This is a genomic window from Streptosporangium sp. NPDC006007 (assembly GCF_040614315.1).
Taxonomy (GTDB): domain Bacteria; phylum Actinomycetota; class Actinomycetes; order Streptosporangiales; family Streptosporangiaceae; genus Streptosporangium.
This window is the reverse complement of the sequence record NZ_JBEXUG010000029.1, coordinates 1-57,671: the sequence shown is the minus strand read 5'-3', so window position 1 is coordinate 57,671 and position 57,671 is coordinate 1. Positions and strand designations below refer to the sequence as shown.

The following is a 57,671-nucleotide window of genomic DNA, read 5'->3' as shown; positions in this document are numbered from 1 at the left end:
TCCCGCGTCTGCGCAGATAAGACCGGTTGCGGCGGGAGTCGTACGCCTTGTCGGCCCGCACCCGGTCCGGCCGCCTGCGGGGCCTGCCCGGACCAAGGCGAGGTACCCGGATGGCTTCCAGGACCGGCTCGAATTGCGGCGAGTCACCCCGCCGACCGGCTGTGATCACGACGCTCAGCGGCTTCTGCCCCTGCTCGACGGCAAGATGGATCTTGGTGGTCAGCCCGCCTCGGGAGCGTCCGAGACCGTGGTCGGCCGGCTCGACGGCAATGCCGCCGGGCGGCTCCTTTTGCAGATCCCCTTTTTCGACGCCCCGGCGGCGTGCTGGTGGGCCCGGCAGACGGTGGAGTCGACATTCACATCCCAGGTGATCAGGCCCTTCGCGTCCGCCCGAGCTTGGAGCCGAGTGACGATTTCGGCCCAGGTGCCATCGCGCTGCCGGCGCCGGAACAGGTCGTAGACCCGATCCCAGGGGCCGTGACGTTCCGGCACATCACGCCAGGGAGCACCGGTACGGGTCCGCCACCGGATGCCGTCTATCAGCCGCCGCCGCGTCCACACCGGCGGACGGCCTGGCTTGATGCCCTGCGGCAACAACGGCTCAAGCCGGGCCCACTGTCCATTCGTCAGATCACCACGCCCCACAGGGTGTGATCATCCACGACCAAGATCTACTTTCGCAACAGGCCCTAGCGCGATGACCACATACCTTCACCGGGCCGGGCGGTCTCCGTTCCCCCCCGCGGGTGAGCACCGCGCACTACGACCTCCGCAGGTCCGGCATGGCCTCGGTGCAGATCCGCTCGAACATGGCGGGATCGACGCCTCCGGGCCCCGGATACAGGAAGACGAACTCGGTGACGCCGATCTCGCGGTACCGTCCGACGAAGTCGTGGAACGCCTCGACCGAGGCGAGCGGCCGGTCGGCGGTGAATCCGGCGAGGAACGAGCGCCGGATGGTCGACGGGTCGCGTCCCTCCTCGGCCGCGTACTCGTCCAGCAGCGCGGCCCGCCGGGCGGTGGTCCGTACCCCCTCCTGCTCGGACAGCGTGACACCGCGGCGCATCTGGGAGAAGAGGGTTCCGTACGAACTCCAGGTGTCGGCGTGGCGAGCCGCGACACGGAGCGTTCCAGGGACGTGCGCGGCGATCGTCAGGGGCGGTGCCGACTGGATCGGAGCGGGCGCCCGGACCGTGCCGCTGACCCGGTAGTGCGTGCCCGAGTACTCGAACGCGTCGGTGCTCAGCATGCCCCGCACGATCTCCACGTACTCGCCGAACCTCGCGATCCGTTCCTCCGGATCCCAGAGCGGCACCCCGCACGCCGCGTGGTCGGCCGGATTGCCGCCGGCGCCCAGGCCCAGCACCAGGCGGCCGGCGGACATGTGGTCCAGGGTCACCGCCTGCTTCGCCACCATCGCCGGACTGCGGAAGGGCATGCTGCTGACAAGGGGGCCCAGGGTGGGCCGGGTGGTGGCCGCGGCCATGCCGGCCAGCAGCAGCCAGGCGTCGAATCGCGGCCGGACCGGGCGGCCGTCGACGATGGAGCTCCAGACGTGGTCGCCGGCCCACAGGCTGTCGAGCCCCAGCCGCTCGAACCACGCCCATCGGGCGGTCAGCTCCGGCCAGGGTTCCGCCTCGTAGGTCATCACACCGAAGGTCGGCGGGTGCTTGGTCACATTTCCTCCACGTGGAACACACCGGACTTGGCCACGCCGCGTATCGCGTCCGGCCGGGCCGGCAGCGTGATGTCCGCCAGCGGGTCGCCGGCCACGATCAGCAGGTCCGCGCGCTTCCCGACGGTGAGGGTGCCGGTCTGCCCGGCGACACCGGTCAGCTCGGCCGCCGTCTTGGTGGCCGACACCAGCGCGGCCATCGGCGTCATTCCGTACCGCACCATCAGCTCCAGCTCCTCGGCCCCGAAACCGTGGGGCACCACACCGGTGTCGGTGCCGAAGGCGATCCGGACCCCGGCCTGGACCGCCCGCCGGAAGCTGTCGGTGTGGGCCTCGACGACCGTCTCGACCTTGGCCAGCATGTGTGACGGCACCGACCCGGGCTGCCGTTCCGCGCGCCGGCGGATCCACACCGGCGCCAGCAGGGTCGGCACCAGGTAGGTTCCCCGGCGGACCATCTCCGCGATGGTGTCGTCATCGAGGAACATGCCGTGCTCGATCGAGTCCACCCCGGCCTCGACCGCGAGCCGGATGCCGCCGGCGGAGATGGCGTGCGCGGCCACGGGCTTGCCCGCGGTGTGCGCCACCTGGACGGCCGCGGCCACCTCCTCGGGGGAGAAGCCCACCGTTCCCGGGCCGCCGTGGTCGCTCATGACCCCGCCCGACGTGTAGATCTTGATCTGGTCGGCGCCGGCTCTCAGCAGCTCCCGGGCCGCTCTCCGGACCTGGTCGGCGCCGTCGACGACGGTGAGGGGATGCTCGGGATCCGGCACCTGGGTGCAGACGCCGGACAGGGTGGTCTGGTCGCCGTGGCCGGCGGTCTGGGAGAGCGCCGCGACGGCGATTTTGAGATGCGGGCCGGGGAAGAGCCCGCGGTCCAGCGCCATCTTGCCGCCCAGCGGCATCCCGGACAGGTCCCTTACCGTGGTGAACCCGGCACGCAGCATCTTTCCGGCGTTGAGGTACCCCTCGGCCACCCCGAGGCTGTACGGCGTGGCGAGCCGCTCGGCGAGCGTACGCCCGGCGAGCGTCACCAGGTGGACGTGGCAGTCGATGAGCCCGGGCAGCACGGTGTACCCGCTCGCGTCGGTCACGGTCGCGCCCGCCGGCGGCGAGACGTTCCGCCCGACCTCGACGATGATCCCGTCATCGTCGACGACGATGGTCATGTCGTCCACCGGGTCGGCCCCGGTACCGTCGATCAGTTGGCCACAGCGGATCACTCTGGTCATCGGTCGGCCTCCGGTTCGCCGGTACGGACGGTGAGTTGGATCGGGTTTCGGACCAGGTACGCGATCGGGCAGCGCTGCTCGCCCTCGGCGATGAAGTCGGCGATCTCGGCCTGGCTCAGCTCGGCGGCGTCGATCCGCACGTAGGCGGTCAGTTCGTGCGGGTAGATCGGGCGGTCGCCGGCCACCTCGAAGAACCCGGCGTCGTTGTTGCGGGCGACCACCCGCACGGTGACCTGGTCGAGCGGCAGGCCGCGCATGGCGGCCAGGCACAGGTAGGTGTGCGTCAGACAGGTGCTGATCACGCCGCAGAGCAGTTCGGGTGAGCTGGGGCCGAGGTTCCAGCCGCCGATGTCGGCGCCGCCGTCACCGATGTACCGCCAGTCGCGGATGCGCAGCTTCCGGACCCCGGTGAGGTCGTCCGCGGTGCACTCCGCGCTGATGGTCTCGTCCCAGTCCTCGGAGGCCGGGCGGCGGCGCGCGGCGTCCCGCATCGCGGCACCCTTGTGGCGCAGATGAGTGGAGAGCTGGGCTGACAGTTGGGCTGACACGGTCATGGGGATGTCCCTTCTGGTTTCCCTGAGACGTGGATCGGTCGGATGACGCCGCTCAGCGGTCGGCGTCCGTGTCGCGGGGGGTGTCGGCGTCCGCGGTCGCCGGTGCGGCCGGTCGCGACCCGGTACCGGTACCGGTACCGGTGGATCGCGTGAGCTGCGCCGCCGCCGCGGTCGCCACGTCGGCCTCGGTAACCGCGATGGCCCTGACGTCGGTGTCGGTCGTCGTGGTCGAGGCGTCCGTGCCGGTCACCGGAGCGTGGCGGGAGGCGGCGCCGGCCGCCGCGGCGACGGCCCGATACACCCGGCCGCGGTTCGGCGCCCGCACCGGGGCGACGGCCTCGACGAGCCGGTCCTGGACCGGCTGCGGCCAGCGACGCTCGTACTCCAGCCGTGCGGGGCCCAGATCGATGCCGGTCGAGACGGCGCCGCGCCGCCGGGCGGCGGTGGACACCTCGTCCACCACGCCGTTGTGGACCACGACGCCGTAGTCGCGTTCGGCCACCGCCGGCGACAGCAGACCGGCCACGATGTCGGCCAGCACCTCGGCCGGCGGCCGGGTGTACGGGTTGCCGAGGCCGCCGCCGCCCGCCGTCTCGACGTCGAGGACCTCCCCGGCGTCGAGACGGAGCACGTTGATCCGGCCGAGGTCCTGTTTGGCCTCGGTACCGGGGTTGCGGATCGCGCGGGCCGGCGCGCCGGCCCGCCCGCCGTCGAGGCCCCACGGCTGGAACCGCATGCGTTCCATGCCACGGACCGCGAACACGGTGGCGTCTGACAGCGCCCGCAGGGTCAGGCGGATGCCCGCCCCGCCGCGCCGTCGGCCGGCGCCGCCGGAGTCCGGGCGGTAGCGGTACTGCTCGACGAGGAGCGGCGCCTCGTGCTCCAGCACCTCGTTCGGGACGTTGCGGAGCCATCCGCCGGTGTAGCTGGTGCCGTCGATGCCGTCGATGGCGGGCCGGCCGCCGGAGCCGCCGGTCAGCGGCTGGGCCACGGACACCCGGGTCTGGCCGGTGGCCGGATCGGCCGACGACACGAGAACGATCGCCACGGCGCCGGAGCTCGCGGCCGGGATCTGGCCGGGCAGCGCCTGGGCGAGGCAGCCCAGCACGCAGTCCATGATCCGGAAGAAGACGGTGGCCCGGACCCCGCACGCCGCGGCGGGGCCGGGGTTGACCACGCTGCCCTCGGGCAGATCCAGCTCGATCGGCCGGACGAGGCCCGAGTTGTACGGTATTCCGCGGTCGATCGTGCAGAAATAGTTGACCAGGGCGAGGACGACCATGTAGTGCCCCGCCTGTCCCCAGGTGGGCAGGTTGATCGCCTCGTCCGTGCGCGGGCCGGTGCCGGCGAAGTCCAGCGTCACCTGACGGTCCCGGACGCGCATGGTGCAGCTGATCCGGGTCGGCGGCACGTCGTCTGAGGTGCCCTCGACATAGTCCACGAAGCGGTACTCGCCGTCCGGCAGCCGTTCCACGATGTCCCCGGCCCGCCGCTCCGCCTGGTCGAGCAGGTCCTCGGTCGCCGCGCGGACCGCCGGCAGGCCATACCGGCCGGCGACCTCGTCGAGCCGGCGCTGCGCCGTGTGGAAAGCGGACAGCAGGGCCTTCAGGTCACCCCAGTTCTGCTCGGGGATGCGGCAGTTGGCCAGGATCGTGTCCAGCAGCGGCTGGTTGAGCACACCCGCGTCGTACAGCTTGGCCGGCGGCACCCGCAGCCCCTCGGCGTAGACGTCGGCGTTGGTCCAGGAGATGCTGCCCGGCACCGAGCCGCCCACGTCGGAGGAGTGCACGAAGCCGAACGCGAAGGCGACCAGTTCGTCGCCGACGTAGAGCGGTCGCCACATCCAGAGGTCGGGCAGGTGGGTCACCAGGCCGCGGGTGCCGTCCGGGTCGTTGCTCAGGCCGACGTCGCCCGGCCGGTACGGCCCGAGCGCGGCGATCGCGGGGCCGGCCGGAATCCCGATCATGAGGTTGCCGGAGATCTCGGTCGGCGCGGCGAACACCTCCCCCTCGGGCGTCACCAGGCAGGTGCCGAAGTCGGCCGTCTGCTTGACGAAGACACTGAAGCTGGTGCGGGTGATGTTCTCCGCCATCTCCTCGACGACCGCCTGGAAGCGGTTGCGCAGGATCTCAAGGGTCACCGGGTCGCTGCGCAGCGTCTTACCGGACATCGATACCTCCGACGGTCGCGATGATGCTGTGGGTGGGATCGACCACGGCCGTGACCCCGGCCGGCAGATAGATCGTGGTGTCCGGCGCCTCGACGATCGCCGGCCCGGCGAGCCGGTCGCCGGGGCGCAGGCTGTCACGCTGGTACACGTCGGCGGTGGCCGGTTGGCCGCGTTCGACGATCTGGCGCCGGCCGGGCGGCTCCGGGGTTCCCCGGCGGGTGCGGGGGACGAACTCGGGCTTCGGGATCTGCCCGACGATGGAGAGCCGGAGGTTGCGGATCTCGACGGGGGTCTCGTCGTCCCGGATCCCGTAGGCGTCGGCGTACGCGGTGACGAACCGTTCCCGCAGCGCGGCCACGGTCGGCGGGGTGTCCGGGGCCAGCGGGACGGCGATGGTGAAGGACTGCCCCACGAACTGCACGTCCGCGCTCGGTTCCAGGACGGTGGCGTCGAGTTGCTCGCCCTGCTCGGCCAGCCAGGCGGTCGCCTGGGCGGCCATCGCGTCGTACAGCTTGGCCAGCTCGTCGTCGCTGATCGAGTCCTGGGCCACGCCCAGGGTGCGGACGAAGTCCTGGCGCAGGTTGGTGATGAGCGAACCGAGGCCGCACAGGGTGCCCGGCGACCACGGGATCATCACCCGGCCGATGCCGGTCTCCTGGGCCAGCAGCGCCGCGTGGGTGGGCCCGGCGCCGCCGTACGCGACGATCGCGAAGTCGGTCGGGTCGGCGCCCCGCCGGGCCAGCAGGGGCATGAGCTGCGCGTACATCTTGACCGTGGTCACGTCGATGATCGCGCCGGCCACGCGGAGGGCGTCCAGTCCGAGTGAGGCGCCGAGCCGGGTGAGCGCGGCCAGCGCGGCCTCCCGGTCCAGCCGTAGCCCACCCCCGGCGAAGCTGTCCGCGTCCAGCAGGCCGACCGCCAGGTAGGCGTCGGTGACCGTGGGTTCGGTGCCGCCCCGCCCGTAGCACGCCGGTCCCGGGTCGGAGCCGGCGCTGCGCGGCCCGATCTTCAGCACGCCGGAGGGGTCGATCCAGGCCACCGATCCGCCGCCGGCGCCGATCGAGGAGATCTCCACCGACGGGATGATGACGGGGAACTCCTCCAGCCGGCTGTCGGAGGAGTACGGCACCGCGCCGTCGACGATCGCCACGTCGACGCTGGTGCCGCCCATGTCGAGGGTGATGAACCGTTCGACCCCCGACTGGCGGGCGGCGGCGACGGCGCCGGTGACCCCGGAGGCCGGGCCCGACAGCAGGGTCTCGACCGGGGCGCCGGACGCCGAGGCCGCCGTCATGATGCCGCCGTTGGACTTGGTGATCCGCAGTGTCGCCGGGATGCCGACGGCGGCGGTCTTCGCGCTGAGCCGCTCGAAGTAGCCGGCCATCCGCGCGCCCACATACGAGTTGAGGACCGTGACCGTGGCCCGCTCGTACTCCCGCTGCTCGGGCCAGACCTCGTGGGACGCCGACACGTACAGGCCGGGAAACCGGCCGCGGATCCAGTGGACGGCGGCCTGCTCGTGTCCCGGGTGGGCGTACGAGTGCAGGAAGCAGATCGCGAGGGCCTGGACGCCGCCGGCCACCAGGTCCGCCACCGCCGAGGTCACCTCGTCGAGGTCCAGCGGGCGCACGATCACTCCGTCCGCGCGCACCCGCTCCCCGATCTCGCGGACGTCGGCGGGCGCCACGAGGCTGTCCGGCCGGACGGCGCAGAAGTCGATGGGGTCGGCCAGCCGCAGCCGCCCGATCGCCAGCAGGTCGCGGAACCCGCCGGTGACCAGCAGCCCGGTACGGGCGCCGCCGCGCTGCAGGACCGTGTTCAGCGCGAAGGTCTGGCCGTGCGCGAAGTACGTGATGTGCCGCGGATCCACGCCGTGACGTGTCACGAGGGTACGGATGCCGGCCATGATGCCCTCGGCGGGATCCGCCGGGATCGACGGGGTCTTCAGAGCGGTGAGTTCACCGGTGGCCTCGTCCATCAGCACCAGGTCGGTGAAGGTTCCGCCGATGTCGATGCCCAGTCGATGTCCGGTCATGACGATACCTCGCGGTGCATGGTGAGTCCTTTCAGCGTCGGGTGCCGTTACCGAGCGCACGCAGCAGGCCGCCGAAGCCGGCGACCGCGACCAGTAGCGCGACCGCGACCACGGAGAATCCGATGAGGATCGCCGACAGCGCGGCCAGGGTCGGGTCCTGCGACTGCTCCAGGTACAGGAACATTTCGATGGGTAGGGTGGATTGCCCGGGGCGGATCAGGAAGATCGAGGTGTCGACCTCGTCGAACGAGGTGACGAAGGCGAACACGCCGGCCGTGGTGAGCCCGATGCGCAACTGCGGCAGGGTCACCCTGCGGAAGGTCGCCAGCGGGCCGAAGCCGAGGTCTCGGCCCGCCTCCTCAAGGGCGGGGTCGAGGCCGGAGAGCGCCGCGCCGACGATGGAGACCACGAACGGCAGCAGGATGAGCCCGTGGGCGAGCGCCACACCGGCGATGGATCCGTAGAACCGCGGGGTGAGCGTCACGATGAGCACGAACAGCGCGAAGCCGATGACGATCCGGGGCACCGACAGCGGGGCGATGAACAGGGCACGGAGCGCGGTACGCCCCGGGAACCGGTACCGGTCGATGGCGTACGCGGCGGCGGTGCCGACGGACAGCGCGAGCGCCGTCGCCACCCCGGCTACGAGCAGGGAGTTGACCAGGCCGGTACGGAACGGCTCATGCCGGAAGACCTCGCCGTACCATCGGAGGGTCAGGCCGTCGGGCGGGAAGATCCGGCCACCGGCGGTGCTGAACGAGCCGACGAGCACGACCACGAGCGGTGCCAGCACGAACCCGAGCACCGCGGTCAACCACACCCCGGCCAGCCACCGCCCCGCTCTCACCGCGTTCCTCCCCGGTCTCGTCGCGCCCCGCCTCGCTCCCATCGCGTCCTTTCCCAATGTCATCGTGTCCCCTCCCGCCGGCTGGCCTCGACCCGCCGGTTGAGGACGTTGAAGGTGGCCAGCACGGTCAGCGAGACGGCCAGCAGCACCAGGGCCTGAACGGCCGCGAGCGGCCAGTTGAGCTCGGCGATGTTGGCGTAGATGAGTTCGGAGAGCACCTGCACCCGGCCACCGCCGAGCAGGGCGGGGGTCGCGAAGGCGCTGATGGAGAGCGCGAACACGATCTGCGCGGCGGCCACCACACCGGGCAGGGTCAGCGGCAGCACGACACGCAGGAAGCGTCGGACGGGGCCGGCGCCCAGGTCGGCGGCGGCCTCAAGGACACGGTCGGGCAGGCCGGCCATGACCGTCATGAGCGGGAACACCGCGAACGGCAGCTCGACGTGGACGAGCGCGATGACCACGCCCGCCTCGTGGTAGAGCAGGTCCACCGGCGACACCGCGGCGATCGGCCCGTTGTCGGCCAGCAGCAGGATCCATCCGTAGGAGCGCACGACCACGGAGACGAGCACCGGCGAGAACAGCACCAGCACCGCCGCCGCGAACCGCACCCCGCGCCGCATGCGCGACAGCAGCCACGCGGTGGGGTACGCGACGAGCAGGGTGAGGACGACGACTTCCAGCGCGATTCGCAGGGTGGTGCCCAGAACCCCCCAGTAGTAGCCGTCCGTCAGGTATCCGGCCCAGGTCGACATGTCCACCGGGGCCACCAGCGCCGCCGTGGACTCGTGCCGCAGGCTGTAGGACACCACGAGCAGCATCGCCGTGACGAACACCAGCAGCAGATACGCCACGGCGGGTGTGATCAGGGCGTACGGTGTTCCGGTCCGGCTCCGCCGGGCACGCCGCCCGGGCGCGGTGGCTCGGGGCGGGGTGGCCCCGGGGGCGTCGAGATCAGTGGCCATCGGAGGACTCCCGCTCGGCGGGGAGCAGCACCGCGGCGTCCGCCGGCCAGCTCGCGGTCACCGGGGTACCGGTCTGGATCGGGTGGAGCGTCGGGCGGGTGTCCACGGTCACGCCGACCCCGCCGGCCAGCTCGACCAGATATCGCGTGGTGTTGCCGAGGTAGAGCAGGTCGGTGACCGTGCCGAGGGCCTGGTTCGGCGCCGCCGGTCTCGCCGGCTCGCCGGTGTGGAGTTCGATGGACTCCGGCCGCACCATGACCGCCGCCTGGTCGCCGGGCCCGGCCGGGACGTCGCCCCGGCCGGTCTCGACCGTGAAGCCCCCGGCGTCGAGGACCACCCGGTCGCCGGTGCCCGGCCGGACCCGCCCGTCGATGAAGTTCGCCTCACCGATGAACGAGGCGACGAACCTGGTGGCCGGTCGCAGGTATATCTCCGGGCCGGTACCGACCTGTTCGATGCGGCCGCCGTTCATGACCGCGAGGCGGTCGGACATCTCCAGGGCCTCGGTCTGGTTGTGCGTCACGCACACGAAGGTGGTGCCCAGCTCGCGCTGCAGGTTCTTCAACTCCCGTCGCATGTGCACCTGCAGCTTGAGGTCCAGCGCGGAGAGCGGCTCGTCGAGCAGCAGCACCGGAGGGCGTTTCACCAGGGCGCGGGCGATCGCGATCCGCTGTGCCTGGCCGCCCGACAGCTGGGCGGGGCGGCGGTCTCGCAGGTGCGCGAGACCGACCAGGTCGAGCATCGCGTTCGCCCGCTTCCTGGTCTCCGCCTGGCTCAGCCGTTCGGCGCGCAGCCCGAACTCGACGTTCTCCGCGACCGTCAGGTGCGGGAACAGCGCGCCCTGCTGGAAGACCAGGTTGGTGGCCCTCCGGTGCGCCGGCACGTGGGTGATGTCCTGGCCGCCCAGCCGGATGGTGCCGGAGCTGGGTTGCTCCAGCCCGGCGAGCATCCGCAGCGTGGTGGTCTTCCCGCAGCCGCTCGGGCCCAGCAGCGAGAAGAACTCTCCACTGCGGATGTCGAGGTCGACGTGGTCGACGACGATGACGTCGGCGAACCGCTTGCACAGTCGCCGGCACGAGACGGTCAGTCGTTCCTCGACGGTCACGTTCAGCCGTTCCTCGACGGTCATGGATTCTCTCTCCGGTCCGCTGATGCCTTACAGGTGGGCCTTGACCTCGCGGTTCCAGGCATCGGTGTACGTGGTGGTGGCGTTGGCCAGGGTGCCCCAGTCGAGCTGGATCGCCGACTCGACGGTCGACAGCTGATACGTCGGGATCGATTCGTACTTCGGATCCAGGGTGGCCCCCTGGACGAGCGGGATCGTGCCGGTCCCGGCGGCGTATCGGGTCACCGCGGAGGGGTCGAACATCGCGTTCATCGCCGCGCGGGCCGCGGTCAGCTGCGCCGGGCTGCTGCCCTTGACGATCTGGAAGCCTTCGGGGAAGGCCAGGACGCCCTCCTTGGGGGCGGCGAAGCCGATCGGGTCACCGGCGTCGATCCACGGCCGCGCCGTACCCTGGAAGCCGAGGGTCAGCACGATGTCGCCGGAGGCGAGCATCTTGCGCTGCTCGTCCAGGGACTTGTACAGCGCGCGGAAGTGCTTCTTCCGCGCGGCCTCCGCGAACAGCCGCAGCCCCGGTCCCATGTCGGCCTCGGACCCGCCGGACAGTTTCGCCAGCAGCGCCAGGCCGTTGAGCGCGAACGACGGCGCGTCCCAGACGGCGACCTTGCCCCGGTATCTCGGGTCGAGCAGGTCGTGCCAGGACGTGGGCGGTTTGGGCAGCGCCTTGGTGTTGTAGAGGATTCCCATCGCGTCCATCACCATGTAGGCGCCCAGCCCGTTCGCGGTCCGGTAGGCCGGGAGCACCTTTCCGACGTTGGGCACCGTGGTCTCGTCGACCCGCTCCCACAGATCGGCCTTGGCGCCCTTCGCGAACGCGTCGGGGTTGAAGAACCCCAGGTTCAGCAGGGGGCGGCTGCGGTCGATCTGCGCGGAGGCGACCAGCTTCGGATAGGTCTCCGCGTTGGTGCCCACGATGAACTCGACCGTCAGGTCCTTGTGGGTCTTCAACAGCTCGGCGATCACGTCCCTGGGCACGCGGTCTTGGCCCGCCGCCCACACGAACATGGTCAGCTTGGTGGCGTCCTTGGATCCCGCCTCGGAACCCGACGCGCCGCAGCCGGTCGTGACCAGGCCGACGGCGCCCGCTCCGACCAGGCCGGCGAGTCGCAGCAGGCCCCTGCGGGACAGATCAGCACTCTGAATGGCGAACTCCGGCACAGTGCCCTCCCTCGTACCTCGCTCTACTCCGAGCTCGGTATGCGAGGTAGCGTACGAGGATACAAGCTGGTATACAAGAGCTGTCGAGAATTTCTCCCACGACGAAGGACGGGCCGTGACCACTACCCCGCCGATGGTTGACCCGCACACCGACGCGCCGGACCCCCGCACCTCACCCTTCAGCGGCACCGCGGCCCAGTTGCTGGTCGAATGCCTGAACCGGGCCGGAGTCGACACGATCTTCGGGGTGCCCGGGGACACGGGGGTCGGCCTGTACGACGCCCTGTACCACCGCACCGGGGCCGTACGGCACGTCCTCGGCCGCGACGAGCGGCACGCCGCCGCGATGGCCGACGCGTATGCGCGGGTGACCAACCGGGTCGGCGTGGTCGAGGTGTCCAGCGGCGGCGGCACCACCTATGTCGTCGGCGGCCTGGGCGAGTCGTTCGCCGCCTCGGTGCCGATCCTGCTGATCACCTCCGACATCCACGTCTCCAGCCGCGGCACCGGGGCGCTGACCGAGATCGACCAGACCAAGCTGTTCTCCGCGGTCACCAAGTGGTGTCGGACCGTGGAGGACCCGGCCGACATCCCGGGCGCGGTGGCCGAGGCGCTGCGGCAGGCGGTGTCCGGCCGGCCGGCGCCGGTCGCGCTGATCTTCCCTGAGAACGTGCTCGACGAGCCGGTGCGGGTGGCGCCGGAGGCGTTCCCGGCCGAGACCTCAGGCGACCTGCCGGCCGACCGGCCGGCGGCCGAGCAGGAGTCGGTGACGGCCGCGGCGCGGGCGCTGGCGCGGGCCCGCCGACCGGCCGTCCTCGCCGGCTCAGGCGTGCACGTCTCCCAGGCCTGGCAGGCGCTGGCCGAGCTGGCCGAGGCCGGCGGCATCCCGGTCGGGACCAGCATCCACGGCAAGGGGGCATTGTCGGACGCGCACCCCTGGCTGCTCGGCGTCGTCGGCGCCAACGGCGCCCGCGAGTACGCCAACGCCTATCTCCGCGAGGCGGACACGGTCCTGCTGGTGGGCACCCGGGCCAACGCCACCGACACCAACAGCTGGACCGGGCCGGCTCGGACCGGCCCGACGGTCATCGCCGTCGATGTCTGCGCCGAGCGCACCGGCCGCAACTTCCCCGACGCCATCCGGCTGACCGGAGACGCGCGCACCGTCCTGGAACAGCTCACCGCCGCGCTGCCCGAGGTCGACGCCCAAGGCCGCGAGGAGCGGCGAGCGTGGGTCGCCGCCGAGCGCGCCGCCTGGCGACCGGCCCCGCCGGACGCGGCCACCCGCGCCCTCAGCGTCCCCCGGCTGTCGCCCCGCCAGGTGGTGCAGGTCGCCAAGGAGGTCATGGGCGACTGCCTGGTCATCGCCGACCCGGGCACCCCCACCCCCAACGTGGCCTCGTACTGGGACGTCGACGGGCCCGGCCGGTCGGTGATCGTCCCGCGCGGGCACGGCCCGATGGGATACGCCATCCCCGCGGCGGTCGGGGCGGCGTTCGCCCGGCCGGGCGAGCCGATCCTGTCCATCACCGCGGACGGAAGCTTCGCGATGTCCTGCGGCGAACTGGAGACCGTCGCCCGGTTCGGCCTGCCGATCATCTTCATTCAGCTCACCAACTACAGCCTCGGCTGGATCAAGATGCTGCAACATCTGTACGAGGGTGAGCGATACTTCGGTGTGGATCCCGGCCCGACCGATGCCGTTCTCGTCGCTCAGGCCAGCGGGCTCCCGGCGGCCCGGGTCACCTCGCTCGACGAATTGGCGGACGCTCTACAGCGGGCGAAAACCGACCGGACACCTCTCTACCTGGACGTACCGGTCTCTGACCTGATGACGGAGACACCCCCGGTCGCCCCCTGGCAGGCGGCTCTGGACGGCGATGCGCAGCGGCCGGTGTACTGACGCGATAACCTCATCTGCCCACATCGCGGGCAGGCGACGAACGATGGAGATGGTCCGGGTGAGTGCGGACACGGGGAGACCAGGCATTCTTACGCGCACCTCCGACGAGGTCTACACCCGGCTTCGGGAGGAAATCCTGTACGGCCGGCTGCGGCCGAACGAATCGCTCGTCGAGACGGAGCTGGCCGAGTGGCTGGACGTCAGCCGTACCCCCGTCCGCGAGTCGCTGCTGCGACTCGCGGCGGATGGGCTGATCGTGTCGCGCCGCCGCCGGTGGGTGGTCTACGAGCACACCGTCGACGAGGTGCGCGAGATATACGAGGTGCGGGCGGCGCAGGAGGGCTACGCCGCCCGTCTCGCCTGCCAGCGCGCCACCGAGGCCGAGCTCACCGAGATCGCCGACATCCACCGGCACGCGCCCTTGATCGCGACCCACTCCGCGGAGGAGCGGGTGAGATACAACTCGACCTTCCACGGCCGGATCGTCGAGGCGGCCGGCAATTCCCGCCTCACCGACCTGATCGAACGCAACAGGCTCTTCTACTTCAACAACCGGGTGGCGGCCCTCTACGACGCCGCCGACCTGGCGACGTCCGACCAGCAGCACGAGGAACTCGTCGTCGCGCTGGGGGAGCGTGACGAGCTCCGGGCGCAGGAGATCACCATCACCCACGTCCAGCACGCCTTCCACATGATCCTGTCCAAGCTCTACTAGCCCTGTTTTCCGCGCGTGCGGCACCGTCCCGAGGTGGACGCCATGCGAGATCCAGCGCTGCGGGCGGTCGCCCGAGGTCGATCGGGGTCACGCGCGGGATGCGGGACCAGCGCTCCACGGCTCCCGGCGTCCCGGCACCCTGGGCTTGGCGTCTCGGGGCCCAGGCACCCTGGGTCCGGCACCCTGGGTCCGGCGTTGTGGGCCAGGCACCGTGGGTCCGGCGTTGTGGGTCCGGTGGCCAGGCGGTCGTCAGGCGGGTGGGTCGCCCCGGCCGATGCGGCGGGCGGCCAGGCGGTCGGGGGCCGGCCAGTGCACGCCGTACGCCCAGCGTGCCCGCTCGAACCAGCGGATCAGCCGGGCGCTCGGGTCGAGCTGGCCCTTGAGCACCCCGTGCCGGGCGCACGTCGGCTCCACGTGGTGCCAGTTGTGCCAGCCCTCGCCGAGCGTCAGCATCGCCACCCACCGCACGTTCGACGAGCGGTCCCTGGTCCGGAACGGGCGCTCACCGAAGGTGTGCGCGATGGAGTTCACCGACCACGTGACATGGTGCACCACGGCGTAGCGGACCAGGCCACCCCAGAAGAGGGCGGTCCACGCGCCCGCCCACGACATCGACCACAGCCCGCCCACCGCGGTGGGCAGCGCGAACGACAGCGCCGCGACGGCCGGGTAGGCGGCGTCGAACCGCCGTACGTCCGGATCGGCCAGCAGGTCCGGCACCCAGTGCCGGCGGCTGGAGCGGTGACGCGCGGTGTAGAACCAGCCGATGTGGGCGTGCGCCATGCCGCGCAGCAACGCCAGGCAGCCGTCGCCGTAACGCCACGGAGAGTGCGGGTCGCCGGCGCGGTCGGCGTACTTGTGGTGGCGGCGGTGCTCGGCCGCCCAGAGCGAGACCGGGCCCTCGACCGCCATACCGCCGGCCAGCATGAGCGCGATGCGCAGCGGCCTGTGGCACCTGAAGGCCCGGTGGGTGAAGAGCCGGTGGTAGCCGATGGCGATCCCGAAGATGCTGACCAGGTACATCACCACCGCGATGACCACGTCGCGCGGACCGATGCCCCACCCCCAGAGGGCGGGCACGGCGAGCGCCGGCAACAGCACCGGGAGCACCACGAGGATGACCAGGTACACGGTGCGGCGGCCGGTGGTGACCGTCACCGTCTCCGCTGTGCCCGAGCCCGGCTGCGGAACGGGTGGCGAGGTCACGCTACCTCCCTGTGATCGGTCGCGTACTCGGCGAAGACGATTCGGCTCCTCATTCAACGGCCGCGTCCCCAGGGCACGGCTATGGCTTCCGAGTGACGGAGTCATCACTTAGAGGAAGCAAAACAATCCATACGGTAGCCATCGAGGAATGATGTATCGCGCACCTAGATTGTGGCTACACAACGTGACGATCTATATTCGTTCCGGTTTCAGACGGAAAGGCCCACGGCATGGGTGCTGTCGATCAGGTGACCACGCGCGGCCGTCTGGAGAGATACGGCGAGGCCCTGGCCCGCGACCCGATGTCCGCGTCGGGTCTCGTCCGTGAGTGGATGCGCACCGGCTGGCGTGCCCTGTTCGCCGAGCTCCGCGAGCGACAGCCGATCTTCGTCACGCCCGCCTTCACGGTCGTGACCCGATTCGCCGACGTCGTCGAGGTGCTCTCCCACGAGGAGGTCTTCACGGTCCGAGCCTTCGGCCCGCGCCTGGACGCCGCGCTGGGCGGGCCGTTCATGCTCGCCAGGGACGCCACCCCGATGAACTGGCGGGACAAGGGGTTGATGCAGGTCATGCTCGCCCCCGGCGACGCGGCCGACGTGCGCGAGCTGGCCGGCCGCATCGCCGACGAGGCACTCGACGCCGCCTGGCCGCACGGCCGTATCGAGGCGGTCCACGGGCTGTTCCGCCACGTCGCCCTGGGCGTGTGCGCGAAATACTTCGGCTTCCCCGGGCCCGACCCGCAGACCCTTTCCCGGTGGACCCGGGCGGTGGTCGTCGACGGCTTCGCCAACTTCTCGGGCGACCCGGAGATCCAGGCCGCGTCGGTCCGCGCCGGCGCGGAGATGATCGCCCACCTGCGCGACCGGCTCGCCGAACGCAGAGCCGCGGTACGGGCCGGCCAGGACGCGCCCGACGACGTCTTCGCCCGTCTCGCCGGCACCACCCTGCCCGCCGGGACGGCCGTCGACGACGAGCGCATCGTGATCAACATGGCCGGGCTGCCCCTCGGGTTCGTGGAGAGCGGCCCCGGAGCCATGGCCGAGGCGGTCGAGCAGCTCCTGCTCCGCCCGCGGGCGCTGGCACAGGCCGCCCTGGCCGCGGCCGACCCCGATCCCGCGCGCTTCGACCGTTACGTCTGGGAGGCGCTGCGGTTCAACCCGTTTTTCAAGCTGCTTCCCCGGCTCTGTGAGCGCGACCACGTCCTGGCCGCAGGCACCCCGCGCCGCACGGTGATCCCCGCGGGCACGGTCGTGCTCGCCGCGCCGGCCTCGGCCATGTTCGACGCGGACGTGGTGGCGGAGCCGGACGAGTTCCGCCCGGACCGGCCCGGCCACCACCGGCTGTTCTTCGGTCACGGTCACCACGCCTGTCTCGGCGTGCATCCCGCCAGGGTCGTCGTCTGCGAAACCGTACGCCGCCTGCTGCTCCGCCCCGGCGTGCGCCTGCTTCCTCCGCCGGAAGGGGAGCTCGTCCGCTCGAACGGGATCTTCCCCGACCGGTTCGTCCTCGGCCTCGGCGCCGAAGGGCGGGAGGCGTGACGACGGCGGGCGGACCGAAGGCGCGGAGCATCGCCACGGACGGGGCCGCCAACCGGCTCAAGTTTCTGGCCCTGACCGGCGGACGGCCGTTCTGGGACCTGGTGCAGGCCATCCAGCCGTTGCGGCGCCGCCTCAACGCCTCGCTGATCGATCAGGCGGTCCGCGAGATGCCCTCACGGCCCGAACCGCTGAGCACCATGGCCGACTACACCTCGTGGGACTCGCTGACCGACCGCACCTACAGCGGCCGGCATGTGCCGCCGGTCGCCGGTGCCGAGGGCCGGCCCACCCCCGAGCGTGCCGCCGACCTGTTCACCCGCGGCGACACCATGATCCCCTGCCCCCGCTCCACCGTGCTGTTCGCCTACTTCGCCCAGTGGTTCACCGACGGCTTCCTCCGCGGCGACACCAACATCCCGCGTGACCCCCGTAAGAACAGCTCCAACCACCACATCGACCTGAACCAGCTCTACGGCCTCCACAGGGCGGCAACGGCCGCCCTGCGCACGTTCGACGGCGGGCGGCTCAAGAGCCGGCTCATCAACGGCGGAGAGTTCCCGCCCCACCTCTGCGAGAACGGCAAGATCAAACCGGAGTTCGCCCCGCTGAGTGTGATTCGCTTCGCCGAGCTCACCGACGCGCGGCGCGACACCCTGTTCGCGATCGGCAGCGACCGGGGCAACACCCAGATCGGCTTCACCATGCTCACCGTGCTGTTCCTGCGCGAGCACAACAGGGTGGCCCGCCTGCTGGCCGGGCACCATCCACGCTGGGACGACGAGCGCCTGTTCCAGACGGCGCGGAACATCCTCATCGTGCTGCTCATCAAGCTGGTGGTCGAGGAGTACGTCAACCACATCACGCCCTATCACTTCCGCTTCACCCTGGACTCGCGACTGTCGGCGATGCTGGCCCGCGCCCCCTGGCACCGCGAGAACTGGGCCTCGGTGGAGTTCAACCTGGTCTACCGCTGGCACAGCCTGATCCCCTCCCACCTGTCGGTGGGCGACCGCGACCTGCCGATGGCACAGACCCTGATCGGCGGCGCCCTGATCCCCGAGCCCGGCCTCGGCCGGCTCTTCGAGGACGCCTCCCGCCAGCGCGCCGGCCGCATCGGCCTGTTCAACACCGACCCCCTCCTGCGGGAGGTGGACGTGGCCAGCGTCACCGACTCGCGCGTCCTCGACCTGGCCCCCTACAACAGCTACCGCGAGCACTGCGGTTTCCCCCGGGTGCGTGGCTTCGAGCAGGTCTCCGGCGACCAGAGGGTCAGCGGCGCGCTGCGCGAGCTCTACCGCGGTGTCGACGACCTCGACCTGTACGTCGGCCTGTTCGCCGAGGAGCCGGGAGCCCCCGACGCCATGCTGCCGCCGCTGCTGACGAAGATCATCGCCATCGACGCCTTCTCCCAGGCGCTGACCAACCCGCTGCTGGCCCCGCGGGTGTTCAACGCCGAGACCTTCTCCCCGCACGGGCTGCGGATCATCGCGGCCACCCGGACGCTCTCGGACGTGCTGCACCGCAACATCCCGGAGGACCCGCACCCCCGCTTCGTCAGCATGAGCCGGCGGGCGGAGCCGTGAGCGGGGAGACCGACCCCGTCGCCGGGCTGCTACGCGCCGCGGCCCGCGAGCTGGTCGACATCGGGATCACGATCCATGAAGCGGCCGCCCACACCACGGCCGCACTCACCGACGTCGCCACGCTCGGCGCCCTGCCGCGCGCCCCCGCGGCGGGCTGCCTCGCCCAGCGCGCACTGTTGCGCGCGGTCACGAACGGTCAGGGGTTCGGATACGCGCTCGCCGGCGGACGGCTGGGCACCCTGATGGCCAAGCTCGGCACCATGCTGGGCGCGGAGAGCCTGGCCGTACGGGTCCTGACCACCTCGCTCCGGCTGCGCATCGCCGCCGTCGCCCTCGACCACCCCGAACTGACCGGCGACCCCATGCTGGGCCGGCTCATCGAGGCGACCGCCGCCGACCGCGACCTGGCGGCCATCCGCGCGCTGCGCGCCCTGCTCAAGGACCGCGGTGCGGTGCGCACGCTCAGCGGACTCGCTCCGGTCTTCGGCGAGGTTCTCGCCCTGCGGGCCCTGCTGGACGAGAACCCGCTCAACGACGACGCCGCCTGGTTGATCGCGACCGGAGGAGGTTACGCCACCGCCGACCCGATCACCGGCGTGAGCAACAGGGCCGTCGCGGTCCTCGACACGGGGGAGGGGGCCGCGCGCCGCACCGACCTGGCCGCCGCCGAGTCCGCGCGACTGAGCACGGAGGGGTCGCTGCTCGGCTTCCTGCGCAACATCAGCGCGGTCGGCACCACGGGGCGGATGCTCATCCAGAGCGTCAAGGGCCCAGACGGGGTGGTGCGCCACGTCGTCCAGGTGCCCGGCATGCGGGCGGGGCGGCCCGACAACGACTCGCCCCAGGACCTGCTCGGCGCCTTCAGCAGCGCCGTCCTGGACAGCAACCCCTACAGTCGCGCCCTGGCCAAGGCCGTCGGCGACTACGGCCTGCCCCAGGGGGCGGAGCTCGCCCTCATCGGGCACAGCGCGGGCGGCGCCGCCATCATGAACCTGGCGCAGGACGCGGGGTTCTGCGACCGTTACACCGTCACCCACGCCGTCGCCGTCGGTTCGCCCGTCGACTTCAAGAGACCCGCCGACCCGCGCACCTGGGTCGCGGTCGTCACCAACCAGCACGACATCATCCCCACCCTCGACGGGCAGGGCGCGGGCGGCTGCTTCGACCTGCATCCCGACTGGTACGTGGTGGACTACTTCGACTCCACCCACCTGTTCCCGCTCTGCCACAGCATCGAGCACTACATCGCCAACATCGCCGACGACCTGCCCGAGGCCCGTGACCAGATCGACGGGCGGCTCACGCCCTACCGGGGCCCGGTGGTGCGTGCGCAGGCCTACCAGCTGTTCGACCGCGTCCCCTACCCCGAGGGTTTCCCATTTCTCACCGTGTCCACCTACCCGGTGGACACCCCGCGGGGAACGGTCGAGCTGCCGATCAAGTGCCAGGACGGCAGCGCCCTCACGGCGTACTTCGCCGTGGACCCGGCCGCGACGGCCGCCCTGCTCGAAGGGACCGGCCTCGGCCCCGCCGTGCGGGTCGCGGGTCGCGCTCTCGTCGCCGTGCACACCTCCTGGAACCGGCGGACCAGTCTGGGCGACTACCGGGAGTTCCACCTCGGGATCGTCGTGCCCGATCCGTGGCGGCCCGGGTCGCCGCGTGTCTGGCCCGACCTGCTGCGGGGCGCCGAGCGGCGGCGCTCGGGCAGCTTCCTGACCGGCTCCGTGGTCGACACCGACGCCGTCTCCGCCGTGGCGCCGCAGCTGTGGGGCGGCGAGCCGTACCTGGCGCCCCTGGAGTTCGAGCTCACCGCCAGGGCCGCGCGCATCGTGGTCGGCGACCTCGACGACCGGCTGCTCACGCTGTGCGGGCCTCTCGGCCCCGGGTTGCCCGCGAGCGACCGCGACCTGGTCGGCTACGCACGCCACGCGGACAGCACGCTGCGCTCATGCGTGCGGACCCGCGGCCTGGGACGGGTGCATCCGGCGCCACGGGTGCGGTTGACCATCGGGCGGACGGCTCATCCGCTGGCCCGTCAGCTCCGCGAGCTGGGTCTCGACGGCGCCCGCCCGCTGCTCTGCCTGTCGGCCACCGCCCGCCAGACACTCCGGGACGCATGCGTCCCAGTCCTGACCACGTGACCCCCATCCATCCACCCCCCAACCGCCTACCCGCCCACCCGCTCGACCATCCGATCCGCCTGACCGCGACCGCCCGGCTGTCTGGTCCGCTTATCCGCCTGATCCGCCCGGCTGCCTGATCCGCTGATTCACCTAACCCACCTGACCTGTCTGCCTACCTGATCCACCTGACCTGCCTGGCCCGCTGACCGGAGGACCGGATGCCCGCCGTACCCGAAGGGATCGTCGGCCACGCCGCGGTCCTGCAGTCCGATGCCCGCGCGCTCGCCGAGTGTGCCGAACGTCTGCGTGCGATCGAGGCCGGGCTGGAGGCCGGCGGCGTCGCGCCACCGTGGCTGCGCGAGGCGGTGAACGCCCACCTCGCCGCCTGTGCCGCGGCCGTCGCCGATCTGGCCGAGGCCGCGGCCCGGCTGCGCCGCTACGCCGAGCGGGCGCGCTCCTGATACGCCCGCTCCTGAGGTGTCCACCTACGCCGAGCGGGCGTGCTTCTGACACACCCGTTCCTGAGGTGCTCGCCCACGCAGAGCGGGCGTGCCCCTCACACGCCCGCTCCTGACACGCGCCGCCGGTCGGTCCGCCGCCGGTCAGCCCGCCTCGTGTACGGCTCGGGCCGCGCTGAGCCCGGACTCCAGCGCGCCCTCGATCCACGCGTGCCACAGCGAGCAGTGTTCGCCGGCGAAGTGCACGCGGCCCTCCGGCGTGATGATCGCGTCGTGCAGGCTGGTCTGCTGGTGCGGCTCGAACAGGGCGAAGGCGCCGGCCGCGTAGGGGTCGTCGTACCAGGCGTGCGTGACGCCGAACTCGAAGTGATCGTGAATCTCAGGGTGGATCTTGGCGACGTCCTCAAGCGCCTGCTCGACCCGTTTCTGCGACGACATCGCGCCCCATCGCAGGGCGTCCTGCCCCCAGGTGTAGCTGGCCAGCAGGATTGAGCGCTCCTCGTCGGGAGCGGGGTGCGAGGGGTAGCAGATGCGCCGGATCGGCAGGTCGGTGACCGTGGTGCCGCCGACGATGCCGTCGGTCCGCTCCCAGAACGGCCGCCGCACCTGGAATAGGATCTTGGTGGAGGCGTTGTAGTTCAGCTCGCGGATGGCGCGCTGCTTGCGGCGCGAGAAGGCGGGCCTGGTCTCGATGTCGCGCAGCACCGAGAACGGAACCGTGCAGATGGCGTAGTCGCCGGTGAGCGTCGTCTTGCCCGAGCCCGTTCTGACGTGCAAGGTGACCGAGTGGTCGTCCTGCTCGATGGCGGTGACCTCGTGGCCGAACCGGACGTGCCTCCTGAGCTCGTGGTAGAAGGCGGTCGGCAACCGGTCGGTGCCGCCCTCGATCTCCTGCATGTCCTCGAACGCCCGCCCGATGATCTCGCGGAACTGCTCGATGACCGCCGCGTTGAGGTTGGCCTCCCGGAAGCTCATGACGCCGTACAGCTCGATGGCCCCCTCGGAGAAGCCGCGCTCGCGCAGGAAGCTGCGGATGGAGTAGCGGTCGTACTCGGTGCAGATGCGGTCGAGCGCGTTCTCGCCCTCCTGCGCGTACAGGTCGTGGATCTCCTGCGTGGCGCTGCGCCACAGATCCTCGTAGGTGCGGCCGCGCTCGTGCTCGGCCAGCCCGAAGTCGATGATCTCAGGGTTGCCGTTCAGCTCCTTGATCGTGGTCCTGACGCCCTGGATGTACGCCAGGGTGTTGGGGTTGCCCATGACGAACGGGCGCAGGGTCAGCCCGAACCGTTCGCAGTAGGCCAGCGTGAGGTCGTGCACGCGCGGGATCCGCATCGCGCCCGCCTCGGCGTACAGGCCGGGCGCGAAACCGCGCAGGGTGAGCACGCGTCCGCCGACCCGCTGCTGGGCCTCCAGGACGACGGGCTCGTGGCCCTGGCGCATCAGCTCGTAGGCGGCGACCAGGCCGGCCATGCCGCCCCCGATGATCAGCACTCGCTTGCGGGGCCGGCCGCCGGCGGTCAGTCCGTGCTCGGCCGTCGCGACCAGGTCGGCCGGCACTCTGAGGTCGTGACTCGGCCTGGGCGCTCCCGCGTCCACCAGCTCCGCGGGCATGGCCGAACCGAGTGCTGTCGACATCGACTGGCTCTCTTTCAGGGGGTCACACTCCCTTGTCGTTACCTAAAGTGACTTTATGATTGCCATAGGTAACATGATTTGCCAAGGGGTGAGCCGAACTTGTCTGTCTTGTGTTACGCCCGAAACTCCGCGTGAGGACGCTCAACCGGAGTCTCCTCCGAGGTCGCGGAGCCGGAGTGGTCGATGTCCGAGCGCTTCCGCCCGCTTTAGTCGATCATGATGTGGGTGCCGGACCGGCCTGTGCCGCCGGGGCCGGTGGTGGCGACGCCCCCTGTTCCACGCGGCGTTCGCCGGGACCGCGCCGCCGTGGAGGTCAGGAGAGGCAGCCGACGTGTGCGAGGGCCTGCTTCAGCAAGACGCCCTGCCCACCGGACATCTCCTGCTGCACCATCGGGGACGCGGCCTCCCGCGGTGTGAACCAGACAAGATCGAGGGCGTCCTGCCGGGGACGGCAGTCACCCGCGACCGGGACGACATAGGCGAGGGACACCGCGTGCTGCCGGGGGTCGTGGTACGGCGTGACGCCCTCCGCCGGAAAGTACTCGGCGATGGTGAACGGCTGGGGGGAGGCCGGGACACGGGGCAGGGCCACCGGGCCGAGATCCTTCTCCAGGTGGCGCATGAGCGCGTCCCGGACGCGCTCCCGGTGAAGCACGCGGCCGGAGACGAGGGCACGGCTGACCGCTCCGTCCGATCCGATGCGCAGCAGCAGGCCGACGTGGGTGACCACTCCGGTGTCGTCGACCCGGACCGGTACGGCGTCGACGTAGAGGATCGGCATCCGGGCACGGGCCGACTCCATCTCTTCGGGAGTGAGCCAGCCGGGCGTGGTTTCGGTCATTTCGGTCATTGATCGATCGTACTTCGCGGTCGGGCCGACCGGGCGTTGCCGGCCGTGCCGACACGACCGCGGGTTGCCGCGATCAGCGCGCCTGCCCGGGGCGCACCGGGTGAGCGGCGCCCGCGTGGCTGAAGTACTCCGCCACGATCCGGGTGTGCAGTGGGAAGGCCAGTTCCCGAGGCCCGTCGATCAGCAGCCACTCCGTCGTCTCGGCGGTGGCCACGACCGGCGGGAGGGCGGCCGAGCCGATCCGCGGCCCCAGGGCGAAGATCAGTACGGTGCCGTCGGGGGCGCTGAGCACGTCGAGGAGCCGCACGTCGCCGGCGTCGACGACGACACCCGTCTCCTCGTGAAGTTCCCGGACGGCCGCCCGCTGCCAGGACTCGCCCACGTCGATGAAGCCGCCGGGCAGCGCGAGCCCGCCGCGGTGCGGTTCCACGTCACGGCGGACCACCAGCAGGCCGTCGTCCACCGGCAGCACCATCACCGCGACCGGCAGTGGGTTGAGGTAGCAGGTGTTCCCACAGCCGGAGCAGGTCCGAGGCCACGCCTGGCCGGGGGCGAAGGGCTTACCGCAGAAGGAGCAGTGCGAGTTCCTGGTCGTCACAACCGTGAGACTAGACCCGGCCGGGGCGGGACGCGGCACGGTGTCATGGCCGCCGCGGGGAGCCGGAGTGCCGCCGCAGGCGGTCCGTGATCGCGGTCCGCGCCTCCTCAAGCGGTGCCAGCAGGAACGCCAGATGATCCTTCTGCCCGTGCCGGTGGTGGACCTGGCCGGGCCAGAATCGGCGGCTCCGTTCGACGATGTGCTCGGTGGCCCCGTCGACGAGGGTGAGCATGTACCGCGCGGTCTCGGCGTCGAACCGGTCGTAGCCCTCCCCCACGGTGACGTACACCGGTGACGTGTGCGCCATGATGGGGCGGCGCCACACGTCGTGGTGGCGGCTGACCTGGTCACCGGGCCCGTACGTACGGGCCGCCAGCCAGGTGTCCTCCGTGACCTCCACCTCGGCGGTCAGGCGCAGGCGCCGCGCCGGCGCGGCGGCCCGGTGCGTGGCGACGACGGCGCCGTTGGCCACGACCTCCAGCCGGTCCACGTCGAAGATGGACTCCACGTCCGCCTCGACGAGGACCCGGTCGCCGGGGGAGACGGCGAGCTGGGCCCCGGCCGGGCGGCCGTTCACGGTGAAGGTCACCAGCGGCCCGCTGGTGACGAACGTGTCGCCGTCACGGATCCCGTCACACCACGCCCAGTAGTCGAGGTCCCGCCCGGCGATGCGCACGTAGGTGCGGATGAGGCCGATGGGCACCTCGCTGCTCATCTTGTCGGTGCCGCCGACCAGGGGGATGCGGTAGCCGCAGTTGAGGTAGCGGTAGTACTCCTGGATGTTGTACGGGTCGTAGGCGATCATCTCCACCGCGTCCAGGCGGCCGGTCGCCAGCAGGGCGGCGGCCTCCCCGTTGGGCACCGGGAAGTGGGCGAGAACCACCGTGCCGCCCTGGGCGTGGCACTCGTCGGCCCATCGGGACAGTGTCGTCTCCAGGCCGCCGCCGAGGTCGGACTCCTCAGCGCCGCCCGTGCTCCACGGCATGATCGGGTGGCGCAACCCCAGCAGGTTGATGTGCCCGAGCATGTTCGTGCGGTTCTCCTGCCCGGCGAACACGACCGTGCCGCCGTCCGCGGAGGTGTGCGGCCGCCCGGTGAAGTCCTCGATGTTGGTGTAGAGATGGCCCCACTGGCTGAGCAGCAGGTTGACGACGTGCACGTCCTCGCCGCGCGCCTCCATCTCCGCCCCCAGGGTGGAGACGAAGTGCACGTGCGTGTCCCCGCTGAAGTAGCCGCGCGCGGGCATGTCCGCGATACGGCGGAGGCGCAGGACGAGCTCGCGCTGCCCGGGTTCGACCGTGACGACCTCGCGCACGGGGCGGTACTCGAAGCCGCGGGCGACCTCGGCGACGATCTCGCCGAGCGGCAGCCAGCCCTCGCAGGAACCGTCGACGTAGGCGTAGGTCTTGGCGCCGAGCCGGACGTCGCCGCCTATGTCGAGGTTCCAGGTGTTGCCGTCGGAGTTGATGTGCGCGTGGTGGCCGTACGGGGCGACGGGTATGCCGTCGAGGGTGTGGAAGTGCGCGCGGCACGGTATGGGCTCGCCGGTCTCGTCGTCCACGACGGTCGTCCGCACCCAGGCGCGGCCGGTCTCGGTGAGCTCCAGTGTCACGCCCGCGCCCACGTCGAGCCGGCCCGCCGTGAGCAGGTCGCCCCACACGCAGCGGCCGAGGACCCGCTCGCCGTCGCGCACGGTCAGTGTCGCCGAGGGCACGGCCGTGACGCGGACGTAGGCCATGTCGTCGCGGGCGCGGGCGTCGCCGCCCCAGCCGACGGTGTCGTGCGCCGTGTCGCCGGAGTCGTCGACGACCCGGTACGCGTACGTGGCCAGGCCGCGGTCGAGGTCCACCGCGAGGTTCTCGTCGACCGGTGTGCCCTCGACCCTGAGCAGGACGTTCTGGGCGACCGTGCGGCCGAACGGGTCCTCGTCCAGGTCGCTGGTGGTGAGCGCGCCGACCAGCACCCCGGTGGCCAGGGGCCGGATCTCCAGGCTCGCGATCACGCGGCCGGGGTGGGGGTTGCGCCAGGGCCACAGGTAGAACCGGTACGGCAGGACGTACGGCGAGCGGGCCTGCGGATCGTCGATGTCGACGTACCGCGCGCCGGCCGCGTCGTAGCGGCCGTGGGTCCGGTGCATCAGCTCGTGCCGGCTGTCGGGCAGTGCCAGGAAGGGCGTCTGGCCCCAGTCGAGCGGGATCGCGCGATCGGGCCAGTCCCGGGGGGGCGGCCCGATCTCGAAGCGCTGGCGTACCGCGGTGCGCGCGCTCGTGCCGTCCGCGTAGTGGATGACGTACTCGGCGTAGGTCTGGCCGATGGGCCCGCCGTCGAACAGGTCCGAGTCGAGGAGCGCGTGGGCGAAGATCAGCCAGTGGGCCCGCCGGTCGATCCGGACCCGCACCGGGGAGGAGCCGGGAGCCGCGTCGACGAAGGCGGGCCTGTCCGGGTGGCCGGCGTCGCCGAAGTGGAACGGGATGCCGTGTAGCGCGCGCTCGCCGAGCTGGACGGAGCCGGGGTCGTCCAGGACGGCCCGCCCGGCGTTGCTCACGCCGGACAGGTCCACCGGCAGGTAACCCGCCGGGGCGTCGTGCTGGTGCGGTCGCATGGTGCTCCCAGGGTCAGGGACCGGGAGAGGCCGCCGGGACGGGGGTGCCGTCCCGGTCCTCCTCCCCGATCTCGGTCAGGCGGTCGTACGCCCGCGGCCGGCGGCGGCGCAGCCGCAGCGCGAGCAGCGGGCCACCGAGCAGTCCCGCCGCGGCGAGCCCGAGCAGCACGGCGTTCATGGTCGTGTCCATGCCGCTCAGCAGGGAGAAGTTCGTCAGCACCAGCATCAGCACCGTGAGCAGGCCGATCAGGCCGAGCCCCGGTGCGACGGTGCTGCTCCAGAGCCCGACCTGCGAGGCGTTGGCGCGCAGGTACCGGATGACCGCGGCGCAGCAGAGCGCCCACAGGCCGATGATGCCGACGAAGCCGAGGGCGCTGCCGCCGCCGAGCAGCCCGAGGTACGGGTCCACGCCGGTGACGGCGCAGCCGGCGACGACGATCAGGGCGATGGCGGACTGGACGAGGCCCGCGACCCACGGCGACTTGCGCACCGGGTGGGTACGGCCGAGCACGCCGGGGAGCAGCTCGGATCGCCCCATCGCGTAGAAGTAGCGGTTGGTGGCGTTGTGCAGGGCCAGCAGCGCCGCGAAGGCGCTGCCCAGCAGCAGGATCTGCATGATGTCGGTGAACGGGCCGGGCGTGTACGAGCCGAAGAGGGAGGACACGAGGTTGACCGGATCGGCGTTCGCCGCGTCGCCGATCTGTGACGGGCCGTAGGCGGTCACCACGATCCAGGTGATGAAGGCGTAGAACAGGGCGATGAAGGCGACGGCGACGTAGGTCGCGCGCCGCACGGTGGAGGCCCCGCCCCTGGCCTCCTCGCTGAAGATCGCCGTGGACTCGAAGCCCATGAAGGCGCCGAAGACGAGGGCGAACATCGCGCCGTTCTCCGGGCGCAGGACGTTGCCCGGGTCGAAGGAGGTGAGGGTGAACCCCTGGGGGCCGCCCTTGGCCAGGACGTAGCCGGCGAGGATCACCAGGACGAGCACTTCCAGGACGAGGACGACGCCGAGCACCCGGGCACTGGCGTGGATGCCTCGGAATCCGAGCCAGGCGACCAGGACCAGGGCGACCAGGGCGTAGGACCACCAGGGGAGGTCGAGGCCGAAGTAGTGGTTGACCGTGTCGCGGGCGTACAGGCCGATGGCCCCGTACGTGCTGATCTGCAGGGCGTTGTAGGCCACCAGGGCCAGGAGCGCGGCGCCGGCGCCCGCGGGGCGGCCGATGCCGCGGGTGACGGTGGCGTAGAAGGCGCCGGCGTTGCGGACGTAGCGGCTCATGGCCATGAAGCCGACGGCGAACAGGGCCATGACGGCGCCGGCGACCAGGTACGCGCCGGGGACCGCGCTGCCGCCCTTCATGAAGTGCAGGGGAGCCACGGCGACGATGAGGGTGAGCGGCGCGAGCGCGGCCAGGACGGTGAGGACGAGGTCCCGGACACCCATGGCATCCCGGGCGAGCGGCCCTGCGTCCGCCCGAGGTGCGGGTGGGGTGGTTGTGCTCATGTTGCTGCCACTTTCGACGAGCACCGGTCGGTGCGATCAGGACGTACGTCTTCGGCGCGGGCGTCACGAGCCACTGCCTCGCGTTCATTCGCCGGTTGACAGGACGCTAAGGCAGGTATCTCAGTGAGACGAGTGGATCCTTCGCACACCGTCGATGCCGGCACTGGATGAAAGAACCTGATCAGGGACGGTTTCATGGTGCCGGGGGCTCTTCGGCCCAGTGCAGGGCGAACCACAGCTCCATGCGCGTGTGGGCGTCTCCCAGGTCCCGGCCCAGCAGCCGGGAGATCTGGGAGATGCGGTTGCGCACGGAGTTGCGGTGGATGCCGAGATCGTTCGCGGTGCGGTCCCAGTTGCCGTGCTGGGCGAGCCAGGCGCGCAGGGTCGTCAGGAGGTCGGCGTCGTCGCCGGTACGCCCGGCGCGCAGCGAGCGCAGCACGCTCTCGGCCCAGGCGTGGGAGGTCTCGGGGTCGACCACGGCGAAGATCCCGGCGGGCGCGTCGTCCGCCCGGACCGGCGCGCCGCGCCGCACCGCGAGACGTGCCGCGCCCGCGGCCTCCCGCGCGGCCGTCCGCAGCCCGGCCCACGGGTACACCCGGCTGGCGCCGGAGAGCCAGCCGGTGCGCCGCACCTCCGGCAGTATCGTGCCGAGATCGACCTCGGCCGGGCAGATCGCCAGGACGGTCCCCGGGGTGACGGAGACGAACGGGGTGTGCAGGAGGGACGCGGCGGCCCGCCCGTCGGCCGGGTGATCCCGCTGCCCGGTGGGCGAGGGAAGGCAGTGGACGACCCGCCACCGGTCCTCGGCCGTCTTGAGCAGCCTGGCGGCGCCCTCGCCGAGGTCCTGGTCCGGTGACAGGGCCGCGTCGACCACGAGGGCGGCGATCTCGCCGGTCGCCCAGGAGTCGGCGGGGGCGGTCAGCAGCAGCGGCAGGACGGAGGCCGCGACGGCGACCACGGCCCGGCCGGTCATGTCCAGAGGGGCCTGGGTGCCGACGGCCAGCGCGTAGCCGGACGGCAGCGGCCCGGGGATCCAGTGCACCAGGACATGCTGGTCGGAGGCGGTCACGCTCGCGCTGGCCGGACCCGTCCCCGCGCAGACGCGGTTCAGGGCGGTGCGAGCCGCCTCGTCGAGCCGGGGGCTGCCGCCGGACCACGAGCGGTCGCGGTTCCGGTCGACCATGAGGGCCCAGCCGTCGACGTGCGAGGCGAGGCGTCGCAGCGTGGTGCGCAGCGCGCTCGGACCGGTCGCCGCACCGGTGAGATCACGCTGCGCCTCCGTGAGGCGTCTCATCGTCGCCATCTCGCCGGCGAGCATCTCGGCGTGGAGCAGCTCTCCGACCGATTCGAAGGGCAGGGTGGGCGGGATCTCCAGGAGCGGGAGGTCGTGGGCGCGGCAGGCGTCCACGAGCGAGGGGGGAACGGTGTCGTGGACGGGTGCCACGCCGAAACCCACCCCGCTGACCCCGGCGTCGGACAGGGCCCGCGCGTAGGCCGCCCAGCGGTCGGGCGTGTCGAGGAGGTTGGTGCCGGCGAGGAGGAGCAACTCGCCGCCGCGGAGGTACGGCGACGGATCCGACAGCTCGCTGACGTGCACCCAGCGCACCCGCCGGTCCGTCAGGCTCTCCCCGGCGAGGACGCGCAGGCCGAACCTGTCGACGAAGGTTTTGAGCGTCACTGGCATGGCACGACCGTCCGAAGTCCCTCGCAGCCGATCTTTCCGGCCGGCTCCCGACCTGGTCAGGGGCTACTTCGAGACTGCCACAAACACTTTGATGGTCGGTTCCACGGTCACCCAGTCGCCGCGGAAGCCCTGGGGTACGTGGAACGCCTCGCCCGGCCCGAATTCCACGCGGTCGCCGTGCTCGTCGACGAGGGCCACGCGGCCGGCGAGTATGACGAAGGCGTCGATCGCGTCGCGCATGCGCCAGGACCAGTACTCGTCGTGGCCGACGACCACGACGCAGTGGTACTCGTCGAGCGCCGCCGGGTCCTGGTGGAGGTCGTGCTGGACCAGGTAGTCGAACTCGTACCCGGCCCGCTCGGCCCAGAGCACGAAGGGCCGTTCGTACGTCGCCCAACCGGCGTCGGAGTGGTGGCGGCTGTAACCGGACAGCCGGGCCCACTCGTACGCGGGGTAGCGCGGGACCCACCCGATGCCCGGGGTGTGGGTGTGGCATTCGCGCGGCACCCCGGCGGGCTTGCGCAGCATGCCGCGGGCGATCGGGCGCCGGGTGGACGACACCGGCGAGCCGGCGTCGTTGCGCGGGTCGTCGCCCAGGCCGCGGTAGTGGTTGGCGCCGCCCCAGTCGTTGTAGGCGAGCATGGTGCTCGTCGTCAGGACGAGCGCCATGTCCTTGCGACGCCCCCTCGGGGCCTTGACGACGAAGAAGTGCTCGCGCTCCCACAGCTCCCCCTCGGGGGCGCGGGCGGAGACCACGACCAGGTAGAAGCCCGAACGCCAGTCCTGGGGGATCTCCAGTGACAGGCCCACGGGCCAGTCGCACCCGTTCGCGTAGGCGTCGTCGGGCGTGGGGTACGCCTCGCTGGTCAGGCCGTCGCGCCGGAACACCGTCTCCGGTTCCGCGCCGTCGCGGATGATCTCCAAGGAGAACTCGGCCGCGGTGGAGCTGAGGTGGAGGTCGACGGTCTCGCCGGGCAGGTAGGAGAACCGGTCGGTGTAGCTCCAGACCTCGGTGGCGCCGGGCTCGGTGTGGGCCCGCTCGGACGGCCAGCCCCTGGGTGACCAGGCGAACGCGGGGGCGACCCGGCTCTCCTGGGCCGTGCCGCCGCTGTCGGTGTGGTTCATGGGGTCTTCTCCGTGCTGGTGAGTGTTCACGGCTTGCTGAGAGCCATGAGGGAGATGAGTTCGTAGGCGACGTGCGAGGCCGCGACGGTGGTGAGCTCGGCGTGGTCGTAGGCGGGTGCGACCTCGACGAGGTCGGCGGAGACGATCTTCGCCCCGGCCAGCCCCCGCAGGATCATGAGCAGCTCGCGGCTGGTCAGCCCGCCGGCCTCGGGGGTGCCCGTGCCCGGCGCGTGCGCCGGGTCGAGCACGTCGATGTCGATGGAGACGTACAGGGGCGCGTCGCCCACCCGCTCCCGGATGCCCTCGATCACGGCGGCCACCCCGTACTCGGCGACGTCGGTCGAGGAGACGATGCCGAAGCCGAAGGCGGCGTCGTCCTGGAGGTCCCGCTTGGCGTAGAGCGGGCCGCGAATCCCCACGTGGGTGAGGCGGGAACGGTCCAGAAGTCCCTCCTCCGCGGCGCGGCGGAACGGCGTGCCGTGAGTGTGCGGGGCGCCGAAGTAGGTGTCCCAGGTGTCCAGGTGGGCGTCGAAGTGCAGCAGCGCCACCGGGCCGTGCGCCTTGACCACGCTGCGCAGCAGCGGCAGGGCGAGCGTGTGGTCACCGCCGATGGTCATCAGCCGGGCGCCTTCGGCGAGCACCGCGTCGGCGGCGGACTCGACCGTGGCCAGGGCCTCCCCGATGTCGAACGGGTTGACCGCCACGTCGCCGTAGTCGGCCACCTGCTGCACGGCGAACGGTGACACGTCGAGCCCGGGATGGTACGGGCGCAGCAGCCTGCTGCCCTCGCGGATCGCGGCGGGGCCGAACCGCGCGCCCGGCCGGTAGGACACTCCGGTGTCGAACGGCACGCCGAGCACGGCGATGTCGGCCGAGGCCACCTCGTCACGACGGGGCAGCCGGGCGAAGGTGGCGAACCCCGCGTAGCGTGGGACCTTCGAACCGTCCACCGGGCCGATCGGGACCTTGGGGTCGTTCACGTGCTGCTTCCTCTCAGTCCAGGTTGGCCGTGACGCGCTTGACCACCGTGGGGTTCCCCATCGCGCGGAGCGGCGGGTCCTTCGGATCGCCCACGTCGGCGCTCTCCGGGCTCACCGGCTCGTCCGGGTGCTCGCCGAGCGCGCCGGCCGCGGGATCTTCGGCGTCGTACGGCGATCCGGAGCCGTGGACGAGCCGGCCGTCGACGAGCCGAGGCGGCGGAGAGGTAGGTGCCATGGCCGCAGCGTAGAAGCACGGTGAGGGGCGAGTGGTGGTCTGAGTGCACAGCCGGCCCCCGTGTTCAGGAGGAAGCGCCCAATTCCCTCGGATCTCCAGTGGGCGATCTCATGATCGAGGCCGTAGGGGTTCAGCGGAGCGCGCGCTGTCCGGACCCGGGGGCCGAAGGTGCCCTGCTGAGCCCGAGGGCGAGGGCAGGGCACATCTCGGTGGCTCGTAGCGCGTCTCTCAGCAGCCGGGTGGGCAACTCGGTCTCGGTGAGCACCGGGTAGCCGAACACGTCCAGCTGCACGACATCGGGAACGAGATGGCCGCAGAGGCCGTGGCCGACACAGCGAGACCAGTCCACGGTCAGCCGCAACCCGGACTCCCGGCCCTCCTCCCCGGGCACCGGCAGGAGCCCGCGCACGGGTCGGCCACAGCTGCCCTTCGCGACGTGCGCGGCGACGTCGTCGCCGAAGACGTCGAGTGCCGAGAGGAGAAATCTGGTTGTGCCGTCCGGATGGTGGCAGGCTCCTCTGCCCCGGACGATCCCGCTCCCCTGCGTGATCGCCGCCAGGGCCTCGGCGCCGCCACCCGAGGCCAGGGAGGAGAAGGACCGGGCGATGGCGGGGAGTCCCATATGGCAGGGCCCGCACTGCCCCGCCGACTCGGCCGCGAGATAGCCGGCGACTCGGGCGACCTCTCCCAGCGGGCACGTCCCCTCCTCCAGGGGCATGATGATTCCCGCTCCCAGCGCGGCGCCGGCCTCGATCATGGACTGGCGTGACACGGCGACCGTGGCGGCCTGCTCCGGGGTGAGCCACGCGCCGTGGTAGCCGCCGACCATCACGCCTTGGCCCACGCCCGTCCCGCAGCGCCGTAGCACCTCGGAGAGCGGAACGCCCGCCGGGGTCTCCACCACCGTGCGCCGCCGGCCGGGAGCGGTCACGGTGAGCAGGATCGTGCCGGGTTCGGAGGGTGTTCCAACGGCGCGGAAGTCCTTGACTCCGAGTTCGGCGAGAACGGCCAGCTGGGCGAAGGTCTCCGCGTTGGACAGCAGGGTCGGCAGACCGCCGACGCCGTTTTCGGCGGCCCTCACCTTCCGGCCGGGCGGGATGGGCACATCCCCGTTGATCCCCCGGACCAGGGCGCCGCTCTCCCCGGTGATGAACCGCTCGGGCAGGTGGACGACTCTCGCGGCGGGGACCACGTTCGCCTCCTGGATCGCGCTCAGAAGCGAGTGTTCGGCGGCTCCGCCGCCGGTCACGCCCACGACGATCTCCCTGGCGTCGAGCGCCCGGGCGGCGAGCACGGCCCCGCTGAGAACCAGGTTCGGTGTCCGGGCGAGGAGCGCCTTGTCCTTGGCGCTGGCCGGCTCACCCTCGGTCGCGTTGATCACCACCACCGGCCGGGTGTCCCGGCTGACGGCCGCGTCGGCCACCGCCTTGAGCTTGCGGGCGAAGGGGAAGGCGGCACCTCCGCGACCTCGGAGGTCGACCTCTTCGGCCAGTGCGATCAGCTCTGACAGGGAGAGCCGGGGCAGCGGCCGATGGTACCGGCGGTGGGCGGTCAGGTCGAGTCGCGGCAGGTCGGCGAGGCCGTGAAAGAGCCGTGCCGGTCCGATACCGACGACCTCGACCTCGACAGGATCGCTCATCTGTCACTTCCCATCCATAGCCGTGCCTCTTGCTTTAGTTCGGCCCAGAACTGCTCGTCAGGGATGGCGTGCGGCCCCGTGTCCGGAACGTGACGGGCGATACGGCCGGTGCCCCGTCCCCCCGGCCGGCGGACCACTCTGCGCCGCCGCGACGAGGACACGAGCCTGACGAGCGCCATGACGACGACCAGCCCGAGACAGATCACGTAGCTGAGCGTCACCCAGTCCTTGGGCGCCCGGCCGGCGTTCAGGCCGTGAAGGATCGCGAGCGGCCAGCAAAGATAGGCGGTGATGTGCAGAACCCGCCAGGTCCAGGGACGCGCCCCGCCGATGAACCTGCCGCGGGCCACCCCGGCGGCGAAGGTGAAGATCATCAAATCGCTCGCGATCGTACCGAGGCCGAGCCAGAGGGCGTGCTCCTGCCGGCCGCCGAAGGGCACGGCGACGTCGAGAACCGACGCGTGCCGTTCCAGCACCTTCAGCAGGGCGTGCGCGCTCAGGAAGCTCACCGACATGACTGCGGCGGCCCGGTGCGCCGACTGGGCGAGGATGCGTAGCCGTACGGGGGTGAACCGGCCGGAGGCCGCCAATCCCGCCACCACCGCCGCCGACAGGCATACCAGCGTGAAGACTCCGGCGTAGAACTCCAGGAAGGCCCGCAGGCGGATCACGGTGGAGGCGCCGCCCGCGGTGGTCCCGTCGGCGAGGACCGCGGCCAGGGCCGCGCACAGGAGTACGGCCCGCAGCACCCTCCAGCGCCGGGGTGTCCCGTGCGCGACCTGCCTGGCGAGTTGGCGATGTTGCTCCATGGGCGTCCTCCGTGGGAGTCCGGCACGATCAGGAGGGTTACGGGTCAGGCGAGGCGGCCGGAGGGATGTGAGGTCGACGCGGGAACGGCGGAGTCCGGCCCGAAGTTGAGCAGCGGATCGCCGGAGCCGACGCGAAGGCCGGAGCGGTCGGCGTAGAAGCGGCCCTCGGCGGTGTGCAGGGTCCAGCCGCCGATCCGAGTGCCCTCCAGCGACAAGGCGTGCTCCCCGCTGAGCAGAGTGAAGATCGCCGCTGCCCGGCCCCGGGCCGCGGGGCCTCCGCAGGGGCGGTCGGTGCTGATCCGTCCCAGGTACTCCCCCTGCTCGACGAGGGCACCGTCTTCGAGGTCGGGGACGTCGGCCACCTGGTAGTACTCGGAGACCATCCCGTCGGGGTGGATCAGGAGGAGCATGCCCCGGCGCGGTGACCGGGCACAGAGCCGGTAGAGCCTGCCCGCGCCGGACGCGAGGACCCGGCCGTCGCCTCCCGCGAAACGCAGGCCGGACAGGTCCGCCATGGAGCGCACCGTCCATGACTGGCCCGCGCGCCAGGGAAGCGCCAGTCCGGCGGAGGTGTTCCCGCTCTCGGCCGTGGCCCTGTCGTATCGTTCAAGGAACGGTCGCTGGTCCTCGGGGATCACCGTCACGGGCGCCCGCCGTACGAGCCGGGTGAACTCCCCGGTGCCGGCCAGCGTGATCCGCCAGGTCTTCCCGGAGCGCCGGGCGACGAACAGCGACGAATGCGGCATGGCGTCCATGCCCGCGGGCGGTGGGACGGCGTATGTTCCGAACGCCCAGCCTCCGGCTCGATCGATCCGGACCAGACGCACGTTGGTCCGCGGGACATCCTGAATGCCGAAGGCCCTGCGGACGAGCGTGGCCCGCTGCTCGTTGACCGTCGCTCGCACCTGACGTATCAGCGATGTGGCGGTAACCGGCCGGGAGACCTTCGCGGCCTGAGGGGGCCGGGTGTCCACGCCCTGCCGCCGTGTCGCCGGAACGGGGAAGTCCCCGCTGACCTGCTGCTGAATGATGGCGCACAGTGTGAGGCCGACCAGAACGGCCGTGAGGCCGCCCAGGCGGCCGACCAGGTTGGCCAGCGGCAGCATCGAGCGGCGACCGGTGGACGATCGCGGTATCAACGCCTCAGGCCGTGGGAGAGCTGGGGGGCGAGGGCCTCATCCGGGGCGGATGCCATCATCAAATGTCGCATCACGGCTAAGTCACCTCCGAAAGGTCGACTTTGACAGACCGACGGTGGGCGATTCGCCGCCGTCACCGGTACCCGGCCAGGATGCCGCTTCCTGGGATAAGAGGGCGCTGCGGTGATGCTAAAACTCGGCTAAGGCGGGCCGGTCGGAGTGCCGAGATGGACGATGACCTCCGCCCCGCCCTCCGGTGAGGCTCCCAGGTGGACCGAGCCCCCGGAGGCTTCGGCGGTGCGGCGGACGATATCGAGACCGAGGCCTGTGGAACCGGCGGTACTGACTCCGCGTGGCAGGGGGTCGCGGCCACCGAACCCGGGGCCGTTGTCACTGATGATCAGGCGCGCGGTGCCGTCCGGCTGTTCCAGGGTCACGGCCAGGGTGACCCCCTCGGGCGTGTGGTCGAAGACGTTGGTCAGCAGGGCATCCAGGCACGCAGACAGCTCCATGGCCCCGACCTCGACCAAAACCGGCTGCTCGGGGACGCTGAGGTGGATTGAGCGATGCTGCTCTTCGGCGAGCACGGACCAGAAGGCCACCCTTCCCGACACGACCGCGACGGCGTCGCAGCGCGGAGGGCCGGGCCGGGACGGGCGCCGCATGTCGTTGATGAGTTCGGTCACGGTCCACTCCAGGATGTCGGCCTGATGGCCGATCCGCCTGGCCTCCTTCGGGTCACGCAGGGACTCCGTCTCCAGACGGAGCACCGTCAATGGAGTACGCAGGCGGTGGGACAGGTCGGCGGCCGACTCACGTTCACGGGTGAGCAGATCCGATATCCGCGTGGCCAGGTGGTTGAGGCCGACGCCGACATCACGGATCTCCAGCGGCCCTCCGGGGCGGACCCGCGCTTTCAGGTCTCCGCGCGACAGCCGGTGTGACAGGTGCGCGAGCGTGGTGATCCGCCGGACCAGGGAGCGCGCGAGCCAGTCGGCCAGGAGCAGGCTGACCGCCAGCAGCCCCACGCCCAGCAACGCGAGGATCGTCCATGCCCGCCCTACCCCGGAGCCGAGTTGCGCGTCGGAGACGAAGCTCCGGACGACTGCGGGACCATGCGTCCCGCCCAGCACGGCGACCAGGATCTCCTGTCCGCCCGCGACGACGACGGTTATGCTCCGGCCGCGTTCGGCGAGCCGGACCGCCGCGTCTCGCGGAGCGGGCGTCCCGCTCGTCGTGCCGTCCGGCCACAGCACCGTGAGCGGATAGGCGCCTGTCTGCGCGTGCTGGAGCGTGATCTCCACGGTCTTCCTGTCGCCGGTCGCGACCATCGGAGCCAGAGAGTGGGCCCGTACTGTGGCGGCGCCAAGCGCACGGGTGGCCGCGACATCCCTGACCAGGAAGGCCAACGGGGCCAGGAAGGCCACCAGCACCAGCGATGCGGTCGCACCCACCAGGAGCGTGATGTACCGCCTCATCGGGACGGATCGACGATCTTGACTCCTGATCCGCGTATCGAGCGGAGATACCGAGGGGCCGTGGCGGTCTCCCCGAGCTTGCGGCGTAGCCAGGCGATGTGGACGTCAATCGTTTTGTCGGTACCGCCGAAAGGCGTGTGCCACACCTCGGCGAGGAGCTCCCGCTTCGAGATCACCTGTCCGACGCGGACGGTCAAGTAGTACAGCAGGTCGAACTCCCGGGGAGACAGTTCCAGTGTCCTGCCGTCCAGGCACGCCTCGCGAGCCTTGAGGTTCATGCGCAGACCGCCGACCCGTACCGGTTCCTCCTCGGAGTTCTCCCCGTGACCCCGGCGCAAGACCGCGCGGATCCGCGCGTTCAACTGGCTCGCGCTGAACGGCTTGACCACATAGTCGTCCGCGCCCGCGTCCAGCACACGGACCATCTCCCGCTCACTGTCGCGGGCGGTGGTGACAATGACCGGTATCGAGGTCACGGCTCGGAGCATGCGCAGCATCTGGGAACCGTCCAGGTCGGGCAGTCCCAGATCCAGCACCACCAGATCCGGGCGTCCCTCGACCACCTGCCGGAGACCTTCCGCCGCGGTCGGCGCGGAGGACACGGCATGGCCGTGCTCTGACAGCGCCCGCGTCAGTGTGGTCCGCACCGATGCGTCGTCTTCCACCAGCAGCAGTTGAACCATGCCACAACAAGCTAGACCCAGTCGACCGAAATGGTGGTCTTATCGTGACTTATGGGTTCTTGGCGAGAAGTCATGGATGAGTATGGCACGCTGGCGTGGTGTCCAGCCGCGCGGCGATCGCCATTGTGACGTGGACGGCGACCGCGATCGGGGCCGTCGGAGCCGGGCTCGCCGCCCTTTCCGCGCTCGGTGCCGGCATCACGGACCAGACCGTCATGCCGATGAGCATGGCCCAGGTGCAGGCGGCGCTCGCTGAACCCTTTTCGGCCACCCCCCGTGCTTCGCGCACTCCCCGTCCCGTGGCCACCCCCCACGCGCCGAGAACTCCCCGTGTCCGGCCGGCCCCGCGGCCCGCCCTCGGCGTCCAACCGGCCGCCGGGGTGACCCGGAGCCTGAACTCACCGGGCGGCAACGTGATCGCCCGCTGTGAGCGGAACCTCGCGTACCTGGTGTCCTGGACGCCCATGCAGGGCTACAGGGCCGACGACGCCAGACGCGGTCCGGCCGCCGGCGTCTCCGTCCACTTCGAGTCAAGTGATCGTAAGATCGAAATAATCATCAGCTGCCGTGGCGGGCGGCCCGTGGCCACCGTCGGCACCGAAGACCGCCGGCACCACGAGGACGAGGGGTGGGAGCACGGCTGATCGCGGACTTAGCCGAGGGGGCCTTCGGCGTCGGACGGCCGGATCACCATCCAGTCCGTCCTGGCCGAGACGGTCACCCGGTGGGCCGCGTCATGTGAGGTCTCCCGGCGGACCGCGCCGGCTGACGCTTTACCGCCTCACCGGACCGCCTCACCGGACGGCACGTCGGCCAGCCCCAGCTCCGACCGGTAGGGCAGCCCCTCCCAGTCGCCGCGCGTCGCGACGGCGAACGCCCCCAGGGTCACCCCGCGCCGCAGGCGCCCGTCGACGTCCAGCCCGTCCAGGAGCCCCGACAGGTATCCCGCGACGAACGCGTCACCGGCGCCGATGGTGTCCACGGCGGTCACGGGGACCGCGTCACGGTGGACGCTGCCCTCAGGGGTGTACGCGGTGGCGCCCTTGTCGCCGTGTTTGACGACGACCTCGCGCACACCCAGGTCCAGCAGCGACGACACGCGAGCGGCCTCGTCGTCGCCCGGTGCGACGAGCGTGAGCTCGTCGTCGGAGGCGATGACGATGTCGAGGTCCGAGGTCAGCTCCAGGAACGCCCGGCGGGCCTCCGCCGCGGTCCAGAGCCGGGTGCGGTGGTTGACGTCCAGGCAGACCCGCACGCCCAGCTCGCGGGCGCGACGCACCCCGGCCAGCACGGCGGCGCGGGGGCCGGGCCCGAGCGCCATCGTCACCCCCGTGACGTGGAACACGGCCGGTGGCGTGGGGGAGCCGTCCAGGGCGGCCAGGACGTCCCCGGAACCGAGGTGGCTTCCGGCCGAGGCCACACGGTGGTAGTCCACCCGCATCACCCCGCTGAGCCGCTCCTCGAACAGGATGATCCCGGTCGGGGCGGAGGTGTCCGTACGGAGGAACCCGGTGCCGACCTCCTCGGCCTGGAAGGTCCTGCGGATCAGCGCGCCGAACTGGTCGTCGCCGACGGCGCCGGCGTAGCGGACGTCGTGTCCGAGTCTGGCCAGCCCGATGGCCACGTTCGCCTCGGCTCCGGCGACGCTCAACCTGGCGGTTCCGCCGAGCAGGACCCGTCCGTCCGCGCGGAGGCAGCCCAGGGCCTCGCCCGCGGTCACCACATCAGTCACCGGTCGTTCTCCGTCCTTCGGTCCATACCGTGCAGAAGTCGTCCGCCCGGTCCGTGATCACCCGCCGCGGTGGCGACGCCCCGGCCGGTGCGTGGGCGGCGGCGATCCCGAACACGGGGTCAGCGCGCCTGGGGCGCGGGGCAGTGGTGGCCGGAGACCGGAGCGGCTCCGCGGGGAGAGGTCAGCATCTGCTGGGTGACCTCGGACAGAATGCCTCGCATTCCCGATTCCGCCTCATCCGCATTCGCCTCGGCGATCGATCTCGCGACGAGAAGATGCAGTCGCAGTGATTCGGGGGTCGGGTCGTCCGGCACCAGGTGGTGCACCATTCGACCGGTGAGCACCGCGGCTATCGTGCTGGACAGCGCGGCGAACATCTCGTTTCCCGAGGCGCGGAGCAGCACCGAGTGAAAGGCGATGTCGTGCTGAAGATACGCTTCGGCGTCTCGTGGTCTGCCGGACTCCTCAAGCAGCGCGGCGAGGGAGAGCAGTTCTTCGCGCTGTTCGGGGGTGGCGAATAGCGCGGCGTTGTGGGCGGCGACGGGCTCGACCGCGATCCGCAATTCGGTGAGCGACCGCAACTGTGCGTCCCGGTCGGCGCCGGCAAGGCGCCATCGGATGACCCTCGGGTCGAAAACGCTCCATTCCGTCCGGTCGAGGACCGTGATCCCGATACGCCTGCGCAGGCCGATGAGGCGCATTGACTCAAGCACCTTGAGGGTTTCCCGGAGGACGGTTCGCGAGGCGTCGTGTTCAATCTCGAAATCCTCCGTGCGAAGGATCTGACCTGGGTGGAGGATACCCGAGACTATTTGCTGGCCGATCACATCCAAAATGTCGTCCTGCAGGGTTTTCCTGACCATGCCGCCCCTTCCGTAACGCCGCCGTCAACAACCCTCGTGGTGTTTTCCCCGCGCGCTTACGGCACGCGGGAATTTACCGGGAGAGTGAACATCTTCATCATGCATCGCGGACCTGAGGGAAAAGAATCGCTCTGACGAGCCGATCTGCACGGAGAGGATAGCAAGTGTGGCTTCCGTGAGATTCGCCCGCTCTTCACCGCTCGCCGGGCTGGCGGGGAGCCGTCTTCCGCGACCGTGGTCCGCTCGGGTGCAGGTGAACGCGCCCGCCTGTCTCCGAGCCGGAACCTCTCCCCGCCGGGCTGGCCCGAGCGGAGAGATCCCGCCGCGTCACCGGGAGCCTCGGGTGCGCGCGAGCGGGGCGGTCCGGGCCGCGAACGCCCGTGACCTGCGCGATCAAGGGCGGGTGGATGCGATGACATCAAATCGTTATTCATCATAAGTATTACTAATACTATAGTCCTGAGCGTCGCGATAGAGCAGAGAGGGGGCAGCCATGCCGGATCGGACGCGTCTCGTCGGTGAGGCGAGGTTCGACGTTCTCCCGCTGCCCGCACGGGACGTGCTCGGGGAGGGCCCGTGGTGGTCGGTGGCCCAGCAGTGCCTTTTCCGGGTGGACATCCTCGGCAGGAGGGTTCACAGAACAAATCTCGACGGGGACCGTGCCGAAAGCTGGGCGACCCCTGACGAGGTCGGCTTCGTCGTGCCGAACGAGGCGGGCGATCTGCTCGTCGGCCTGAGGGACGGCCTTTGCTGGCTCGATCCCGAGAGCGGCGAGACGACACCGGACACCCCCGTCGAGGCCGGGCGCGGAGACTACCGGATCAACGACGGCAAGACCGACCGCCGGGGCCGGGTCTGGTTTGGCACGATGCACAAGGACGAGACCGAAGGGCGCGCCTCGCTCTACCGATACGACAGCCGTGGTCTCGGCGCGGTCATCCGCGGGATCACGACCTCGAACGGGCTCGGCTGGAGCCCGGACGAGACGGTGATGTACCACACGGATTCGATCTCCCGGCGGATCATGGCCTACGACTTCGACGCGGACTCGGCCGAACTCCGAGGCGGGCGGCTCTTCGCGGAGGACCCCGCCGGCCATGTGCCGGACGGGCTCACCGTGGACGGCGACGGCTGCGTCTGGGGAGCGAAGTGGAACGGTGGAAAAGTCGTCCGCTACGCCCCCGACGGGCGCGTGGACCGCGAGTTGACCCTTCCCGTCTCCCGCCCGACGAGCTGCATGTTCGTCGGCCCGGACCTGCGCACCCTCGCCGTCACGTCGGCACGGCCGGCACCGTCCGAGGGCGCGCGAGAAGAACTGGCCGGATCGGTCTTTCTCATCGAAACCGGCGCGCAGGGGCTTCCGGAGCGCCCGACGATCATGCCGTCACGGGGTTCTGAGTCGCCCCACCCCCTTTCACCGTCACAATGAACCAAGGGATTCCCATGCACAGAAAATCCTTCAAAGGCGTCACGCTGCTTCTCGCCGCGGCCGTCGCCCTCGCCGGCTGCGGCGCCGACGTCGAGACGGACGGCGGCAACGGGAAGGTGGAGCTGAGCTTCGCCAACTGGCAGTGGCTGGAGCCCGGCAGAGGCGACCGGCTCTGGAAGAGCATGCTCGAATACGAGAAGGTCAACCCGAAGGTCAGCTTCAAGAAGGTCTCGGCGACGCGCGCCGAATACGAGAAGACCGTCCAGACGCAGATGGGGGCCGGCGGAGGGCCGGATGTGCTGATCGTCCCGCCCGCCCTGCTGCACCAGCTGGAGGCCGCGAACCTGCTGGTCCCGCTCGAAGGCGTCGCGGACGACCCGCACATCGAGAAGGAGACCCTCAAGGGCAAGCGCCTGGTCTACACCTGGGAGGTGGTGAACTTCGGCTTCTTCTGGAACAAGAAGCTGCTCGCCCAGGCCGATGTGAAGCCCCCGACCGACATGGCCGGCCTGCTGACCGCCGCGAGTGCGATCACCAAGAAGACCGGCAAGCCCGGCTTCGCCGTCCGCACCTCGACGGCCGAACTGAACCCCTGGTGGGCCGACTTCGCGAGCTGGCCGTACGGATTCGGCGGCGGGTGGTCGAAGGACGGCAAGCTGACGATCAACGACCCGAAGAACGTCGAGGCGGTGACCGCGCTCAAGAAGCTCTACGCCTCCGGGGCGATGCCGATCGGCGACGACGCGTCCACCTTCCGCTCCCGTTTCGCCAACGGTGAGATCGGCATGATGTTCGACAACGCCTCGGTGCTCTTCACGATCCTGGCCGGGAACAAGGAGCTCACCTCCGAGGACATCGGTGTGGCGACCCTGCCCTTCCCCACCGACAACTCGTCGCAGATCACGAACTTCGTCGGCGTCAACAAGAACTCCAAGCACCAGGCCGAGGCGATGGGCTTCATCAAGTGGCTGGGCTCCCAGGAGGGGCAGAAGGCCTCGGCCGAGGGGGTCTTCCCGACGCTCAACGCCACGGCGGCCGCTCCCCCCGACGACGTCGCCGCCGAGTACCCCTGGATCAAGGTCTATCGCGAGCAGGCGAAGTCGGCACTGGGCTCGCCCTTCATTCCCGGGTTCGAGCTGAGCACCCCGCAGATCAGCACCGTGGTGATGAAGGCGATCGAAAGCGTCCTGGTGAACAACCAGGATCCCGCGGCCGCGCTTGACCAGGCGCAGAAGGCCGCCGAGGCAGTACAACGATGACGATCACCGGACCCGCCCGGACACGAGGCGTCGTCATCACCCCCGCGGAGGCGGCGAACGAGGGGGTCGACCACATCCTGGACAGGCTCCAGGGTGTGGGCGCCAACGCGGTCGCCGTCTCCCCCGGCGTGTTCGTGCCGGGCACGGCCGAGGACGGCGTGCGGGAACCCCCCCTGGACATCGACGGGGAGGCCCGAGTTCTGGACCGGCCGCTCTGGGGGCGGAAGGTGCAGTACCTTAAGGGATTCTCGCCCTACGTCGCCGACCCGGACGTCTGGCGGGACGTGCCGTTCGCCCCGCCCGTCGCCGCCCCGGAGGAACTGCGCGTCGACTACGCGGAGGCGGTGGTGAACGCCGCGCGGCTGCGCGGCATGAGCTCCTTCGTCGTCGTCAGCCCGACGGTCCTCCCCGGCCTGCCCGGTGGGCAGTCCTTCACCTCCGGCCAGACCCAGGGGCTGGAGGAGGACCTGGTGGTCCGGGTCGACGGCTCGACGCCCACACGCTTCATCGCGGGCCAGGGGTGCGTCAACAACCCCCGGGTGCAGGCCCTCGTCAGGGCGCGGCTGACGGACACCCTTGCGCACTACCCGGCCGCGAACGGGCTGTTCATCGACTGGGCGGAGTACACCTGCTATCTGCCCGAGGACATCTTCACCTGTTTCTGCCGGCACTGCGCCCGCGTGGCCGGCCGGAACGGATTCGAATGGGATGAGCTTCGAGCCGGTGTCACAGAGATCTTCGAGGGGCTGCGCGACCTGACGGACCGGGACCTCCTCCGGGTGATCGAGGAGGAGCCGGTCTCGTTGATGGACGGCCTCGCGACGCTCGCGGGCGTGCCGGAGCGGGCGCGGGCCGCCGCGAACGAACTCCTGCGCTTCAAGGCGCGGAGCGTCGTGGCCTTCTACGCCTCGGTCCGGGACCTGGCCACCGGGCTCGGCTCGCCTCTTGAGATGGGCGCCAACGGCTTCGCGCCGCCGTGGAACGCGGTGACGGGGGCGGACTTCGGCGCGCTCTCGTCGGTGCTCGGCGCCGTACGGTGCAAGCTCTTCACCTTCCACTGGCCCATGATGACCAGGTGGATGGGGGAGTGGCTGGTCGAGCGGAGCCCTCGGCTCTCGCCCCGGCTCGTGCTGGACGCCACGAAGGCGCTCTACCAGGTGCCAACGTCGGCGGAGGAGGGGCGGAAGGGCCTGGAGGACTACACGATGCCCGGTCCGGACCAGCCGCACCCGATCACGATGTCGGCCCTGACCGCCAAACTCGTGGAGGCGAGACAGCAGGTCGCGCCGTCGTCGCGACTTGAGGCGTACCTGCACAGCTATCGGCCCGCCGACGAGCTGGCACGCGTCCTGGACGCCACGGCGGCGAGCGGCGCGGACGGCACCTGGATTCAACGCTACGGATATCTGAGTGATCGCAAAATGGACGTGATCCGGGACGCGTGGACGGCGGGCGGGTGATGACGTCGAGGCGTGTCGCCGTGAGCGGGAGAGCCATACGGTGGCGGCGGAGGACGTCCCCGGCTCAGTAGTTCCCCTCGCCGCCGACCGTGGTGTCGCCCGATGATCTGACGATTGGATGCACGATGTCTGTTCCTCAGACAGTACCGACCTCGCGGAAACCGCGAACCCCCCTCGCGCCGTATCTGTTCATCGGCGCGGCGGTCATCTATCTCGCGGTCTTCGCGGGTGTCCCCATTCTCAAGGGTTTCCAGTTGAGTCTCACCGACACGCAACTGATCAACCCGAATGGGGGCTCGCCTGTCGGGCTCGACAACTACGCGGCCCTGGTCGGCAGCGAGGTCTTCCTCCGGTCCGTCGTCACCACGATCGTCTACGCGTTCTGCACGGTGGCCGGCTCGCTGCTGATCGGCACGGTGTCGGCCGTCGTGCTCAACCGGGCCTTTCCCGGGCGGCTTCTCGCGCGGGCCGTCATCGTCATGCCCTGGGCGGTGCCGACGGTCGCGGTGGTCCTGGTCTTCCGGTGGATCTTCAACAACGACAACGGCGTGGCCAACGCGGCGTTCTCAGCACTCGGGATAGGGGCGCAGGGCTGGCTCACCGATCCGCGTTACGGCATGCTCTCCATCCTGATCGCGACCGTCTGGAAGGTCTCCCCCTTCGTGATGCTCGTGGTCCTCGCGGCACTCCAAGCCGTCCCCGACGAGCTTTACGAGGCGGCCAGGGTCGACGGTGCCGACATGTACAGCACGTTCAAGTCGGTTGTGCTTCCGCATCTGATGCCGACCCTGCGGATCGTGGGGCTGCTCATGACCATCTGGTCGTTCCGCCGGTTCGAGATCATCTGGCTGCTCACGGGCGGCGGGCCCGCCGACGTGACGAACACGATCGTCATCAACGTCTACCAGCAGGCGTTCGGCAACAGTCAATTGGGTTTCGGGGCGGCGATCGGTGTTCTGGGGCTTCTGCTCTCACTCGCCGTCACCCTCGTCTATTTCGTTCTCGAAACGCGTACCGAACGAAAGAATCGAGTCGCAGTATGATCGGTCGCAGAAACCTTGGCGTCGGGGTGCGGACGCTTCTCGCGGCGCTCCTCGTCATCCTCGCCGGATTCCCGCTCTACTGGATTCTGAACACGGCGATCACCCCCTCGAACACGCTGTACGGCGGCGGCCAGAAGATCTTCCCCGACCTGAGCCGTTCCGCCCACCTGTTCTCGGTTCTCGTGACCGACAACTCCTTCCTGCGGTGGATAGGCAACTCCGTGGTCGTCGCGCTCGGCACGACCGTGGCCGGCCTGCTTCTGGCCACGCTCGCCGCCTACGCCCTCTCGCGGTACAGGTTCGTCGGGAAAGGGATCATGGGGTTCGGCTTCTTCGCCACCCAGATGCTCCCCGAGGCGCTTCTCGTCGTTCCGCTCTACTCGCTTTTCGCGTCACTCGGGATGCTCAACCAGCTCTACGGGCTGGTGCTCGCGAACACGGCCTTCGCGATGCCGGTCGCGACGTTCATCCTCAAGGCGGCGATGGACAGCATCCCGTACGAGATGGAGGAGTCCGCGCGGGTCGACGGCTGCGGGGCCCTGAGCATCCTGCAGATCATGGTCGTGCCCCTGATCGCGCCCTCGATGGCCGCGGCGGCCGTGATCGCCTTCTTCGACGGCTGGAACGAGTACCTCTTCGCGACGACCTTCATCACGGACGAACATAAATGGACGGCCTCGACCGGCCTCGCGTCGTTCATCGGAGAGTTTCTTATCCCGCTCGACTCGGTCTTCAGCGGGGCCTTCCTTTTCACGCTGCCGGCTGTCGTCTTCTTTCTCATCATGCAGCGCAGAATCGTGTCCGGACTTACCGCTGGTTCAGTCAAGGGATAGGACAGATGCCTACCATCACCTTCAACGGGGTCTCGAAGAGCTTCGGCGCGAACACCGTCATCAAGGAATTCAACGCGGAGGTCCCCGACAAGGACTTCCTCGTGCTGCTCGGTCCGTCGGGATGCGGTAAGTCCACGATGCTCAGGATGATCGCGGGCCTGACCGAGATCACCGCGGGTGAACTGCGGTTCGACGACACGGTCGTCAACGACCTGTCGCCGAAGCGGCGGAACATCGCCTTCGTCTTCCAGTCCTACGCTCTCTACCCGCACATGAAGGTGCGGTCGAACATCGCGTTTCCCCTCGTGATGGACAATTTCCGGTGGTGGCATCACATTCCGATCGTCGGTGGTCTGGCGCGCCGGGCCATCCTGAAGAGGGCCGACGTCGCGGAGAAGGTCGACGCCGTCGCCGCCATGCTCGAACTCACCGACTACCTCGACCGCAGGCCCAAGGCGCTTTCGGGAGGACAGCGCCAGCGGGTCGCCCTGGCACGCTCCCTCATCAGGGACCCGGCCGTCTACCTGCTCGATGAGCCGCTCAGCAACCTGGACGCGAAGCTCCGCTCTCAGATGCGCGCCGCGATCTCCGCGCTGCACGCACGCGTGCGGAAGACCTTCGTCTACGTCACGCACGATCAGGTCGAGGCGATGACGATGGGAACGCGCATCATCGTGCTCAACGACGGCGTCGTTCAGCAGTACGGCACGCCGAAGGAGATCTACGACCGGCCGGCGAACACCTTCGTCGCCACGTTCATCGGCTCGCCGCCGATGAACGTCTTCCTCGCGGAGGCGGGTGCCGACGGCCTGCGAGTGGGCGACCACGTCCTTCCCGGGTCGAGGGACGCCGCCGAGCGGGTGATTTCGCGAGGAAGCGCCATGATCCGGCTCGGCGTCCGCGCCGAGAAGATCGCGATCCATCCGGGGGACGCGACCGGGGAGAACCTGATCGAGGCCCGCGTCGCCGTCGTGGAACACCTCGGAGCCGAGACCATCGTCGGTTTCGCGCTGGAGGGGACCGAGGGCGTCAACGTCGTCGGGGCGGCGTCGACGAGCGGGCTCTTCTACGCGCGTCTCACCGGCGAGGTCCCCCTGAGCGTGAACGACCCCTGCCGTGTGGGGTTCGCCCTGGACGCCGTCACCTGGTTCGACCACGCGTCGGGCCGGCGCGTCGAGCTGTGACGGCGGCCGTACCGGACCCGCGACGGCGGGCGGAGACAGGGGGAAACGGGGTGCGGGAACCCCTTGGACGGTCGGTCCTCGACGGGGAGCTCGGCTTCCCCCTGATGGTCGTGCACCGGGAGGCGCTGGAGCACAACATCGCGACCATGGCGGCCTTCGCCCGTGACCACGGCATGGAGCTCGCACCGCACGCCAAGACCCACCTGTCCGGAGAGATCGCCGCACGGCAGCTCGCCGCCGGGGCCTGGGGCCTGACCGTGGCGACCACCCGCCAGGCGCGGGCGGCCCGGGGCTTCGGCGCCCGGCGCGTCATGGTGGCCAATCAGATCGTGGATCGGGCCGGGCTGCGATGGGCCGCCGGTGAGCTGGAGCGCGACCCCGCGTTCGAGTTCCTCAGCTTCGCCGACTCCGAGGCCGGGGTCGACATCCTGGCCGCGCACGCGGGCACGCGGCCCTTCAGCGTCCTGGTCGAGCTCGGCCACGAGGGCGGGCGCGCCGGCTGCCGCACCGTGGAGCGGCTGGTCAAGCTGGCCGGGTACGTGCGGCGTACGCCGGGCGTCGAGCTCGCCGGGGTGGCCGGGTACGAGGGCTCGCTGGCGGGCGCCGCCGAGGTGCGCGGCTATCTGATCCGGCTCCAGGACGCCGTCGAGCATCTGCGCGTCCGGAACCCCCTCCTCACCGTCGGCGGCAGCCAGTGGTTCGACGTGATCGGCCGCGAGCTGGCCGCGACCCAGGCCACCGTCGTGCTGCGCAGTGGCGCGTACGTCACCCACGACGACGGCTACTACCGCGAGCGCACCCCGTTCAATCGCGTGGACGGCGAGCTGCGCCCCGCGCTGGAGGTGTGGGCGCAGGTGCTGTCCACACCCGAGCCCGGACTGGCGATCGTCGGCATGGGCAAGCGCGACGCCCCCTATGACGAGGGCCTGCCGATCCCCCGCGGGCCGGGTGTGAGCGTGCTGAGGATGCAGGACCAGCACACCGTCGTCCGCGGCGACCTGCGAGTGGGGGAGCTGGTCGCGTTCGGTATCTCACACCCCTGCACGGCGTTCGACAAATGGCGGACGCTGCCCCTGGTCGACCCGGACTACCGGGTTGTGGGCATAATCAACACTCATTTTTAGGTTTTTAAGGAAATTTCATGAAAAAGGAACTCAGGACCACCGACGGCGCCGCCCCCGTGGGCGCGTACTCTCAGGGCCTCGTCGTGGGCGACCTGGTCTACACCTCCGGCGCGGGCCCGCTCGACCCGAAGTCCGGCGAGGTCGTCGGCGACGACGTGGCCGCGCAGACCCACCAGGTCATGCGCAACCTCGGGGCCGTCCTGGCCGCCCACGGCCTCACCTACGACGACGTGGTCAAGTCCACCGTCCACCTGCAGCACCTCAAGCGCGACTTCGCCGCCTTCAACGAGGTGTACAAGTCGTACTTCGGCCAGCCCTACCCCGTCCGCACGACCGTCGGCTCCGACCTCATGGACATCCTGGTGGAGATCGACTTCGTCGCGCACAAGAGCGCGTAGGGCCGGTCCGGCGAACAGTCGCCCTCGGGCAACGACACCGCGGCCGTGACAGAGCGACCGGGTGACGGCGTCGGCGAAGAGCTGAGGGAGGTACCTGAGCTGTGCCGGGCTCATGAATCCTCATCGGCGGCGGCGAAGAACACGAAGAAGTGAGCCGACACCGGCCGGCGAAGGCCCCGAGTGCAGAATCCCGATATCGCCCGCGTGTGGGCTGCTCGGACGGGTGACCGGATGGTATCGGTTAAAGCGGGACGGGGCAGGGCGGAGATCATCGCCCCGTCACCCGTCAAGGCCGCGCCTACCGCCTACTCGACGCCGAAGAGTGTGGATACGCGATGAGATCCAAAGAGGTTTTGATCAATGGAGGCGTTCCGGTGGATGCCCTCGACCTGGTTTCACGACCATGACCAATGAAGATCGGGAACGAGCCGAGCGAGAGCTGCGAACCGCGGCCGGCAATTTTATTGCCGCCCTGCGCCTCGCGCGAGGAGTTGATGAGGTCGCCTTCTCCCGACTGAAAGAGGCGATTATCGGACTGGGGGATGCGTGGCAGGTGGAGGATCACCTTCCTAAATCTGCGGTGAATATCCTGGTTGGCTTGTTTTCTTGGATCGATTCGGCAAGCCACCTCTATGAAGGTGACGATTCTATGGCGATCAAGCAGGCTGCCATGGATGTCGAAACCCTGATATTTCAACATGTCGTCCCCGCTCCTTGAGCGTTTTGCATCTGGCCCCGCGAAGCTAAGGCGCGAGGATCGTCCTGACGAGTTGACCCGCGCGACGGGGACGGCAGCATAGGAGGCTCTTCGACTTTGAGGGGATGTTCACCCTCACGTCGCCGGGTTGATCGTTTGACGTGTGCGGGCCAGCCGTACGCGGCGGCGACTGACATGCCCCGCGTTTTCCGGACACCGGAGTAAATGAACCATATCATGCAGCGGCTCGCCTGCCGAACCATTCCTTGAGAACTTCCAGTGGCGGCCGATATCCCAAAATGGAATGCAGGCGCCGACGATTACAGAAGCCCTCTATATATTTGATCACAGCGGTACGTGCCTCCGCCGCACTCGTGAAGCTACGATGATGAACGAACTCCGTCTTCAGCTTGCCGAAGAACGATTCCGCCATAGAGTTGTCGAAACAGATCCCCGTTCGCCCCACTGACTGCCTCACGCCATACCGGTTCAGCGTGACGGCGTACCCGTGAGACGTATAATGACCACCCTTGTCCGAGTGAAAAATCACTCCAGCGGGAATATCGACCCGCATCGCGGCCATGCCGAGGGCCGCGCACACCAAACCGGCCGGATATCGCACATCCAATGCCCACCCGATCACCGCCTTCGAAAAGCAATCAATGACAGTAGCCGGATACAGCGGCCCTGCTCCGGTCTTGATCTCAGTGATATCGCCGACCAGCTTGGCTCCAGGTACCTCAGCGGTGAGGTCGCGGCCCACCAGGTCCGGGAGGGGACCGGCGGCCTTGTCCGCGACGGTCAGCCCGCGTCGCCGCTTGACCTGCACCGGCGTCGGGCCCAGGTCCCGCATCAACGCCCGCGCCAGCTCGTCGTCGACCTCGATCCCCATCCGCGTCAGCGCCGCATGCACCCGCGTTTGCGAGACCGTCACCGGCCGGCTCCTTTTCGCGGGCGTCCCCCACGGGCTGCGGCAACTGCTGCACCGCACCGGCCTGCTGGCCCACTTCGAGCTGCGCGACAGTGTCGAGCAGGCTGTCGCCGAGCTGCTGCCGGAGGCGTGAGGCTCAGCCTTTGCTTCCTCAGCACCGAAAATCTGTAGCGGCTGAAGTAGACATCCGTGGTGGGTGGGGGTAGAGTTTCTGACATCGCAAGGAACGGATCCACGAGGGCAGAGCAGGACGTAGGCATCACGACGAACTGCCCGGACGGGCGTGGACAGCTGGATAACCAAAGACGACGCAGGTGAAGAGGGGCAGAAGGTCGGACGTGCCGGGACCGGCAAGTGGTTGAAAGGGTCCCGGCCGTGGACGCGCTGCCACAGCAGTCAGGCAGTGAGCAAAAGACAACGTCGGACGTGCCGGGGCCAGCGGTTGGTGAAGGGTCCCGGCCGTGGACGGAGCACCAGCGGTACGCAAGTGATGCATGAGGTTGAGGAAGTAACGCCAGCAAGAGCGAAAGGAGTGTTGAACGCCATCAGGATCGCCCGTCGCCGGCTGATGTTCGCCGCACGGGTACCGCAGTCCCACGGATTGGAAGGTGGTCTACGGTCACGCATACGCGATCCCCGCATCCCCGCCCCCATCGGGCGGCCAATGCGGAACAGACAGATCGGCCCTAGGGCCGGTAGATGGTGTTGAACCTCGTGGGCCCCGGCGCGTCATGGCGCCGGGGCCCCGTCGGCATTTCGAGGAAGGTCGTCAGGAAGGTTATATGGATCAAGCACCGATGGCGTCGGCCGTCCGCGCGCAGCCCAGGCTCCGCGCCGGCGCCGATACGACTGAACCGGCCCATCGGGCCGACATCGCGGGCAGAGCCGATCGGGCCGACGGGCTCTCCGCCGCCCCGGGTGACATCTCCGGTCACCGGTTCGACGATGAGGACTACCCCGCCTACAGCATGGGCCGGGCCGCCGAGATGCTCGGCGTCACCCAGGCGTTCCTGCGCAACCTGGGCACCGCCAAACTGATCGAGCCGCAACGCTCCGAGGGCGGCCATCGCCGCTACTCGCGCTACCAGCTGCGCCTGGCCGCCCGCGCCCGCGAACTCCTCGACCAGGGCACCGCCCTGGAGGCCGCCTGCCGCATCATCATCCTCGAAGACCAGCTCGCCGAGGCCCTGCGCATCAACACCGAACTCCAGCAGAGCCGCGACCGCCACCAGTCCGACGACGCGAGCCGCCACACGGCCTGAGGGCCGGCGCCCTCGCCCGCGATCGCCCTCACTTCAGCCGGCGTCTGCCCCCTCAAGGAGGCTGAGCCGGGGCGCATCTGGGCTCCTAACCGCGGACACACGGAAACAGCCCTGCTCTCCTTGCGGAGGGCAGGGCACCCGCCGCTCCAAGATCAGCGTTCGCAGACGACCCCGTCACCGTCACGATCCTGATACCGGTCGTACTCAGGATGGTTATCGACTGGTGATGGTGCCGTGGCGCCCGAGACACAAGTGGCCGCGGGGACACGCGAAAAAGCCCGCCGCTCGAAAGAGCGGCGGGCCTCGCGCTGTGCGGGGGCGGGGTCAGCCGACCCGTCCCCGGCGATGCCAGACCCTCCGGCGGCCCACCCGCCAAGGTCACCTGTCGCCTGCTCGTGGCCCTCAGCATGACGCCCCCCGCCCCGTCCCCAGGATCGGCTGATGCGTCCACCTACGGCCTGATCCTCACCAGCTACCTTCCAGCGTGGATGCCCCGTCCTTCAGGGCGGGAGCGTCAGCTTCGCTGGCCGGGACGGTCGACGATCACTGATGACAGCAGGGCTGTGCTCCACACCGCGCCCTTGCGGAAGGCGGGTTCGTCCTCGCCGGACAGGAACTCGTCGCGCAGCCAGACCGTCCGCGTTCCCAGGTAACGGTAGGTGTCCTGGTCGAGGATGTCGTACCTGCGAGAGGTCCTGTCACCGGTTCCCTCCAACCAGACGCCCAGGCCGCTGCGACCCGCCGCGTCGCTCACTCCCTGCTCGACCCGGACGCCGGGAATGAGTGCCAAGGCGCGGAACATGGCCGCCTCCAGCCGCGGCGGCATCGTGCCGTACCGGCTCAGGTAGAGGGTGATCACTCGGTAGGCGCGGGCCGGGGCGGGCTCGGCGCTCTTCGACACCCCCTCCTCCTTGGGGTAGTCGATCCAGTGTCGATCACCCGTGATCTTGGCCAGCAGCTTCTTCGGATCGGTCGGCAGTTCGCGGAGCTTGGCGTCGTACTGCCGCGGCGACAGGTCGTCATCACCCGGATCCGGGGAAACGTCGTTGATGATCAGCTTTCCGTCCTCGTCGAAGCCGGCGCGTTGCCTGCCGTCGTAGCGCTCCCAACTCTCCCATCCCTCGCCGGCCCTGACCGTGTCCGGGTTCGGCTGCTTGTCCAGGGTCTTTGTGTAGTGCCACTGCGTCGGCAGGGGGACCTGGGCGCTTTCGCGCCCGCCCGCCACTTTGGCGGCGTGGGCCAAGACCACGTTGGAGTCGAGGTCGAGTTGGACGACCGGTGGTGTGGGCGCCGGATTCGGGGCGGGCGGTTCGGGTCGCAGGGTGGTAACGGCGAGCGTGGCGGCGGCTCCCAGCGCTCCGGCCAGGAGCAGGCGGCGCCCCAGTGGCCACCCGCGTCCCTGGACCCGCGTCAGCATCCTCCGGCGTTGCGGGATGATCCATTCCTGGCCCGGCTCGGGGATCTCGGCGCGCCACTCGCGCAGCGGTCGCAGGTCATCATCCATCGGAGGACTCCTCTCGGGTAGTAGCGGGGATAGATCCGCCGAGTGCCTGGCGCGTCTTGGCTCTGGCCCGGTGCAGACGGGATGCGACGGTTCCGGCTGGGATGTTCAGCGCGCGGGCCACGTCCTCATACGACATCTCAGCCCAGGCGACGAGTAACAGCACCTCCCGGTCACCGGGTGACAGCGTCGCCAGCGCCGCCGCCAGCCCGGCCTGCTGGGCGGCGACCCGGTCGTTGACGCGTTCGGTGTACGGCTCGGTGATCTCATCGACGCCGCTGCGGATCAGCGCCCGGTAGAGGCGGATCTCCACCCGCCGATGCCGGCTGATGAGCCGGGCGGCGATGCCATACAGCCAAGGCCGTGCGTCGGGGTGGCTCGCGTCGTAGCGGTGGCGGCGCCGGAAGGCGGCCAGGAAGGTGTCGGAGACGATGTCGTCGGCCAGCGAGGGCCCCAGTCGTCGGGCGACATAGCGCCGCAATGCGGGTGCGTGTCGGTCGAAGATGTCGGCAAAGACCTCCGGGGCGCGTTCCGAGCGCCGGATTAACTCGGCGTCGTCGGTCCTGCCGGAATCTGCGGCGATCACATGGTGCTCCCGTCCTCGCGTGATTCGTCAGCTTTCGCCCGTACGACCGCCGCGAATTCACGTTATGAGACGTGATCTCTGTCACATTGCGTCACCCGGTCGGGACGGGCACAGGACGGCGGGTGCGGCGCATTCAGCAAGGCTGATCGCGAACAGACAAAAGAGTCCCTGCCGTCCTTCGGGACGGCAGGGACCTTAATATGTTCCGGGCGGCGTGGCCCAGACGAAACGCGTTACCTCGATCGCGCTCCTTCCGGCTGGTGGTGGCGGGCTGGACCGGCTACGGCCGCGCCCGCAGCGTGAGAGGGGCGAAGGCGTGCCCGGCCCACAATTCGCGGGAGGTCTCCTCCCGATACGCCGTCATGGTCGGCTCGGTGTCGATGACCCAGGTATGCCTGTTCTGTGGCTCGTATGTCGGCCAGCCCGGATCCCCGGTCGTGGCGAAGGCGATCCATGCCGCGCGGACCCGGCCCGACAGCTCGGCCGCGGCTGGTGGCGGCTCCTGTCCGAGCAGCAGTCCTGCCGCTCCAGCGGTCAGGTTGCCGAACGTCAGTGGCACGCCGAGCCCGTGGCAGGCGCCGAGGGCATCGCCGCCCATGCCGGGGGCCGGCCAGGTCAGCTCGTACAGGTGGGCCCGGCCGCGCCTTTGGTGGATCTCGGCCAGCCGGACGGAAGGCATCCGGAACATCCAGTCGGAGTGCACCAGCTCGTACAGCCGCTCTTCGTCGGCCCCGGGGTAGGCGGCCCGGTAGGCCTCCGGGTCCGGGGCGAGCTCCCGCAGCGCGGTGGCCGCCCGCTCGGCGGTGATCTGGCCGGTGTCGCCCCTGATGGCCATGAACAGACGATACTCGTCGCGGGTGTGCCCCACGATCAGCTCCACATCGCGCGCGGCCCCGTCCGCCAGTGACCGCCACGGCACCGCGGGCAGTACCTCGCCGTCCACGACCGGCGCGAACGGCGTCTGGACGTACGCGGCCCGGCCCCACTGCGGGCAGCCGCCCATCTTGTTCGCCACCGCGTCCCCGGCGTCGATCAGCCGCTCCGGCGACAGGCGGGCGAGTTCGCCCGCGAGCGGGGCCAGGCCCAGCTCACCGGCTAGGGCGGCGGCGATGTCGGCGGCCAGTTCAGCGGAGAAGAACAGGCCTGGCACGCTTTGCGCAATCGCCCTGCGGAACAGACCGGCGGCTCTGGGCATCGCCATCAGCGCCGCGATGCTCCCGGCCCCGGCGGACTCCCCGAAAACGGTGACCCGGTCCGGATCTCCGCCGAAAGCCGCGATGTTGTCGTGCACCCAGCGGAGGGCGGCCACCTGGTCCAGTAACCCGCGGTTGGCCGGCGCCCCCTGGAAGTGTCCGAAACCCTCGGCGGAGACCCGGTAGTTGAAGGTGACCACGATGACGCCGTCCCGGGCGAGCACGCGGCCGTCGAAGACCGGGTCGCCGGACCACCCGTACATGTAACCCCCGCCATGGATCCACACCATCACCGGCAGCCGGGCGGCGCCCAGGTCGGGGGACCAGACATTGACGGTCAACCAGTCGCCGTCCGCGCCGGACGTGCCGGACGCGCCCAGCACTCTGGACTGCGGCGGCGGCGGACCGAACGCGCCAGCCTCGCGTACCCCGTCCCAGGGCTCGGACGGCACCGGTGCGTCCAGTCGCAGGGCGCCTACCGGCGGGCGCGCGAATGGCACGCCGCGGAAGACGGTCACGCCATCCTCCATTCGCCCGCGCAGCCTTCCCGTGGTCACCCGGACCTCCGGGTCTGCGGATCCGATGGCGCTCATGGCACACTCCTCTTCCGGGGGTGCCCGCTCCCATAGCCAGGCGCGGCCATCTTCACCCAAACCGCGGGCTCGCCGGTCCCATTCCGCGTGTGTTCCGGGACCGGTGGCGGGCGGCTGCGTTCGACCGCATCCGGCTGCATGCGCCGAGGGAGGTCGTCAGGAACAAAGGCCCAGGTCAGAGCCTGAATTCCTGGTCAGGAGTGGTAGGGCGCCTGGGACTCGAACCCAGAACCTACGGATTAAAAGCTGGGCGCCATCTTGGGGAAACGTAACCTGAGCTGGGCGTTGAAATCCAGGAGAGTCCAGCAGTGTCCGCCGGTGTTCGGGGACGTTGCCGTCAGCGGTAGCCGTCAGTTGCCGTCAGTTCCGCTGTCTGCCGCAGGGGGTGTTCCCCGCCATGAATGTCGCTGGCTGAGGCTATTGTCGCCGCCATGCCCGTACCCGAGTTGATCCCGATCTCCTACGAGCCCGACTATCACACAGGCACCGTTGGCACTCATGCCGGAGGTCTGTTCTTCGGCGGAGTTTGCAGAGGCTGGCCGGTCGTCGTGTACGAGGAGGCTGGCGATTGGCCGTGGCTTGATGAGCGGGGTGAGTCCCAGCAAGGGCCTTGCTTCGCGATCCTGCACTTGTTCGACCGCGACGGTCGTCACCTTGATTCCAACATCCGGCCCGTTGCCAGCTTCAACGCCGGAGAACATGCACTGGAGCAGATGATGGCCACCTTGCGGGACGTTGAGTACGGTGACATCGCCATCCGTACCTTCCGTGTCGACACGCACGGCTGCGTGTTCGGTCTTGTCGACGAGACGGAGGAGGATGGAGAGACGGGCTATGTCGAGTACTACCCCAACCACATCGGCTTCCATGAACCCTGGGACGGTTCATACGACACCTGATCATCAAAGACCGACCAATGTGGGTAAAGCAAGCGGGTGGGGGCAAGATCATGATCTATGTCTGCTCCCACCTGGACATATGGTCCACGGTGATCCACCGTCGTCCGGTATCGTCCAGGGCGGTTGTCGCCCAGTTGCTGAATAATCTACGCGTGATTTCGTTCGACGGTCAGTTGTTATTCCAGGTCAGAGGTGCCGCCTGTCGCGACATCACGCGTTGGGATTCAGTAGACGCGCAGAACTACGCGTGCGAGCCCCGTCCGCAAGCAATCTAGGCACTATTTGACCAGCTTCGGAACCATGCCCGTCCTGGCGGGATCACTACTGCAAGGGTTCTCCAGATTGTCCTGCGCCGGTAATCCGTCGTTAGATCCTGTGTGAACTCTTCTTCCGGTGAGCCGGTGCGTCGTCGGGGTCCGAAGTTGGAGCCGTTGGTGC

The 57,671-nt window shown here is 70.2% G+C and carries 49 protein-coding genes and 1 pseudogene (1 of these 50 running past the window's edge); 18 read left to right on the top strand and 32 right to left on the bottom strand.

Annotated elements, in window-relative coordinates:
• The 10 genes and pseudogenes from ABZ194_RS21575 to ABZ194_RS21530 form a co-directional block, all read right to left on the bottom strand.
• Window positions 1-645 (bottom strand): annotated as a pseudogene (locus ABZ194_RS21575) (IS5 family transposase); it reaches 230 nt to the left of the window's first position.
• Between the two features lie 115 nt (window positions 646-760).
• A complete protein-coding gene (locus ABZ194_RS21570) occupies window positions 761-1,678 on the bottom strand; it encodes an LLM class flavin-dependent oxidoreductase (protein ID WP_355598778.1) in 918 nt (305 codons plus the stop codon).
• A complete protein-coding gene (locus ABZ194_RS21565) occupies window positions 1,675-2,907 on the bottom strand; it encodes an amidohydrolase family protein (protein ID WP_355598777.1) in 1,233 nt (410 codons plus the stop codon). The genes ABZ194_RS21570 and ABZ194_RS21565 overlap by 4 nt, the downstream gene beginning before the upstream one ends.
• Window positions 2,904-3,461 (bottom strand): OsmC family protein, encoded by a 558-nt coding sequence (locus ABZ194_RS21560; protein WP_355598776.1) that lies wholly within the window; start codon window positions 3,459-3,461, stop codon window positions 2,904-2,906. Before ABZ194_RS21560 ends, ABZ194_RS21565 begins: the two co-directional genes overlap by 4 nt.
• Before the next feature lie 52 nt (window positions 3,462-3,513).
• The gene (locus ABZ194_RS21555) at window positions 3,514-5,631 is read right to left on the bottom strand and encodes a hydantoinase B/oxoprolinase family protein (RefSeq protein WP_355598775.1); all 2,118 of its coding nucleotides are present in this window, start codon (window positions 5,629-5,631) and stop codon (window positions 3,514-3,516) included.
• Window positions 5,621-7,666, bottom strand: coding sequence for a hydantoinase/oxoprolinase family protein (locus ABZ194_RS21550; protein ID WP_355598774.1), 2,046 nt, complete (start codon window positions 7,664-7,666; stop codon window positions 5,621-5,623). The genes ABZ194_RS21555 and ABZ194_RS21550 overlap by 11 nt, the downstream gene beginning before the upstream one ends.
• A gap of 31 nt (window positions 7,667-7,697) precedes the next feature.
• Entirely contained in the window at window positions 7,698-8,513 is an 816-nt protein-coding gene (locus tag ABZ194_RS21545; RefSeq protein ID WP_355598773.1) for an ABC transporter permease, read from the bottom strand.
• Between the two features lie 59 nt (window positions 8,514-8,572).
• Window positions 8,573-9,478: an ABC transporter permease gene (locus ABZ194_RS21540; RefSeq protein WP_355598772.1), complete on the bottom strand. Its 906-nt coding sequence runs from the start codon at window positions 9,476-9,478 to the stop codon at window positions 8,573-8,575.
• Window positions 9,468-10,607 (bottom strand): ABC transporter ATP-binding protein, encoded by a 1,140-nt coding sequence (locus ABZ194_RS21535; RefSeq protein WP_355598771.1) that lies wholly within the window; start codon window positions 10,605-10,607, stop codon window positions 9,468-9,470. The genes ABZ194_RS21540 and ABZ194_RS21535 overlap by 11 nt, the downstream gene beginning before the upstream one ends.
• 27 nt (window positions 10,608-10,634) lie before the next feature.
• Window positions 10,635-11,759, bottom strand: a complete 1,125-nt coding sequence (locus ABZ194_RS21530; RefSeq protein WP_355598770.1) for an extracellular solute-binding protein — start codon at window positions 11,757-11,759, stop codon at window positions 10,635-10,637.
• 115 nt (window positions 11,760-11,874) lie between these two features.
• Between ABZ194_RS21530 and ABZ194_RS21525 the strand changes: the two genes are divergently transcribed.
• On the top strand, window positions 11,875-13,662 hold the full coding sequence (locus tag ABZ194_RS21525) for a thiamine pyrophosphate-binding protein (protein WP_355598769.1): 1,788 nt from the start codon (window positions 11,875-11,877) through the stop codon (window positions 13,660-13,662).
• A 58-nt stretch (window positions 13,663-13,720) separates the two neighbouring features.
• Complete coding sequence (locus ABZ194_RS21520; protein ID WP_355598768.1) at window positions 13,721-14,377, top strand: GntR family transcriptional regulator; 657 nt, start codon at window positions 13,721-13,723, stop codon at window positions 14,375-14,377.
• Window positions 14,378-14,626: 249 nt separating this feature from the next.
• On the opposite strand, the gene ABZ194_RS21515 is transcribed toward ABZ194_RS21520, so the two are convergent.
• Window positions 14,627-15,583, bottom strand: coding sequence for an acyl-CoA desaturase (locus ABZ194_RS21515; RefSeq protein ID WP_355598767.1), 957 nt, complete (start codon window positions 15,581-15,583; stop codon window positions 14,627-14,629).
• Window positions 15,584-15,813: 230 nt separating this feature from the next.
• On the opposite strand from ABZ194_RS21515, the gene ABZ194_RS21510 reads away from it, so the two are divergent.
• The 4 genes from ABZ194_RS21510 (at window position 15,814) to ABZ194_RS21495 (ending at window position 21,288) form a co-directional block, all read left to right on the top strand.
• Window positions 15,814-17,121, top strand: coding sequence for a cytochrome P450 (locus tag ABZ194_RS21510; RefSeq protein WP_355598766.1), 1,308 nt, complete (start codon window positions 15,814-15,816; stop codon window positions 17,119-17,121).
• A complete protein-coding gene (locus ABZ194_RS21505; RefSeq protein WP_355598765.1) occupies window positions 17,118-18,704 on the top strand; it encodes a peroxidase family protein in 1,587 nt (528 codons plus the stop codon). Before ABZ194_RS21510 ends, ABZ194_RS21505 begins: the two co-directional genes overlap by 4 nt.
• Complete coding sequence (locus ABZ194_RS21500) at window positions 18,701-20,845, top strand: hypothetical protein (RefSeq protein WP_355598764.1); 2,145 nt, start codon at window positions 18,701-18,703, stop codon at window positions 20,843-20,845. Before ABZ194_RS21505 ends, ABZ194_RS21500 begins: the two co-directional genes overlap by 4 nt.
• Before the next feature lie 200 nt (window positions 20,846-21,045).
• Window positions 21,046-21,288 carry a hypothetical protein gene (locus ABZ194_RS21495; RefSeq protein WP_355598763.1) on the top strand — a complete coding sequence of 81 codons (243 nt, stop codon included), beginning with the start codon at window positions 21,046-21,048 and terminating at the stop codon, window positions 21,286-21,288.
• A gap of 141 nt (window positions 21,289-21,429) precedes the next feature.
• On the opposite strand, the gene ABZ194_RS21490 is transcribed toward ABZ194_RS21495, so the two are convergent.
• From ABZ194_RS21490 to ABZ194_RS21425, 14 genes are all read right to left on the bottom strand, one after another.
• Window positions 21,430-22,920 (bottom strand): flavin monoamine oxidase family protein, encoded by a 1,491-nt coding sequence (locus ABZ194_RS21490; protein WP_355598762.1) that lies wholly within the window; start codon window positions 22,918-22,920, stop codon window positions 21,430-21,432.
• Between the two features lie 313 nt (window positions 22,921-23,233).
• Window positions 23,234-23,770, bottom strand: coding sequence for an NUDIX hydrolase family protein (locus tag ABZ194_RS21485; protein WP_355598761.1), 537 nt, complete (start codon window positions 23,768-23,770; stop codon window positions 23,234-23,236).
• A gap of 73 nt (window positions 23,771-23,843) precedes the next feature.
• Complete coding sequence (locus tag ABZ194_RS21480) at window positions 23,844-24,368, bottom strand: NUDIX domain-containing protein (protein ID WP_355598760.1); 525 nt, start codon at window positions 24,366-24,368, stop codon at window positions 23,844-23,846.
• 43 nt (window positions 24,369-24,411) lie between these two features.
• Window positions 24,412-26,970 carry a CehA/McbA family metallohydrolase gene (locus tag ABZ194_RS21475; protein WP_355598759.1) on the bottom strand — a complete coding sequence of 853 codons (2,559 nt, stop codon included), beginning with the start codon at window positions 26,968-26,970 and terminating at the stop codon, window positions 24,412-24,414.
• A gap of 13 nt (window positions 26,971-26,983) precedes the next feature.
• Window positions 26,984-28,414, bottom strand: coding sequence for an APC family permease (locus ABZ194_RS21470; RefSeq protein ID WP_355598758.1), 1,431 nt, complete (start codon window positions 28,412-28,414; stop codon window positions 26,984-26,986).
• A gap of 253 nt (window positions 28,415-28,667) precedes the next feature.
• Complete coding sequence (locus tag ABZ194_RS21465) at window positions 28,668-30,158, bottom strand: PucR family transcriptional regulator (protein ID WP_355598757.1); 1,491 nt, start codon at window positions 30,156-30,158, stop codon at window positions 28,668-28,670.
• 63 nt (window positions 30,159-30,221) lie between these two features.
• A complete protein-coding gene (locus ABZ194_RS21460; RefSeq protein WP_355598756.1) occupies window positions 30,222-31,283 on the bottom strand; it encodes a N,N-dimethylformamidase beta subunit family domain-containing protein in 1,062 nt (353 codons plus the stop codon).
• A 26-nt stretch (window positions 31,284-31,309) separates the two neighbouring features.
• Window positions 31,310-32,263: an agmatinase gene (gene speB / locus ABZ194_RS21455; RefSeq protein WP_355598755.1), complete on the bottom strand. Its 954-nt coding sequence runs from the start codon at window positions 32,261-32,263 to the stop codon at window positions 31,310-31,312.
• Window positions 32,264-32,276: 13 nt separating this feature from the next.
• On the bottom strand, window positions 32,277-32,498 hold the full coding sequence (locus ABZ194_RS21450) for a hypothetical protein (RefSeq protein WP_355598754.1): 222 nt from the start codon (window positions 32,496-32,498) through the stop codon (window positions 32,277-32,279).
• A 130-nt stretch (window positions 32,499-32,628) separates the two neighbouring features.
• Window positions 32,629-34,137 carry an NADH-ubiquinone oxidoreductase-F iron-sulfur binding region domain-containing protein gene (locus tag ABZ194_RS21445; protein ID WP_355598753.1) on the bottom strand — a complete coding sequence of 503 codons (1,509 nt, stop codon included), beginning with the start codon at window positions 34,135-34,137 and terminating at the stop codon, window positions 32,629-32,631.
• Entirely contained in the window at window positions 34,134-34,946 is an 813-nt protein-coding gene (locus ABZ194_RS21440; RefSeq protein ID WP_355598752.1) for a hypothetical protein, read from the bottom strand. Before ABZ194_RS21440 ends, ABZ194_RS21445 begins: the two co-directional genes overlap by 4 nt.
• Before the next feature lie 44 nt (window positions 34,947-34,990).
• A complete protein-coding gene (locus ABZ194_RS21435; protein WP_355598751.1) occupies window positions 34,991-36,085 on the bottom strand; it encodes a hypothetical protein in 1,095 nt (364 codons plus the stop codon).
• A 200-nt stretch (window positions 36,086-36,285) separates the two neighbouring features.
• The gene (locus ABZ194_RS21430) at window positions 36,286-37,563 is read right to left on the bottom strand and encodes a HAMP domain-containing sensor histidine kinase (RefSeq protein ID WP_355598750.1); all 1,278 of its coding nucleotides are present in this window, start codon (window positions 37,561-37,563) and stop codon (window positions 36,286-36,288) included.
• On the bottom strand, window positions 37,560-38,246 hold the full coding sequence (locus ABZ194_RS21425) for a response regulator transcription factor (protein WP_355598749.1): 687 nt from the start codon (window positions 38,244-38,246) through the stop codon (window positions 37,560-37,562). The genes ABZ194_RS21430 and ABZ194_RS21425 overlap by 4 nt, the downstream gene beginning before the upstream one ends.
• 98 nt (window positions 38,247-38,344) lie before the next feature.
• On the opposite strand from ABZ194_RS21425, the gene ABZ194_RS21420 reads away from it, so the two are divergent.
• A complete protein-coding gene (locus tag ABZ194_RS21420) occupies window positions 38,345-38,890 on the top strand; it encodes a hypothetical protein (protein ID WP_355598748.1) in 546 nt (181 codons plus the stop codon).
• 137 nt (window positions 38,891-39,027) lie between these two features.
• Here ABZ194_RS21420 and ABZ194_RS21415 read toward each other — a convergent pair whose 3' ends face one another.
• Window positions 39,028-39,978 (bottom strand): sugar kinase, encoded by a 951-nt coding sequence (locus ABZ194_RS21415; RefSeq protein WP_355598747.1) that lies wholly within the window; start codon window positions 39,976-39,978, stop codon window positions 39,028-39,030.
• A 119-nt stretch (window positions 39,979-40,097) separates the two neighbouring features.
• Window positions 40,098-40,841: an FCD domain-containing protein gene (locus ABZ194_RS21410; RefSeq protein ID WP_355598746.1), complete on the bottom strand. Its 744-nt coding sequence runs from the start codon at window positions 40,839-40,841 to the stop codon at window positions 40,098-40,100.
• Between the two features lie 493 nt (window positions 40,842-41,334).
• Between ABZ194_RS21410 and ABZ194_RS21405 the strand changes: the two genes are divergently transcribed.
• The 9 genes from ABZ194_RS21405 (at window position 41,335) to ABZ194_RS21365 (ending at window position 50,289) form a co-directional block, all read left to right on the top strand.
• The gene (locus ABZ194_RS21405; protein ID WP_355598745.1) at window positions 41,335-42,270 is read left to right on the top strand and encodes an SMP-30/gluconolactonase/LRE family protein; all 936 of its coding nucleotides are present in this window, start codon (window positions 41,335-41,337) and stop codon (window positions 42,268-42,270) included.
• A gap of 14 nt (window positions 42,271-42,284) precedes the next feature.
• On the top strand, window positions 42,285-43,529 hold the full coding sequence (locus ABZ194_RS21400; RefSeq protein ID WP_355598744.1) for a sugar ABC transporter substrate-binding protein: 1,245 nt from the start codon (window positions 42,285-42,287) through the stop codon (window positions 43,527-43,529).
• Window positions 43,526-44,989, top strand: coding sequence for a hypothetical protein (locus tag ABZ194_RS21395; protein ID WP_355598743.1), 1,464 nt, complete (start codon window positions 43,526-43,528; stop codon window positions 44,987-44,989). The genes ABZ194_RS21400 and ABZ194_RS21395 overlap by 4 nt, the downstream gene beginning before the upstream one ends.
• A gap of 125 nt (window positions 44,990-45,114) precedes the next feature.
• Window positions 45,115-46,032 carry a sugar ABC transporter permease gene (locus ABZ194_RS21390; protein WP_355598742.1) on the top strand — a complete coding sequence of 306 codons (918 nt, stop codon included), beginning with the start codon at window positions 45,115-45,117 and terminating at the stop codon, window positions 46,030-46,032.
• The gene (locus ABZ194_RS21385) at window positions 46,029-46,865 is read left to right on the top strand and encodes a carbohydrate ABC transporter permease (RefSeq protein WP_355598741.1); all 837 of its coding nucleotides are present in this window, start codon (window positions 46,029-46,031) and stop codon (window positions 46,863-46,865) included. Before ABZ194_RS21390 ends, ABZ194_RS21385 begins: the two co-directional genes overlap by 4 nt.
• 5 nt (window positions 46,866-46,870) lie before the next feature.
• A complete protein-coding gene (locus tag ABZ194_RS21380) occupies window positions 46,871-48,049 on the top strand; it encodes an ABC transporter ATP-binding protein (protein ID WP_355598740.1) in 1,179 nt (392 codons plus the stop codon).
• A 50-nt stretch (window positions 48,050-48,099) separates the two neighbouring features.
• Complete coding sequence (locus ABZ194_RS21375) at window positions 48,100-49,173, top strand: alanine racemase (RefSeq protein WP_355598739.1); 1,074 nt, start codon at window positions 48,100-48,102, stop codon at window positions 49,171-49,173.
• 17 nt (window positions 49,174-49,190) lie between these two features.
• On the top strand, window positions 49,191-49,571 hold the full coding sequence (locus tag ABZ194_RS21370) for a Rid family detoxifying hydrolase (RefSeq protein ID WP_355598738.1): 381 nt from the start codon (window positions 49,191-49,193) through the stop codon (window positions 49,569-49,571).
• A 403-nt stretch (window positions 49,572-49,974) separates the two neighbouring features.
• A complete protein-coding gene (locus tag ABZ194_RS21365) occupies window positions 49,975-50,289 on the top strand; it encodes a hypothetical protein (protein ID WP_355598737.1) in 315 nt (104 codons plus the stop codon).
• A 214-nt stretch (window positions 50,290-50,503) separates the two neighbouring features.
• On the opposite strand, the gene ABZ194_RS21360 is transcribed toward ABZ194_RS21365, so the two are convergent.
• Window positions 50,504-51,202 carry an IS3 family transposase gene (locus ABZ194_RS21360; protein ID WP_355598736.1) on the bottom strand — a complete coding sequence of 233 codons (699 nt, stop codon included), beginning with the start codon at window positions 51,200-51,202 and terminating at the stop codon, window positions 50,504-50,506.
• Window positions 51,203-52,167: 965 nt separating this feature from the next.
• Between ABZ194_RS21360 and ABZ194_RS21355 the strand changes: the two genes are divergently transcribed.
• On the top strand, window positions 52,168-52,461 hold the full coding sequence (locus ABZ194_RS21355; RefSeq protein WP_355598801.1) for a MerR family transcriptional regulator: 294 nt from the start codon (window positions 52,168-52,170) through the stop codon (window positions 52,459-52,461).
• A 152-nt stretch (window positions 52,462-52,613) separates the two neighbouring features.
• On the opposite strand, the gene ABZ194_RS21350 is transcribed toward ABZ194_RS21355, so the two are convergent.
• The 4 genes from ABZ194_RS21350 to ABZ194_RS21335 all read right to left on the bottom strand — a co-directional run bounded on the left by ABZ194_RS21350 (window position 52,614) and on the right by ABZ194_RS21335 (window position 56,334).
• The gene (locus ABZ194_RS21350) at window positions 52,614-52,808 is read right to left on the bottom strand and encodes an excalibur calcium-binding domain-containing protein (protein ID WP_355598800.1); all 195 of its coding nucleotides are present in this window, start codon (window positions 52,806-52,808) and stop codon (window positions 52,614-52,616) included.
• Between the two features lie 167 nt (window positions 52,809-52,975).
• A complete protein-coding gene (locus tag ABZ194_RS21345; RefSeq protein WP_355598735.1) occupies window positions 52,976-53,965 on the bottom strand; it encodes a CU044_5270 family protein in 990 nt (329 codons plus the stop codon).
• Window positions 53,958-54,548, bottom strand: a complete 591-nt coding sequence (locus ABZ194_RS21340; RefSeq protein WP_355598734.1) for an RNA polymerase sigma factor — start codon at window positions 54,546-54,548, stop codon at window positions 53,958-53,960. The genes ABZ194_RS21345 and ABZ194_RS21340 overlap by 8 nt, the downstream gene beginning before the upstream one ends.
• 280 nt (window positions 54,549-54,828) lie before the next feature.
• Complete coding sequence (locus tag ABZ194_RS21335; RefSeq protein ID WP_355598733.1) at window positions 54,829-56,334, bottom strand: carboxylesterase family protein; 1,506 nt, start codon at window positions 56,332-56,334, stop codon at window positions 54,829-54,831.
• Between the two features lie 431 nt (window positions 56,335-56,765).
• Between ABZ194_RS21335 and ABZ194_RS21330 the strand changes: the two genes are divergently transcribed.
• On the top strand, window positions 56,766-57,233 hold the full coding sequence (locus tag ABZ194_RS21330; protein ID WP_355598732.1) for a hypothetical protein: 468 nt from the start codon (window positions 56,766-56,768) through the stop codon (window positions 57,231-57,233).
• Window positions 57,234-57,671 lie beyond the last annotated feature (438 nt).

Bases quoted from the DNA above. Each gene is read 5' to 3' on its own strand.
- ABZ194_RS21395 (WP_355598743.1), top strand. From the start codon at position 43,526: ATGACGATCACCGGACCCGCCCGGACACGAGGCGTCGTCATCACCCCC.
- ABZ194_RS21390 (WP_355598742.1), top strand. From the start codon at position 45,115: ATGTCTGTTCCTCAGACAGTACCGACCTCGCGGAAACCGCGAACCCCC.
- ABZ194_RS21425 (WP_355598749.1), bottom strand. From the start codon at position 38,246: ATGGTTCAACTGCTGCTGGTGGAAGACGACGCATCGGTGCGGACCACA.
- ABZ194_RS21485 (WP_355598761.1), bottom strand. From the start codon at position 23,770: ATGACCGAAATGACCGAAACCACGCCCGGCTGGCTCACTCCCGAAGAG.
- ABZ194_RS21400 (WP_355598744.1), top strand. From the start codon at position 42,285: ATGCACAGAAAATCCTTCAAAGGCGTCACGCTGCTTCTCGCCGCGGCC.
- ABZ194_RS21445 (WP_355598753.1), bottom strand. From the start codon at position 34,137: ATGAGCGATCCTGTCGAGGTCGAGGTCGTCGGTATCGGACCGGCACGG.
- ABZ194_RS21490 (WP_355598762.1), bottom strand. From the start codon at position 22,920: ATGTCGACAGCACTCGGTTCGGCCATGCCCGCGGAGCTGGTGGACGCG.
- ABZ194_RS21565 (WP_355598777.1), bottom strand. From the start codon at position 2,907: ATGACCAGAGTGATCCGCTGTGGCCAACTGATCGACGGTACCGGGGCC.
- ABZ194_RS21385 (WP_355598741.1), top strand. From the start codon at position 46,029: ATGATCGGTCGCAGAAACCTTGGCGTCGGGGTGCGGACGCTTCTCGCG.
- ABZ194_RS21475 (WP_355598759.1), bottom strand. From the start codon at position 26,970: ATGCGACCGCACCAGCACGACGCCCCGGCGGGTTACCTGCCGGTGGAC.
- ABZ194_RS21450 (WP_355598754.1), bottom strand. From the start codon at position 32,498: ATGGCACCTACCTCTCCGCCGCCTCGGCTCGTCGACGGCCGGCTCGTC.
- ABZ194_RS21470 (WP_355598758.1), bottom strand. From the start codon at position 28,414: ATGGGTGTCCGGGACCTCGTCCTCACCGTCCTGGCCGCGCTCGCGCCG.
- ABZ194_RS21540 (WP_355598772.1), bottom strand. From the start codon at position 9,478: ATGGCCACTGATCTCGACGCCCCCGGGGCCACCCCGCCCCGAGCCACC.
- ABZ194_RS21370 (WP_355598738.1), top strand. From the start codon at position 49,191: ATGAAAAAGGAACTCAGGACCACCGACGGCGCCGCCCCCGTGGGCGCG.
- ABZ194_RS21465 (WP_355598757.1), bottom strand. From the start codon at position 30,158: ATGCCAGTGACGCTCAAAACCTTCGTCGACAGGTTCGGCCTGCGCGTC.
- ABZ194_RS21335 (WP_355598733.1), bottom strand. From the start codon at position 56,334: ATGAGCGCCATCGGATCCGCAGACCCGGAGGTCCGGGTGACCACGGGA.
- ABZ194_RS21555 (WP_355598775.1), bottom strand. From the start codon at position 5,631: ATGTCCGGTAAGACGCTGCGCAGCGACCCGGTGACCCTTGAGATCCTG.
- ABZ194_RS21560 (WP_355598776.1), bottom strand. From the start codon at position 3,461: ATGACCGTGTCAGCCCAACTGTCAGCCCAGCTCTCCACTCATCTGCGC.
- ABZ194_RS21405 (WP_355598745.1), top strand. From the start codon at position 41,335: ATGCCGGATCGGACGCGTCTCGTCGGTGAGGCGAGGTTCGACGTTCTC.
- ABZ194_RS21380 (WP_355598740.1), top strand. From the start codon at position 46,871: ATGCCTACCATCACCTTCAACGGGGTCTCGAAGAGCTTCGGCGCGAAC.
- ABZ194_RS21365 (WP_355598737.1), top strand. From the start codon at position 49,975: ATGACCAATGAAGATCGGGAACGAGCCGAGCGAGAGCTGCGAACCGCG.
- ABZ194_RS21355 (WP_355598801.1), top strand. From the start codon at position 52,168: ATGGGCCGGGCCGCCGAGATGCTCGGCGTCACCCAGGCGTTCCTGCGC.
- ABZ194_RS21410 (WP_355598746.1), bottom strand. From the start codon at position 40,841: ATGGTCAGGAAAACCCTGCAGGACGACATTTTGGATGTGATCGGCCAG.
- ABZ194_RS21460 (WP_355598756.1), bottom strand. From the start codon at position 31,283: ATGAACCACACCGACAGCGGCGGCACGGCCCAGGAGAGCCGGGTCGCC.
- ABZ194_RS21495 (WP_355598763.1), top strand. From the start codon at position 21,046: ATGCCCGCCGTACCCGAAGGGATCGTCGGCCACGCCGCGGTCCTGCAG.
- ABZ194_RS21550 (WP_355598774.1), bottom strand. From the start codon at position 7,666: ATGACCGGACATCGACTGGGCATCGACATCGGCGGAACCTTCACCGAC.
- ABZ194_RS21345 (WP_355598735.1), bottom strand. From the start codon at position 53,965: ATGGATGATGACCTGCGACCGCTGCGCGAGTGGCGCGCCGAGATCCCC.
- ABZ194_RS21510 (WP_355598766.1), top strand. From the start codon at position 15,814: ATGGGTGCTGTCGATCAGGTGACCACGCGCGGCCGTCTGGAGAGATAC.
- ABZ194_RS21430 (WP_355598750.1), bottom strand. From the start codon at position 37,563: ATGAGGCGGTACATCACGCTCCTGGTGGGTGCGACCGCATCGCTGGTG.
- ABZ194_RS21440 (WP_355598752.1), bottom strand. From the start codon at position 34,946: ATGGAGCAACATCGCCAACTCGCCAGGCAGGTCGCGCACGGGACACCC.
- ABZ194_RS21330 (WP_355598732.1), top strand. From the start codon at position 56,766: ATGCCCGTACCCGAGTTGATCCCGATCTCCTACGAGCCCGACTATCAC.
- ABZ194_RS21535 (WP_355598771.1), bottom strand. From the start codon at position 10,607: ATGACCGTCGAGGAACGGCTGAACGTGACCGTCGAGGAACGACTGACC.